This window comes from Salipiger sp., from assembly GCF_048261495.1.
Lineage (GTDB): Bacteria > Pseudomonadota > Alphaproteobacteria > Rhodobacterales > Rhodobacteraceae > Salipiger.
Genome location: NZ_JBLXFX010000007.1, coordinates 54,895 through 111,675, shown reverse-complemented (window position 1 = coordinate 111,675; position 56,781 = coordinate 54,895). Strand labels below are relative to the sequence as shown.

Annotated in this window: 46 protein-coding genes, 1 tRNA gene and 3 pseudogenes (1 of these 50 only partly in view); 15 read left to right on the top strand and 35 right to left on the bottom strand. The window is 68.5% G+C overall.

Features of this window, described 5'->3' with window-relative positions; genetic code table 11:
- Positions 1-29: 29 nt before the first annotated feature.
- The 7 genes and pseudogenes from ACN0RJ_RS15140 to ACN0RJ_RS15110 form a co-directional block, all read right to left on the bottom strand.
- Positions 30-466, bottom strand: a pseudogene (locus ACN0RJ_RS15140) (choice-of-anchor E domain-containing protein).
- Between the two features lie 555 nt (positions 467-1,021).
- Complete coding sequence (locus ACN0RJ_RS15135; protein ID WP_417724787.1) at positions 1,022-1,363, bottom strand: hypothetical protein; 342 nt, start codon at positions 1,361-1,363, stop codon at positions 1,022-1,024.
- Entirely contained in the window at positions 1,258-1,662 is a 405-nt protein-coding gene (locus tag ACN0RJ_RS15130; protein WP_417724786.1) for a hypothetical protein, read from the bottom strand. The genes ACN0RJ_RS15135 and ACN0RJ_RS15130 overlap by 106 nt, the downstream gene beginning before the upstream one ends.
- Before the next feature lie 1,182 nt (positions 1,663-2,844).
- Positions 2,845-3,033, bottom strand: a complete 189-nt coding sequence (locus ACN0RJ_RS15125) for a hypothetical protein (protein ID WP_417724900.1) — start codon at positions 3,031-3,033, stop codon at positions 2,845-2,847.
- A 193-nt stretch (positions 3,034-3,226) separates the two neighbouring features.
- Positions 3,227-3,731: pseudogene (locus ACN0RJ_RS15120) on the bottom strand (pyruvate carboxylase); the annotation flags it as partial.
- Positions 3,671-3,877, bottom strand: coding sequence for a hypothetical protein (locus tag ACN0RJ_RS15115; RefSeq protein WP_417724899.1), 207 nt, complete (start codon positions 3,875-3,877; stop codon positions 3,671-3,673). The gene ACN0RJ_RS15115 and the pseudogene ACN0RJ_RS15120, both read right to left, overlap by 61 nt.
- A gap of 88 nt (positions 3,878-3,965) precedes the next feature.
- A pseudogene (locus ACN0RJ_RS15110) lies at positions 3,966-4,079 on the bottom strand (biotin carboxylase N-terminal domain-containing protein); the annotation flags it as partial.
- Between the two features lie 345 nt (positions 4,080-4,424).
- Here ACN0RJ_RS15110 and ACN0RJ_RS15105 point away from each other — a divergent pair.
- The gene (locus ACN0RJ_RS15105; protein ID WP_417719655.1) at positions 4,425-6,785 is read left to right on the top strand and encodes an ATP-dependent helicase; all 2,361 of its coding nucleotides are present in this window, start codon (positions 4,425-4,427) and stop codon (positions 6,783-6,785) included.
- Between the two features lie 433 nt (positions 6,786-7,218).
- Here the strand turns inward: ACN0RJ_RS15105 and htpX are convergent, their stop codons facing one another.
- Together htpX and ACN0RJ_RS15095 are read right to left on the bottom strand one after the other, a co-directional pair.
- Complete coding sequence (gene htpX, locus ACN0RJ_RS15100) at positions 7,219-8,139, bottom strand: zinc metalloprotease HtpX (protein WP_417724785.1); 921 nt, start codon at positions 8,137-8,139, stop codon at positions 7,219-7,221.
- A gap of 94 nt (positions 8,140-8,233) precedes the next feature.
- On the bottom strand, positions 8,234-11,167 hold the full coding sequence (locus ACN0RJ_RS15095) for a hypothetical protein (RefSeq protein ID WP_417724784.1): 2,934 nt from the start codon (positions 11,165-11,167) through the stop codon (positions 8,234-8,236).
- Between the two features lie 167 nt (positions 11,168-11,334).
- On the opposite strand from ACN0RJ_RS15095, the gene ACN0RJ_RS15090 reads away from it, so the two are divergent.
- Positions 11,335-12,036, top strand: a complete 702-nt coding sequence (locus ACN0RJ_RS15090) for an SIMPL domain-containing protein (RefSeq protein WP_417724783.1) — start codon at positions 11,335-11,337, stop codon at positions 12,034-12,036.
- A gap of 45 nt (positions 12,037-12,081) precedes the next feature.
- Here the strand turns inward: ACN0RJ_RS15090 and ACN0RJ_RS15085 are convergent, their stop codons facing one another.
- The gene (locus ACN0RJ_RS15085) at positions 12,082-12,783 is read right to left on the bottom strand and encodes a PEP-CTERM sorting domain-containing protein (protein ID WP_417724782.1); all 702 of its coding nucleotides are present in this window, start codon (positions 12,781-12,783) and stop codon (positions 12,082-12,084) included.
- A 181-nt stretch (positions 12,784-12,964) separates the two neighbouring features.
- Positions 12,965-14,242: an O-acetylhomoserine aminocarboxypropyltransferase/cysteine synthase family protein gene (locus ACN0RJ_RS15080; RefSeq protein WP_417724898.1), complete on the bottom strand. Its 1,278-nt coding sequence runs from the start codon at positions 14,240-14,242 to the stop codon at positions 12,965-12,967.
- Positions 14,243-14,404: 162 nt separating this feature from the next.
- On the opposite strand from ACN0RJ_RS15080, the gene ACN0RJ_RS15075 reads away from it, so the two are divergent.
- The gene (locus tag ACN0RJ_RS15075; RefSeq protein WP_417719649.1) at positions 14,405-14,962 is read left to right on the top strand and encodes a hypothetical protein; all 558 of its coding nucleotides are present in this window, start codon (positions 14,405-14,407) and stop codon (positions 14,960-14,962) included.
- A 94-nt stretch (positions 14,963-15,056) separates the two neighbouring features.
- Here ACN0RJ_RS15075 and ACN0RJ_RS15070 read toward each other — a convergent pair whose 3' ends face one another.
- The 3 genes from ACN0RJ_RS15070 to carA form a co-directional block, all read right to left on the bottom strand.
- On the bottom strand, positions 15,057-16,214 hold the full coding sequence (locus tag ACN0RJ_RS15070) for an exo-alpha-sialidase (RefSeq protein WP_417724781.1): 1,158 nt from the start codon (positions 16,212-16,214) through the stop codon (positions 15,057-15,059).
- 119 nt (positions 16,215-16,333) lie between these two features.
- The gene (locus tag ACN0RJ_RS15065) at positions 16,334-18,217 is read right to left on the bottom strand and encodes a glycosyltransferase family 2 protein (protein ID WP_417724780.1); all 1,884 of its coding nucleotides are present in this window, start codon (positions 18,215-18,217) and stop codon (positions 16,334-16,336) included.
- Positions 18,218-18,307: 90 nt separating this feature from the next.
- Positions 18,308-19,450 (bottom strand): glutamine-hydrolyzing carbamoyl-phosphate synthase small subunit, encoded by a 1,143-nt coding sequence (gene carA / locus ACN0RJ_RS15060; protein WP_417719646.1) that lies wholly within the window; start codon positions 19,448-19,450, stop codon positions 18,308-18,310.
- 195 nt (positions 19,451-19,645) lie between these two features.
- On the opposite strand from carA, the gene ACN0RJ_RS15055 reads away from it, so the two are divergent.
- A complete protein-coding gene (locus tag ACN0RJ_RS15055) occupies positions 19,646-20,110 on the top strand; it encodes a GatB/YqeY domain-containing protein (protein ID WP_417719645.1) in 465 nt (154 codons plus the stop codon).
- A gap of 61 nt (positions 20,111-20,171) precedes the next feature.
- Here ACN0RJ_RS15055 and ACN0RJ_RS15050 read toward each other — a convergent pair whose 3' ends face one another.
- The 4 genes from ACN0RJ_RS15050 to ctaD all read right to left on the bottom strand — a co-directional run bounded on the left by ACN0RJ_RS15050 (position 20,172) and on the right by ctaD (position 24,176).
- On the bottom strand, positions 20,172-21,068 hold the full coding sequence (locus ACN0RJ_RS15050; protein WP_417724779.1) for a hypothetical protein: 897 nt from the start codon (positions 21,066-21,068) through the stop codon (positions 20,172-20,174).
- Positions 21,069-21,083: 15 nt separating this feature from the next.
- Complete coding sequence (locus tag ACN0RJ_RS15045; RefSeq protein ID WP_417724778.1) at positions 21,084-21,581, bottom strand: DUF2244 domain-containing protein; 498 nt, start codon at positions 21,579-21,581, stop codon at positions 21,084-21,086.
- Between the two features lie 60 nt (positions 21,582-21,641).
- A complete protein-coding gene (locus ACN0RJ_RS15040) occupies positions 21,642-22,394 on the bottom strand; it encodes a metallophosphoesterase family protein (RefSeq protein ID WP_417724777.1) in 753 nt (250 codons plus the stop codon).
- A gap of 108 nt (positions 22,395-22,502) precedes the next feature.
- Positions 22,503-24,176 (bottom strand): cytochrome c oxidase subunit I, encoded by a 1,674-nt coding sequence (gene ctaD, locus ACN0RJ_RS15035; RefSeq protein WP_417724776.1) that lies wholly within the window; start codon positions 24,174-24,176, stop codon positions 22,503-22,505.
- A 308-nt stretch (positions 24,177-24,484) separates the two neighbouring features.
- Between ctaD and ACN0RJ_RS15030 the strand changes: the two genes are divergently transcribed.
- Positions 24,485-24,688, top strand: a complete 204-nt coding sequence (locus tag ACN0RJ_RS15030; RefSeq protein WP_417724775.1) for a hypothetical protein — start codon at positions 24,485-24,487, stop codon at positions 24,686-24,688.
- A 117-nt stretch (positions 24,689-24,805) separates the two neighbouring features.
- Positions 24,806-25,267 (top strand): GNAT family N-acetyltransferase, encoded by a 462-nt coding sequence (locus ACN0RJ_RS15025; RefSeq protein WP_417724774.1) that lies wholly within the window; start codon positions 24,806-24,808, stop codon positions 25,265-25,267.
- Here the strand turns inward: ACN0RJ_RS15025 and lipB are convergent.
- A complete protein-coding gene (gene lipB, locus ACN0RJ_RS15020) occupies positions 25,228-25,899 on the bottom strand; it encodes a lipoyl(octanoyl) transferase LipB (protein WP_417724773.1) in 672 nt (223 codons plus the stop codon). The genes ACN0RJ_RS15025 and lipB overlap by 40 nt on opposite strands.
- Positions 25,900-26,117: 218 nt before the next feature.
- On the opposite strand from lipB, the gene ACN0RJ_RS15015 reads away from it, so the two are divergent.
- Together ACN0RJ_RS15015 and ACN0RJ_RS15010 are read left to right on the top strand one after the other, a co-directional pair.
- Positions 26,118-27,818, top strand: a complete 1,701-nt coding sequence (locus ACN0RJ_RS15015) for a peptidoglycan-binding domain-containing protein (RefSeq protein ID WP_417724772.1) — start codon at positions 26,118-26,120, stop codon at positions 27,816-27,818.
- Between the two features lie 156 nt (positions 27,819-27,974).
- A tRNA-Leu gene (locus ACN0RJ_RS15010) sits at positions 27,975-28,061 on the top strand.
- Positions 28,062-28,283: 222 nt separating this feature from the next.
- Here ACN0RJ_RS15010 and ACN0RJ_RS15005 read toward each other — a convergent pair.
- The 3 genes from ACN0RJ_RS15005 to ACN0RJ_RS14995 all read right to left on the bottom strand — a co-directional run bounded on the left by ACN0RJ_RS15005 (position 28,284) and on the right by ACN0RJ_RS14995 (position 30,670).
- The gene (locus ACN0RJ_RS15005) at positions 28,284-28,667 is read right to left on the bottom strand and encodes a hypothetical protein (protein ID WP_417724771.1); all 384 of its coding nucleotides are present in this window, start codon (positions 28,665-28,667) and stop codon (positions 28,284-28,286) included.
- Between the two features lie 102 nt (positions 28,668-28,769).
- Entirely contained in the window at positions 28,770-29,495 is a 726-nt protein-coding gene (locus ACN0RJ_RS15000) for a hypothetical protein (protein WP_417724770.1), read from the bottom strand.
- The gene (locus tag ACN0RJ_RS14995) at positions 29,492-30,670 is read right to left on the bottom strand and encodes a DNA cytosine methyltransferase (protein ID WP_417724769.1); all 1,179 of its coding nucleotides are present in this window, start codon (positions 30,668-30,670) and stop codon (positions 29,492-29,494) included. Before ACN0RJ_RS14995 ends, ACN0RJ_RS15000 begins: the two co-directional genes overlap by 4 nt.
- A gap of 215 nt (positions 30,671-30,885) precedes the next feature.
- Here ACN0RJ_RS14995 and ACN0RJ_RS14990 point away from each other — a divergent pair, with 215 nt between their 5' ends.
- Positions 30,886-33,192: a molybdopterin-dependent oxidoreductase gene (locus ACN0RJ_RS14990; RefSeq protein WP_417724768.1), complete on the top strand. Its 2,307-nt coding sequence runs from the start codon at positions 30,886-30,888 to the stop codon at positions 33,190-33,192.
- A 48-nt stretch (positions 33,193-33,240) separates the two neighbouring features.
- Here the strand turns inward: ACN0RJ_RS14990 and cynS are convergent, their stop codons facing one another.
- The 8 genes from cynS to ileS form a co-directional block, all read right to left on the bottom strand.
- Positions 33,241-33,708: a cyanase gene (gene cynS / locus ACN0RJ_RS14985; protein ID WP_417719631.1), complete on the bottom strand. Its 468-nt coding sequence runs from the start codon at positions 33,706-33,708 to the stop codon at positions 33,241-33,243.
- A gap of 20 nt (positions 33,709-33,728) precedes the next feature.
- Positions 33,729-35,456: a bifunctional protein-serine/threonine kinase/phosphatase gene (locus ACN0RJ_RS14980; RefSeq protein ID WP_417724767.1), complete on the bottom strand. Its 1,728-nt coding sequence runs from the start codon at positions 35,454-35,456 to the stop codon at positions 33,729-33,731.
- A gap of 59 nt (positions 35,457-35,515) precedes the next feature.
- Positions 35,516-36,361 carry a formate/nitrite transporter family protein gene (locus ACN0RJ_RS14975; RefSeq protein ID WP_417719629.1) on the bottom strand — a complete coding sequence of 282 codons (846 nt, stop codon included), beginning with the start codon at positions 36,359-36,361 and terminating at the stop codon, positions 35,516-35,518.
- Positions 36,362-36,397: 36 nt separating this feature from the next.
- Entirely contained in the window at positions 36,398-36,754 is a 357-nt protein-coding gene (gene nirD / locus ACN0RJ_RS14970; RefSeq protein WP_417719628.1) for a nitrite reductase small subunit NirD, read from the bottom strand.
- Entirely contained in the window at positions 36,751-39,207 is a 2,457-nt protein-coding gene (nirB, locus tag ACN0RJ_RS14965) for a nitrite reductase large subunit NirB (protein WP_417724766.1), read from the bottom strand. Before nirB ends, nirD begins: the two co-directional genes overlap by 4 nt.
- Before the next feature lie 414 nt (positions 39,208-39,621).
- Entirely contained in the window at positions 39,622-40,074 is a 453-nt protein-coding gene (locus ACN0RJ_RS14960) for an RrF2 family transcriptional regulator (RefSeq protein WP_417724765.1), read from the bottom strand.
- An 88-nt stretch (positions 40,075-40,162) separates the two neighbouring features.
- On the bottom strand, positions 40,163-40,615 hold the full coding sequence (locus tag ACN0RJ_RS14955; RefSeq protein WP_417719624.1) for a methylated-DNA--[protein]-cysteine S-methyltransferase: 453 nt from the start codon (positions 40,613-40,615) through the stop codon (positions 40,163-40,165).
- A 124-nt stretch (positions 40,616-40,739) separates the two neighbouring features.
- Entirely contained in the window at positions 40,740-43,709 is a 2,970-nt protein-coding gene (ileS, locus tag ACN0RJ_RS14950) for an isoleucine--tRNA ligase (protein WP_417724764.1), read from the bottom strand.
- Positions 43,710-44,155: 446 nt separating this feature from the next.
- Between ileS and ACN0RJ_RS14945 the strand changes: the two genes are divergently transcribed.
- Positions 44,156-44,452 carry a hypothetical protein gene (locus ACN0RJ_RS14945; protein ID WP_417724763.1) on the top strand — a complete coding sequence of 99 codons (297 nt, stop codon included), beginning with the start codon at positions 44,156-44,158 and terminating at the stop codon, positions 44,450-44,452.
- A gap of 95 nt (positions 44,453-44,547) precedes the next feature.
- Here the strand turns inward: ACN0RJ_RS14945 and ACN0RJ_RS14940 are convergent, their stop codons facing one another.
- From ACN0RJ_RS14940 to ACN0RJ_RS14925, 4 genes are all read right to left on the bottom strand, one after another.
- Complete coding sequence (locus ACN0RJ_RS14940) at positions 44,548-47,289, bottom strand: DUF2339 domain-containing protein (protein WP_417724762.1); 2,742 nt, start codon at positions 47,287-47,289, stop codon at positions 44,548-44,550.
- A gap of 79 nt (positions 47,290-47,368) precedes the next feature.
- The gene (locus tag ACN0RJ_RS14935; protein ID WP_417724761.1) at positions 47,369-48,388 is read right to left on the bottom strand and encodes a YcjF family protein; all 1,020 of its coding nucleotides are present in this window, start codon (positions 48,386-48,388) and stop codon (positions 47,369-47,371) included.
- Entirely contained in the window at positions 48,385-48,873 is a 489-nt protein-coding gene (locus tag ACN0RJ_RS14930; protein WP_417719619.1) for a GNAT family N-acetyltransferase, read from the bottom strand. Before ACN0RJ_RS14930 ends, ACN0RJ_RS14935 begins: the two co-directional genes overlap by 4 nt.
- Complete coding sequence (locus ACN0RJ_RS14925) at positions 48,870-50,285, bottom strand: YcjX family protein (RefSeq protein WP_417724760.1); 1,416 nt, start codon at positions 50,283-50,285, stop codon at positions 48,870-48,872. The genes ACN0RJ_RS14930 and ACN0RJ_RS14925 overlap by 4 nt, the downstream gene beginning before the upstream one ends.
- Positions 50,286-50,435: 150 nt before the next feature.
- On the opposite strand from ACN0RJ_RS14925, the gene truA reads away from it, so the two are divergent.
- The 5 genes from truA (at position 50,436) to gndA (ending at position 55,761) form a co-directional block, all read left to right on the top strand.
- Positions 50,436-51,203, top strand: a complete 768-nt coding sequence (truA, locus tag ACN0RJ_RS14920) for a tRNA pseudouridine(38-40) synthase TruA (RefSeq protein ID WP_417724759.1) — start codon at positions 50,436-50,438, stop codon at positions 51,201-51,203.
- A 79-nt stretch (positions 51,204-51,282) separates the two neighbouring features.
- A complete protein-coding gene (locus ACN0RJ_RS14915) occupies positions 51,283-51,756 on the top strand; it encodes a hypothetical protein (protein ID WP_417724758.1) in 474 nt (157 codons plus the stop codon).
- Between the two features lie 218 nt (positions 51,757-51,974).
- Positions 51,975-53,150 (top strand): aspartate aminotransferase family protein, encoded by a 1,176-nt coding sequence (locus ACN0RJ_RS14910; RefSeq protein ID WP_417724757.1) that lies wholly within the window; start codon positions 51,975-51,977, stop codon positions 53,148-53,150.
- 98 nt (positions 53,151-53,248) lie between these two features.
- The gene (argF, locus tag ACN0RJ_RS14905) at positions 53,249-54,175 is read left to right on the top strand and encodes an ornithine carbamoyltransferase (protein WP_417719614.1); all 927 of its coding nucleotides are present in this window, start codon (positions 53,249-53,251) and stop codon (positions 54,173-54,175) included.
- Between the two features lie 185 nt (positions 54,176-54,360).
- Positions 54,361-55,761, top strand: a complete 1,401-nt coding sequence (gene gndA, locus ACN0RJ_RS14900; protein ID WP_417724756.1) for an NADP-dependent phosphogluconate dehydrogenase — start codon at positions 54,361-54,363, stop codon at positions 55,759-55,761.
- A gap of 93 nt (positions 55,762-55,854) precedes the next feature.
- Here the strand turns inward: gndA and hrpB are convergent, their stop codons facing one another.
- Positions 55,855-56,781, bottom strand: partial view of an ATP-dependent helicase HrpB gene (gene hrpB, locus ACN0RJ_RS14895; protein ID WP_417724755.1) — the 3' portion only. Its footprint extends 1,518 nt past the window's final position; only the last 927 of its 2,445 coding nucleotides appear in the window; its start codon lies off the right edge, out of view; its stop codon occupies positions 55,855-55,857.

Here is a 56,781-nt window from a genome sequence, read left to right as displayed (position 1 = left end):
GGCCACCGTGGCCAGGCCCGAGCCCTGCGTCAGGAACTGGGTGATGATGTTGCCGGGCCGCTGCCGGAGGAGGTGCCCACCGCCGACAGGGTCATGTCGATGGTGCCGGTGCCGATGAACGCCGCGAGGTTCGAGGTCAGCGTGCCGGTGCCGGTGGAGAAATTGGTCAGCCCCGAGTAGCTGTTCCCCGAGGTTCCGCCGAAGTCCGGGGCGTTGTCATAGGAGGTCGCTGCGAAGGTCACGGTCGCGATCGGCGAAACGGTCACGGAAAGCGACGTCGCGAGGAATGCCGCGGTGATATTGGCCGAGGAATTCAGCGTGATGGTGCTGGGGCGGCATCCAGGCTTTCCGCGTTGGCATTGCCGAGCACGGTTCCGGTCAGCGTCAGGGTCACGCTGTTGAGCGTTCCCAGGGATGAATCGAACTGGGTGATCCCGAAGGTGTTCGACCAGTTGGTCGTCGCCATGGCGCTGCTCTGGGAATAGGTCTCGGTGAGCGCGTGGCGGAGCCGGCGGCGAGCAGCATGGCTGCGACCGCCGAAGTCAATATCTTCATCTTGCTCTTCCTCAAACATTAAAGAATTTTTTATTCGTTTACGCTTGGTGAGGGATCGCACAAGAAAAACGTTTCCGTACAAGCGATAATAGCCTGCATATTGCTTTATTCGTGACCGCCGGTCGCCATGTGCAATCGAAGGGCGTATCTTTCTCCCTCCGATTGCATGTTTTTGGTGTTATTGTAGTGACGAGGAGGTCCTGCGTCGATCTGTGCGCCGGGGAGGATGTGGACGGCTTTCACGGTTGCGTCGCGGTCTGCGTGGAGGCCGGTTTCCATCTTCATGGCTTCGATGGTGAGAGGAGGTCGCCTTGCTTGACCTGCGCGCCGGGGGTGACGACGACGGAGGCGACGACGCCGGGCATGGGGCGCCGATGTGGTCGGGGTTGCCGGTCTCGGCCTTGGGCGTGCGGCGGAGGAGGCCTTGGCCTTGCGGTCGGCACGCGGATCGTCCGGGGCTGGCCGTTCAGCTCGAAGAAGACGCGGACCTCGCCGTCGTCCTGGTTTCGCCCACGGCGATCAGGCGGATCTCCATGATCTTGCCGGGGTCGATCTCGGCCGAGATCTCCTTGCCCGGTTCCATCCCGTAGAAGTAGGTCAGGGTCGGCAGCACGCGCACCGGGCCGTAGTCCTCGTGGCGGGCCATGTAGTCGGTGAAGACCTTGGGATACATCAGGTATCCGTTGAGATCCTCGTCGTCGATCACCGCATCCTCGAAGGTCGCCTGAAGCTCGGCTTTGGTGGCGGCGAGATCGACGGGGAAGGTGCTTGCCGGGGCGCTCGGCATTGGGCTTTCGCCCTTGAGCACCTTCCTGACGATGCCGGCGGGGAAGCCGCCCGGCGGCTGGCCGGGTTGCCGCGCATCATGTCGATGACCAATCCGGAAGCTGACATCGCTTTCGGGTCCTCGACCTGGGCGCGGGTGAGGTTCTGGGACACCATCATCAGCGCCATGTCGCCCACCACCTTCGAGGAGGGCGTGACCTTGACGATGTCGCCGAACATCATGTTGACGTCGGCATAGGTCTTGGCGACCTCGTGCCAGCGCTCCTCGAGGCCGAGGCTGCGGGCCTGGGCCTTGAGGTTGGTGAACTGGCCGCCGGGCATCTCGTGGAGATAGACCTCGGAGGCCGGGCCTGCATGCCGGATCAAAGGCCGCGTACTGGCCGCGCACCGCCTCCCAGTAGTTGGAGGTCTCGCGGATCACATCCACATCAAGGCCGGTGTCGCGCCCGGTGTGGCGCAGCGCCTCGACCACCGACCCCAGCGTGGGCTGCGAGGTGTTGCCCGGAGCGCGTCCATCGCCGCATCCACCGCATCGACGCCCGCGCGCAGGCCTCCATGATGGTGGCGATGGCGGCGCCCGAGGTGTCGTGGGTGTGGAAGTGGATCGGCAGCCCGACCTCCTGCTTCAGCGCGTCGACCAGCGCGAAGGCGGCGGAGGTTTCAGCAGGCCCGCCATGTCCTTGAGACCCAGAACATGGGCGCCGGCGGCCTTCAGCTCCTTGCCCATGGCGACGTAGTACTTGAGATCGTACTTGGCGCGGGCCGGGTCGAGGATGTCGCCGGTGTAGCAGACCGTGCCTTCGCAGATCTTGCCGCTTTCGAGCACCGCATCCATGGCGACGCGCATGTTCTCGACCCAGTTGAGGCTGTCGAAGACGCGGAAGACATCGACGCCGGACCTGGCGGCCTGCGCCACGAAGCTCTGCACGACGTTGTCGGGGTAGTTGGTGTAGCCGACGCCGTTCGAGGCGCGCAGCAGCATCTGCGTCATGATGTTGGGCATCTTGGCGCGGATGTCGCGCAGGCGCTGCCAGGGGCATTCCTGCAAAAGCGGTAGGCCACGTCGAAGGTCGCGCCGCCCCAGCATTCGACCGAGAACAGGTCGGCGAGGTTGGTCGCGTAGCTTGGCGCGACCTTGATCGCTGTCGATCGACCGCATCCGGGTGGCCAGCAGCGACTGGTGGCCGTCGCGCATGGTGGTGTCGGTGATCAGCAGCTTCTTCTGCGCCAGCATCCAGTCGGCGACGGCCTGCGGCCCCTGTTCGTCGAGCAGGGTGGGTGCCCGGCGGCGGCGTGTCGAGCCGCTGGGCCGGGGCCCTGGCGGGCTTGAGGTCGGGATGCGGCCGGGGGCGGCCTCGACCTCGGGATGGCCGTTCACGGTGATGTCGGCGATATAGGTCAGCACCTTGGTGCCGCGATCCCGGCGCTTCTTGAAGTCGAAGAGTTCGGGCGTCGTGTCGATGAACTTGGTGCTGTACTGGTTGGTCAGGAAGACCGGGTGTTTCAGCAGGTTGATGACGAAGTCGATGTTGGTGGAGACACCCGGATGCGGAACTCGCGCAGCGCGCGGTCCATCCGCTTGATCGCCTTTTCCGGGGTCGGGCCTTGGCCGTGACCTTGACCAGCAGGATCGTAGAACCGGGTGATGACGCCGCCGGCATAGGCGGTGCCGCCGTCGAGCCGGATGCCCATGCCGGTGGCCGAGCGGTAGGCGGTGATGCGGCCGTAATGGGGATGAAGTTGTTGGTCGGGTCCTCGGTGGTGATCCGGTCTGCAGCGCGTGGCCGGTCAGCCGGATGTCGTACTGGCTGGCCTTGCCGGTCGCCTCCGAGAGCGACTTGCCCTCGGCGATCATGATCTGGGCCTGCACGATGTCGATGCCGGTCACCTCCTCGGTGACGGTGTGTTCGACCTGCACGCGGGGTTCACCTCGATGAAGTAGAACTTGCCCGTCTCCATATCCATCAGGAATTCGACGGTGCCGGCGCATTCGTAGTTCACATGGGCGCAGATCTTGCGGCCCAGTTCGCAGATCTCCTCGCGCTGCGCCTCGCTGAGATACGGCGCGGGGGCGCGTTCGACGACCTTCTGGTTGCGCCGCTGCACCGAGCAGTCGCGCTCGTAGAGGTGGTAGATGTTGCCCATCTTGTCGCCGAGGATCTGCACTCGACGTGGCGGGCGCGCAGGATCATCTTCTCGAGATAGCCCTCGCCGTTGCCGAAGGCGGCCTCGGCCTCGCGGCGCCCTTCGAGCACCTTTTCCTTCAGCTCCTTCGGCCCCTCGATCGGCCGCATCCCGCGTCCGCCGCCGCCCCAGGAGGCCTTGAGCATCAGCGGATAGCCGATCTCTCCGCCTCCCGGCGATGGCCTTCCAGTCGTTGCCCAGAACCTCGGTCGCGGAATGACCGGCACGCCCGCCGCGACGGCGACCTTGCGGGCGCTGGCCTTGTCGCCGAGCGCGCATGGTCTCGGCCGGGGCCGATGAAGGCGATGCCGGCCGCGACGCAGGCATCGACGAAATCGGGGTTCTCCGACAGCAGCCCGTAGCCGGGTGGATCGCATCCGCCCCGAAGCCTTGGCCACGCGGATGATCTCGGGAATGCTCAGATAGGCCGCCACAGGACCCAGACCCTCACCGATCCGGTAGGCCTCGTCCGCCTTGAAACGGTGCAGCCCGAGCTTGTCCTCCTCGGCAAAGACGGCAACCGTCTTCTTCCCCATCTCGTTCGCCGCCCGCATGATCCGAATGGCAATCTCGCCACGGTTCGCTATCAGAATCTTCTGGAATTCGGGCATCTCTCTAAGGTCCTCCGTCTGGGCGCAAAGTCGCTCCGGGGACTTCGCCTGGAGGAATGAACGCCATGCCGCGCTGCGGCGCAAGAGGGGGTTTGCATATTTGGCAATCATTCTTTCCGGGTTTGCAAATTTTCCGGGCATCTTCGGATGGCCTGCCTCGACCGTTCGCAATTCCTTGTCGGGGGTTTCCGGGGACCGGCGGGCAGGGGCGCGGCGCGCGCCCGCCCGTGATGAGAACATCCTGAGAACACGCTTTCCCTTGCGCCGCAGGGCCTGTATATCTGCCCCATGAGCAGTTTCGACGACATGGACGCCTTCGAGGGCGCATCGCTTTCGGCGCGCGCCATGGCCGCGCGCCCCGCCCCTTATCTGGACGATCTGAACCCCGCGCAGCGCGAGGCGGTGGAGCGGCTGGACGGTCCGGTCCTGATGCTGGCCGGTGCCGGCACGGGCAAGACCAAGGCGCTGACCTCGCGCATCGCGCATCTTCTGACCACCGGCAAGGCCCGCCCGAACGAGATTCTCTCGGTGACCTTCACCAACAAGGCCGCGCGCGAGATGAAGCTGCGGGTGAGCCGGCTGCTCGGGCAGGCGGTGGAGGGGATGCCCTGGCTCGGCACCTTCCATTCGATCTGCGTGAAGCTGCTGCGCCGCCATGCCGAACTGGTGGGGCTTAAGTCGAATTTCACCATCCTCGACACCGACGACCAGGTGCGGCTGATCAAGCAGCTCGTCCTTGCCAACAACATCGACGAAAAGCGCTGGCCGGCGCGCATGATGGCCGGCCTCATCGACGGCTGGAAGAACCGCGCGCTGACGCCGGAAAAGGTCCCCGCGTCCGAGGCCTCGGCCTTCAACCACCGCGGGACGGAGATCTACGCCCAGTACCAGACCCGCCTGCGCGAGCTGAACGCGGTGGATTTCGGCGACCTGCTGCTGCATGTCGTGGTGATCTTCCAGAAGCATCCGGACGTGCTCGAACAATACCAGCGCTGGTTCCGCTACATCCTGGTGGACGAGTATCAGGATACCAACGTCGCCCAGTATCTCTGGCTGCGGCTGCTGGCGCAGGGGCACCGCAACATCTGCTGCGTGGGTGACGACGACCAGTCGATCTACGGCTGGCGCGGCGCCGAAGTGGGCAACATCCTGCGGTTCGAAAAGGATTTTCCCGGCGCACATGTGGTCCGGCTCGAACAGAACTACCGCTCCACGCCGCATATCCTCGCCGCCGCCTCCGGGGTGATCCGGGGCAACGAAAGCCGGCTCGGCAAGGAACTCTGGACCGAGGCGGAGGAGGGCGAGAAGGTCCGCCTCATCGGTCACTGGGACGGCGAGGAGGAGGCCCGCTGGATCGGCGAGGAGGTCGAGGCGCTGCAGAAGGGCACCCGCGGCATGCATGCCTTTTCGCTCGACGACATGGCGATCCTCGTGCGCGCCAGCCACCAGATGCGCGCCTTCGAGGACCGCTTTCTGACCATCGGTCTGCCCTATCGTGTGATCGGCGGCCCGCGCTTCTACGAACGGCTCGAGATCCGCGATGCCATGGCCTATTTCCGGCTGGTGGTCTCGCCCGAGGACGATCTTGCCTTCGAGCGGATCGTGAACACCCCCAAGCGCGGCCTCGGCGACAAGGCGCAGCAGATCATCCAGCAGACCGCGCGGGAATTCGGTGTCTCGCTGGTCGAAGGCGCGCGCATCGCGGTCGAGGAGGAGCGGATCAAGGGCAAGGGCGGCGGTCAGCTCGGCGCGCTGGTCAAGGATCTGGCCCGGTGGGGCCGCCTGACCGGCGACAAGGACATGACCCACATGGAGCTGGCCGAGATCATCCTCGACGAGAGCGGCTACACGACCATGTGGCAGAACGACAAGACGCCCGAGGCACCCGGTCGGCTGGAGAACCTCAAGGAACTGGTGAAGGCGCTGGAGCAGTTCGAGAACCTGCAGGGCTTTCTCGAACACGTCGCGCTCATCATGGACAACGAGACGGAAGAGGCAGGCGCCAAGGTGTCGATCATGACGCTGCACGCCGCCAAGGGGCTGGAGTTTCCCGCCGTCTTTCTGCCGGGATGGGAGGACGGGCTTTTCCCCTCGCAACGCTCGATGGACGAAAGCGGTCTCAAGGGCCTGGAGGAGGAGCGCCGCCTTGCCTATGTCGGCATCACCCGCGCGGAGGAGGTCTGCACCATCTCCTTCGCGGGCAACCGGCGGGTGTTCGGGCAGTGGCAATCCTCGCTGCCCTCGCGCTTCATCGACGAACTGCCCGAGGCGCATGTGGAGGTGCTGACGCCGCCCGGCCTCTACGGCGGCGGCTACGGCGCGGCGGCGGCCTATGGCGGCGGATCGGGGATCGAGGCGCGCGCGGCAGAGGCGAACGTCTACAATTCGCCGGGATGGAAACGGCTTCAGGAGCGATCCTCGCAACGGCCCGTCTCGCAGCCCCGTGAATCGCGCAACACGGTGATCGACCTCGAAGCGGTGAGCGCCTGGACCACCGGGGACCGGGTGTTCCACCAGAAGTTCGGCTATGGCGAAATCATCGCGATCGAGGGTGACAAGCTGGAGATCGCCTTTGAAAAGGCCGGGACGAAGAAGGTCGTCGCGCGATTCGTCATGGCGGCCGAAGATGCCGGCGACGTGCCGTTCTGAGCCGGGCAGCGGTCGAAACTGCGCGGTATGTCCCCGCCGCGACCCGTTCGGGGGCAAAGCGGGCAAATTACGGCTGATATTTCAGCACAACATGCGTGACGCGGCGTAAAATCGTGATAAGGTCACCGGATATTCGGGGGTGACGCTTTTGCGACTCAGCAATCGCCGCTTCCGTCAGACAGAGTTTCTCGAGGAGTGATTGCGCCTCTTTGCTACTGCCGAGAGGCCGGAGAGTGGAGCCCGAGCCGCCGGCGTCACGATCACGCTCTTCCGTCATAACGAGTGGGACGACACGATGCGGGGAAACCCGCGATCCTGCTCCCGCCCGCAGCCCCTGAGGAGAGGGGCGACGGCCCGAACGTCAGAGGAGGTGTTCGGGCCGTCTCTAATTCCACCGAAACCCCACCGACATCGCTTTGCCCGCCGCAGGGCGTCAGCTCCACGGTCCCGACCGGTCCTTGTGTCCGGTGCGCGGGATGCTCGACCGCGACGGCTCTGCCCGCCGCGCCGGCGCGGCACGTCCGCCCGGTGCCATGGCGCGCAGGGCGGCGATGCGGTTCTCGGTCGCCGGGTGCGTCGCGAAAAGGCTGTCGCGCTTGTGGGCGTGCAGCGGGTTGATGATGAACATATGCGCCGAGGCGGGGTTGCGTTCGGCGGCATCGTTGTCGATCCGGGCCGCGCCCTCCTGGATGCGGGCCAGCGCCGAGGCGAGCCACAGCGGCTGGCCGCAGATCTCGGCCCCGGCCTTGTCAGCGGCATATTCGCGGGTGCGGCTGATCGCCATCTGCACCAGCGCCGCTGCCATCGGGGCGAGGAACATCATGGCGAGCGAGCCGACGAGGCCGAGCCGCTCGCGGCTGCCGCCGAAGAAGAGCGCGAAGTTGGCCAGCATCGAGATCGCCCCGGCAAAGGTTGCCGTGACGGTCATGATCGCGGTGTCATGGTTGCGGATATGGGCAAGCTCGTGCGCGACCACCCCCGCCAGTTCCTCGCGCGAGAGGACGCGCATGAGCCCGGTGGTGACCGCCACGGCGGCATTCTTCGGGTTGCGCCCGGTGGCGAAGGCGTTCGGCTGCGGCGTGTCGATCAGGTAGACGGCGGGCATCGGCAGGTCGGCATTGCGTGCCAGCTCGGCGACAAGGGCGTTCAGCCCGAACCGATCCCCCTGCGGCAGCGGTTGCGCGTTGTGCATCCGCAGCACCATCTTGTCGGAGTTCCACCAGGTGAAGACGTTCATGCCGCCCGCGACCACCAGCGCGATCAGCGCGCCGCCGGACCCGCCCAGCAAATAGCCGATGCCCATGAACAGCGCAGTCATCGCTGCCATCAGCATCGCTGTCTTGACGTATCCCATGACGAACCCTCCTGGCGGACCGCTCCGGCGGTCGATCAAGAGATAGGAACGGAAGCGCGCGCTGCAAGGCAGCGTGGTGCGATGGCGGCGCGGGTCAGCCGCGCGGCATCTTCAGGACGATGCTGCGGCCGCCCTTGGAATATTGCAGCTCGGTTTCCCCGATGGCCGCGACGCGTCCGCCGTCGACCCGATCGCCGACCTGGACCTTCTGATACCGCCCGGACGGGAGCCTCAGAAGCGCGCGGCGGCTCGATGCCTTGCCGTAGATGCCGATCAGGCTGACCTGGCGCAGGTTGATCTGGTTCTTGGTGGTGGCAGAGCGCGCGACACTCGCCGTCTGCGGCACCTTGGGGCCCGGCTGGACGCGGATCGGCCCGGCGGAGGCGGTCCGCACCTCTTCGGCAGGGGCCTCGGTTTCGGCCCGGCGGACGAGCGCGCTCATGTTGCCGGGGCGTGTGTTGGGCGTGAGCGAGCGGACCACCGCCTGCGCGGTGGCGTCGATCTCCGGCTCTTCGGGAAGGTCGGCTTCGCGGGCTTCGGCGACCGCATCGGCCACCTCGTCCTGGATTTCCTCGACCTGCGCGGCCGAGGCCTGTTCCTGCGCGCTCGGCGGGCGCAGCTGCGGCCGCTTCGCCGCCAGTTCCGCCACCGAATTGCCGCGCAGCGTCACCCGTTCGGTCTGTTCGACCAGGTCGCCGGGGCGGGCTTCGGGGCGGCTGTCGCGCAGCGTTTCGGGGGCGCCGGGCGCGGGGGCCGCGGTGTCGCCGGTGCCGGTCGCGCCGCCAGTCTCGGGTGCCGCGTCGGGGGCGGCCTCGACCGGGTCGCGCTGCGGCGGGGTCTGCGGGGGACGGCCGGTGAACACGCGGATACCGTCGGGCGAGATCGCACCCTCGGGCGTGGCGCGGACCAGCCCGCGCTCGTCCAGGTCGAAGCGGTCGAAGGGACCGGGCGGCAGCAGGACGGGCAGCAGGGTGACATCGCCGCGCGGCGCGCTGAAATCGGGCAGGGCGATCGCGTCGAGCTGGCGCACGGACGGGTCGATGGAGGCGACATAGATGTCGTCGGTGCCGGTCTGCGGCGGCTCGAGCGGGGCCGAGGGCGCGCGCTGCCAGATGCCGGTGGCGGCATAGGTCGCCTCGGCGGCTTCGGGCGACAGCGCCACGCGCGGCACGGGCGAGGTCAGCGCCTCCGGTGCGTTTTCTGCGTCGCTGGTCACGCCGGGCGTTTCGAGCGAGGCCAGTTCGGTATCCTCGGATTCCTCCTCCTCGGCCGTCATCTGCTGCGGCTCGGGATCGGGGGCCGGCAATGCCTCTGCGGGAAGGGCGGCGAAATCGGTTTCGGTTTCGGCCGGCGGGGCAAAGAAGCGCGACAGGCCGGTGTCGAGGAAGACCGAGGCCCAGGCCGCCACACCGGCCAGGAAGACCAGCAGGACCAGCGTGAGCATCAGGCCCAGGAACCGCGGTTTGCCGCCGATCTGGTCGTTGCCGCGCGCGCCGAAAACGGTCATGCGGCGGCGCTCTTCATCGGCATCCACGGCCACGGCGGCGCTTGCCGCCTCTGCCGGGGGTCGGGGGGCGTCGTTCGTCCTGATCGGAGCGGCGACGCGCTTGCCGCGGGCCTTGGGCTCCGGTGTCGGGGCGGCGGCGGCGGCGGCGGGGGCTTCGGGCTCTGGCTCGGCCGTCTTGCGAGGGGCGCGACGCAGCAGCGCGGCGACGGATTTCGCAGGGGGGGCGGGCAGCTCTTCCGTGATCACGGGCGCGGCGGCGGCCTGCGCGGCCCCGCCCTTGTCCCTGGTCCGGCGGCGGGAAAAGAACCCCTCTGTGCCGGGTGCGGCGGCGGGGGCTTCGGCGGCGGCGGGGGTCGGCGGGTCGAGCGTGATGGCGGGCGCGCCCGTGCCTTCGGGCGCGCGCGGCGCATCGAGGCGCGGCGCGGCGGGACCGGCGCCGCCGGGGCGGGGCACATCGCGGGTCGCGCGGATCGAGGTGAAGCTGATCGGTGCCGACTCGTCCGTCGGCGCGACGGAGCGCAGCGTTCGCCCGCCGGAGCGGGGCGGTGGTATGTCGTCCGCCGCACCTGGCGCCAGCGCGGCGACGCTGTCAGGGCGGGCGGCGGGAGGCGGTGTCACGTCGAGGCGGCTCGCCGGAAAAAGCGGTTTGTTCTCCGCCGGCTCCGTCGTGGCGGCGGGCGGCGTGGCGGGGACGCGCGGGCGCAGCGGGGCGAATTCGATCTCGGCCGGGTTCGACGGATCGTGGCGGGTGCGGAACACCGGCACCAGTTCGTCCTTCGGATCCTCGTCGGCGTCTTCGTGGGGGTCTGCTTCGGCGGCCTCATCATCAGCGTCGGGCGCTTCCGGAACGGCTCTTGCGATGACGGGGGCCGGTTCGGGCAGGGCGGCGGGCCATTCGGGTGCCGGAGCCTCGGCCTCTGCTGCGTCTTCGGGTTGCTGCGGTTCCTCCGGGGCGTCCGCATCCACGATGGCCTCCGGCGCGGTCTCCGGTTCGGGCACGATGCGCACCGGGTCCGCCGGGCGCAGCGGCACGGGGCCGGTCCAGGACGGGGCGGGCCCGAAAAAGACATCGCCCGAAAAGCTGTCGGCGGGGGGGAGGGCGGCGAAGCTGACCGGCACGAACCCCTGCGCCGCGACGAAACTGCCCGCCTCGTCCAGCGTCTCGCGGGCGACGGCGGCGATGCAGAGGCGGCTGTCGATCAGCGACCAGTCGATGACGAGATCGTTGACCGCGTAGGGTGTCATCCCTTCCAGCGCGGTGCGCGCGGTTCGGGCGCGGGTGTCGTAATCGCCGCCCGGGTCGGGAAGATCGAGGTAGCGGATCTGTTCGTTGGGCAGCAGGAGCATGATCTCCGCCCCGTCCGGCCCATGCGCCAGCGCCGTCTCGCGAAGCCGCCGAAGCGCCCCGTCGAGATCGTCGGAATCCAGGGCCACGGTCTCGGACCGGACCCAGCCCGACGACACCCGTCGCAACAGGGCGATGCCGTCGAACGAAAGGGAAAGCGCGAAATTCGGTACCATGCGCGGTCTCTATCACTGCTCGGGCGGCGATGGGAGTCCCGGAGCCGCGGGCCTTCACCCTACAGCAGGAGTTTGCTCAGGGAAAGAAGCTGGCAGCGCGGGGCCTTGCAGCTTGCCGCCGTAGGGAGGATTGTCATGCGAAATCGAACGAACCACAGGAGCACGCGATGCGTCGCCTTACCCGGATTGCCACCCCCGTGGCCCTGACCCTCGGACTGGTCCTGGCCGTCCCGGCCCTGGCCCAGCAGGCCGAAGCGCCGCGCCTCACGGTGACGGGCGAGGGCAGCGCCAGCGCGGTGCCCGACATGGCCACGATCACCCTCGGGGTGACCGCGCAGGACAAGGACGCAGGGGCCGCGATGGATTCGGCCTCCGAAGTGGCGGGAGCGATTCTCGCCCGGCTCGACGGGCTCGGGATCGCGGCGCGGGACCGGCAGACCTCGGACCTGTCGCTGCAGCCGATCTGGAGCCAGTACGACAACGGCAAGGGTCAGGAGATAACCGGCTACGAGGCGTCGAACCGCCTGACGGTCCGGGTGCGCAACCTCAGCCAGCTCGGCGATGTGCTGGCGGCGGTGCTCGACGACGGCGCGAACCGCCTGTCGGGGCTGACCTTCGGGCTGCAGGAACCGGACCCGGTGCAGAACGACGCGCGCCGCGACGCGGTGGCGGATGCGATGGACCGGGCCAAGGTGCTGGCCGAGGCGGCGGGCGTGACGCTCGGCCCGCTCCTGTCGATCTCGGAATCCGGCGGTGGTTACGCGCCGCAGCCGATGATGGAGATGGCGCGGATGTCCGCCGTGCCCGTGGCGGCCGGGGAATCCGTCATCAACGCGCAGGTGACGATGGTCTTTTCGCTGGGCGAATGACACGGGGCCGTGCGGGGGCGGTCCCCGCACGGCGCCGATGTGTCCTCAGGCGCGGGCCCGGCGGCGCCGCGCGGCGGCGCCCATCAGGGCGAACCCGCCGAGCAGCAGCGGCAGGGTGGCCGGCAACGGCACGGTCGAGGTCTGGACCGCGGTGATCGCATCCCCCGTCAGGTAGTTGATCGCATTGGAGAAGAGCTGAATGTCGTTCGCATCGGCGAGCGCGCCGTAGACGTTCCAGCCGAAGTAGATGTTGTCATCGTCCACCGCGAAGGTGTTGCTGTAGGTGTTCCCTTCGTGAACGATCTCTGCAAGGCCCGGAATGCTGGTGGCATATCCGATGAAGTCGGAGGCGCCGTAGTCGTTGGCATGGAACCCGCGCGACGACCAGCTGGCATCGACATAGCTGAGCAGCGCGGAGGGTCCGGTCACGTTCACGGTGATCGCGGAGCCGTCCGGAATGCTGACGTAGCTGTCGCTGATGTTTCCGTCGCCCCAGTCCCCGACCTGGATATAGGGGATGAGCGCATTGCGCGAGACACTGTGGCCGGAAACGGAAATCGCGATGTCGACAGCGGCCGAATAGGTGGTCGTGTAGGTGTGACCGAGCGCCGTGAGCGTTTCGAAAAGCGCGTCGCGCTCTCCGGCAAAGCCGGCACTCGACCCCACGAGAACGGTTGCCGCCTGCGCGGCGCATCCGCCCATCGCAATGGCGGCGCCGAGGGCCAGTCCCGAAATCGCAAATTTCATGTTCTCAAATCCCGATTGGTATCTTCACGAAAACGTTATTGCAGAACATGCCGGGGCCGCAAGACATTTCCGCGCGCGGTCCGCATCGCGCGGTGGGGTGGTATCGACATATGGGTGCCGGAATCGTTCGGTTTTTCGCGGTGGCGGCAGGGGAGCCCGTGCAGCCCCCGCCGCCGTTCCGTCAGCCCGCCTTGGTCAACGCCTGGTCGAGATCGGCCATGAGATCTTCGGGATCTTCGATACCGATGGAGATCCGCACCACGTTCGGCGCTGCCCCTGCGGCGATCTGCTGTTCCTCGGACAACTGCCGGTGCGTGGTCGAGGCCGAGTGGATCACGAGGCTGCGCGTGTCGCCGAGGTTGGCGACATGGCTGAAGATTTCCAGCGAATCCACGAACTTCATGCAGGCCTCGTAGCCGCCCTTGAGCGCCACGGTGAACAGCCCGCCCGCGCCGTTGGGGCAGATCCGCGACACCCGGTCGTTGTAGGGCGAGGAGGTCAGGCCGGCATAGGTCACATGGTCGACTGCAGGATGGTTCTCCAGCCAGGAGGCGACCCGCGTGGCGTTCTCCACGTGCTTCTGCATCCGCAGCGACAGAGTCTCGATCCCGAGCAGCGTGTAATGCGCCGCCTGCGGGTTCAGCGTCATCCCGAGGTCGCGCAGGCCGATGGCGATGGAGTGGAAGGTGAAGGCGAGGGGGCCGAAGGTCTCGTGGAACTTCAGCCCGTGATAGGCGGGCTCCGGCGCCGAGAGAGACGGGAACTTGTCCGAGGCAGACCAGTCGAACCTGCCCGAATCCACCACGCAGCCGCCGGTGACGGTGCCGTTGCCGGTCAGGTACTTGGTCATCGAATGCACCACCAGCGTCGCGCCGTGCTCGATGGGTTTGCAGAGGTACGGGGTGGCCGAGGTGTTGTCGACGATCAGCGGAATGCCTGCCTTGTCGGTGATCGCGGAGATCGCGTCGAGGTCGGTGATGTAGCCGCCGGGGTTGGCGATGCTCTCGCAGAAGACGGCGCGGGTGTTCTCGTCGATGGCGGCTTCGACGGCGCCGGTGTCGTCGAAATCGACAAAGGTCGCGGACCAGCCGAAGCGCTTGATCGTCTGGCTGAACTGGGTGATCGTCCCGCCGTAAAGCCTTGTCGAGGCGACGATATTCTTGCCGGGCCCCATCAGCGGGAACAGCGCCATGATCTGCGCCGCATGACCGGAGGAGCAGCAGACCGCCCCGGCGCCGCCTTCCAGCGTCGCCACCCGTTCCTGCAGCGCGGCCACGGTCGGATTGGTCAGGCGGGAATAGATGTAGCCCACCTCCTGCAGGTTGAAGAGGGCGGCCGCGTGATCCGCGTCGCGGAAGACATAGGCGGTGGTCTGGTAGATCGGCACCTGCCGCGCGCCGGTTGCCGGATCGGGCCGGGCGCCCGCATGGATTTGCAACGTGTCGAAGCCGTGGGTCATGTGATCCTCCCGATCGTGATTTTTCATCAGGGTTACGCGAGCGGGCGGGTTGCGGCAACAGCGGGCTTCACGGATCTTGTGTTCATACTCTCAAAGTATGTTGACAGGCGGCGCGGATCATCATACTTTGACTCTATGTTGAGAGCAGTGGAGTCCACAACGATGGCAACCGAAGCAAAAACCCCCAAGGCCCCGAAATCCGACAAGAAACCGTCGCGCGCCGAGCGTCTGGCGATGGCCACCAACGTGGCGTTCAGCCTCGAACCCAAGGTCCGCGCGCGCTTTGTCGCCGAGGCGAAGGCCGAGGGCATGGAACTGGGCCACTACCTCCAGAAGGTTCTGGAAACGCACCTGCTGGACAAGGCCCCCGAGGGTGACGAACTGGCCGACCGCATCCGCGCCAAGCGCTACGTGATCGACCGCGTGGTCGCCATCGCGAAGGATCTCGACGGCAAGGGCAAGTTCGACGAGCATTTCGTGCTGACCGTGATGAAGGCCGCCGCCGCCGACACGGCGTTCATGGACAAGTACCACACCGCCATCGGCGGTGAGGGCAAGGACGGCGCCCGCGCCCAGAAGCCGCTGAACCAGCAGCTCGGCCGCCTGATCCGCAAGTCGGTCGGCGCCAAGGGCATCAAGACCGACGCGGGCCGCGTCGCCCGCGCGCAGGTCACGGGGGAAATCATCTCCTCCTACACGCTGCTGTCCAAGCTGGCCTGATCTTCGACCCGTCCGGGTCCGGATGCGCGCCTTCCCCCCGGGGGAGGCGCGTTTTCATGTCGGGCGGCGACCCGGACGATGGCGCGGGCCGGGCTCAGGCGCGATGCAGCACGTCCACGCTCAGCACCGTCGGCAGATGACGGGCGATCTCCTCCCAGTGGTCGCCCTCGTCGGCGGTGGCAAAGACCGACCCGGAATTGGTACCGAAGTAGACCCCGGCCGGCGACGCCTTGTCGGTCGCCATCGCCTGGCGCAGCACGGTGAAGAAGCACGCGCCCTGCGGCAGCCCCTCGCGGCAGGCCTCCCAGGTGTCGCCGCCATCGCGCGAGCGCCAGACCGCGGCGCTGGCATCGGGCGGATAGCGGCCCGCCATGTCGCCGTTCAGCGGCAGCGTCCAGATCGTCTGCGGGTCCGTGGGGTGCACGGCGATGGGAAAGCCGAAGGTCGAGGGCAGCCCCTCGGTCACGTCGTCCCAGCTGCGCCCGCCATCGCGGGAGCGGTGAACGCCGTGGTGGTTCTGCTGGTAGATCAGATCGGTCCCGCCCGGCGCGCGCACCATGTTGTGCACGCAATGGCCGGTTTCATGGGCGTCGCCCGCCGCGGGATGGCTGTGCTGGCAAGCCGGCGCGTTGGAGCGGCGGTTGCGCCGCTCCCAGGTCGCCCCCGCGTCCTCGGAGGCAAAGACCCCGGCGGCAGAGATTCCGACCCAGAGCTTTTCGGGCTGCGCCGGGTCGGCCAGGATGGTGTGCAGGGTCAGCCCTGCTGCGCCCGGCTGCCAACTGTCCGAGGAGGGATGATTGCTCAGCCCTTCGACCTTGTCCCAGGTTTCGCCTGCATCGGTGCTGACGAAAAGGGTCGCGGGTTTCGCCCCGGTGTAAAGCTTGTCTCCGACCTTGGCGACGGACCACAAGGCCTTGATATCCCCGGTGTATGGCGCCTCCGGCCCGGCGGAGAGACCGAGCGACTCGGCAAGGGCCGGATCGTTGGCGACCCAGGTGTCGAACTCGCCCCAAGCCAGTTTCGACAACTGCCACGTGGCGCCGCCGTCGGTGCTGCGCCAGACCCCGGCGCCCTGCCAGTCGCTGCCGCCCGCCGCCCAGATGGCGCCGGTTTCGGGATCGCCGGTCATGTGGTTGATCGGCCAGCCCTCGCAGAAGGGGCCGCGGACGGACCAGGCTTGCCCGCCGTCGGGGCGGTCGATGAGGAAGGCGCCTTTGGTGGTGCCGACGAGCAGGGTCGGGGACTGCGGCATGATGAACCTCGCACCGAAATAGGATGATATCAACCTAACATGCGGTCCGGCATGCGGCCAGTCAAGCACGGAAAGCAGGCGGATCGCTGCTCACGATCCGCCCGCCTGCGCCCGGAAGGTCAGTGGTTGTCGGTCGGAATGTCGGCGCCGGCATGATCCGGCGCGGAATGCCCGTGCATCGTCTTGTCCCAGAAGAACGGCCGGTCGAGCAGTTCGCTCACGGCCTTGTAGGCGGCGATCGTGCCCAGCGGGAAATAGAGCAGGAGCGTCGGCACCCAGGGCAACAGGCCGGGGTGCGGGCTGCGCGACACCGCCGCCGCGCCGACCAGGAGCGAGACCGCCTCGGACCCGAGAAACAGCCAGAGCAGGAGCGACATCTGCGCCTCGTTCAGCGCGGTGGCGAGAGGGTGGGGAAGCCCGAGCAGCACCAGCCAGAAGGACCAGAGCACCGGCGCCAGGAGGAAGTGAAGGATCGAGGTCAGGAACACCACCTGTACGCCGAAGAACTTCCACGGCCCGAGGTCGCGCAGCAATCCGAACGGAGAGCGCATGTGCACCGCCCAGGTGATCATGTAGCCCTTGAGCCAGCGCGATCGCTGACGGATCCAGGGCCAGAACCGGCAATTCGCCTCTTCGCGGGTGACGATGGGCACCAGTTCGGTCCGATAGCCGTAGCGCGCGAGCCGCACTCCGAGGTCGGCATCCTCGGTCACGTTGTGCGCGTCCCAGCCGCCCACCTCCTCCAGCGCCTCGCGGCGGAAGAACACCGTGGTGCCGCCCAGCGGGACCGCGAAGCCCAGCCTCGCGAGGCCGGGAAGGACGACACGGAACCAGGTGGCATATTCGATGGTGAAACAGCGCGACAGCCAGTTTGCCTTGGGATTGTAGAAATCCAGAACGCCCTGGATGCAGACCACCTCGGGCGGGGCGCGTCCGAAATGACCTGCGACGCGAAGAAGCTGGTCGGCGGCAGGCGAATCCTCGGCATCGTAGACGCCGACGATGCTGCCGCGGGCGAATCGCAGCGCGTAGTTCAGCGCGCGGGGCTTGGTGGTGATGGTGCCGGCGGGAACTTCGATCACCCGCATCCAGGGCGGCAGTCGCACGCCGCTGAGCGCGGCACGGGTCTGGCTGTCCTCCGCCTCGAGCGCGAGCAACACGTCGAGCCGGGAGCGCGGATAATCCAGACGCGACAGGCGTTTGAGCAACTCCTGCGCGATATTCTCTTCGCGGAACAGCGGCACGAGGACGGAGATGACCGGCAGCCGCACGGGGTCGGGTCCGGTCCGGGCAGGGGCGTGGCCGGCGAGCATCGCCGCCAGCTTGAGCGCCTGCGCGACCAGCAGCGTGAGCACCGCAAGCGCCGCCGCGGTGGCAAAGAAGGCGTCGGGGTGCGTGAAGAGCAGGGCGAGGGCGGCAATCGCGAAGCCGCCGCCCAGGGCCCGGCGGGCCGGGGTCATCCGGTCCATGTCCCGGCAGCTTTCGGCAGCCCGGACGCGCGTTTCGGCGGCGCGGGCAAGATCCTCGGCGTGGCGCACGGCGACCTCGGCGTGAATGTCGGATTCCAGCGCGAGCGCCATGGCCACCGGGCCGTGGCCGACCGGCAGGGAGTCGAGCAGGGCCACGAAACTTTCCGGCCGTGAGGTGGCGAGGATCAGCGTCTCGCCGATCCACATCCAGGGCAGGACCGCGTGGCGCAGGCAGAATTCCGGCGGCAGCAGCGTGGCAAGCATGGGATCGGCGGGGTGGCGCCCCCGGTCGAGACGCATCGCGCCGAAGTGCAGCGCCTGCGCGTCCAGAACCTGTTCCGGCGTGGCCAGTTCCTCGGCGATCAGGACGCGGGGAAGGTCGGCGCCGTGACGCCAGGATTCCGACAGGGCCGTCGCCGCGTCGAGCGGCGCAATGGCCCCGCTTGCCATAAGGATCGAGCCGAGCGGCTTGCCGCGAGGCAACCCGGCCTGTTCGAGCCGAGCCGTCCGGAATACGGGTAACGCACTACTCATGATCTGCTCCGGTCCTCGCGACCGGGGCAGATCATCCGAATTTGGTAAAAAGAGAGTTAATTCCGGCCGGCGACCGGTCGAAATACCCCCTTAGCCCATGGAGGCGACGAACCGTTCGAAGAGATAGAAGCTGTCCTGCGGACCGGGGCTGGCCTCCGGGTGGTGCTGGACCGAGAACACCGGCCTGTCGGCCATGCGGATGCCGCAGTTCGACCCGTCGAAGAGGCTCACATGGGTTTCGATGATGCCCGAGGGCAGCGACTGCCCGTCGACGGCGAAGCCGTGGTTCATCGAGGTGATCTCGACCTTGCCGGTCTCGATTTCCTTGACGGGATGGTTCGCACCGTGATGGCCGTGGTTCATCTTGACGGTCTTGCCTCCGAGCGCCAGCGCCAGCATCTGGTGGCCGAGGCAGATGCCGAAGACCGGCAGATCGGTGTCGTCGAGGATGCCCTTGATCATCGGAACGGCATATTTGCCGGTGGCGGCGGGGTCGCCGGGGCCGTTGGACAGGAACACGCCGTCCGGGGCATGGGCCAGAACCTCGTCCTTGGTGGCCGAGGCGGGAAGGACGGTCACTTCGCAACCGGCCGAGGCGAGACACCGCAGGATGTTGCGCTTGGCGCCGTAGTCGATGGCGACGACCTTCTTGCGCGGCTCGGTCTGGCGGGCATAGCCCTCGGGCCAGGCCCACCGCATCTCGTCCCAGCGATAGGATTGGGCGCAGGTCACGTCCTTGGCAAGGTCGAGGCCGGTGAGACCGGGAAAGGCGCGGGCAGCGGCGACCAGCGCGCCGAGGTCGAAATTCCCGTCCGGATCGTGGGCCAGCGCGACATGCGGCGCGCCGGACTGGCGGATCGCCCGGGTCAGCCGACGGGTGTCGACCCCGCCCATGGCGATGCGGCCCCGCGAGGCCAGCCAGTCCGAGAGGCGCTGCACGGAGCGCCAGTTCGACGGCTCGGTCGGCATCCATTTCACGATCATGCCGGCGGCGACGGGCTCCGCCGTCTCGTCATCCTCGGGATTGACGCCGACATTGCCGATATGGGGGAAGGTGAAGGTCACGATCTGCCCGGCATAGGAGGGGTCGGTCATGATCTCCTGATAGCCCGACATCGCGGTGTTGAAGCAGAGTTCGGCGCGGGCCTGTCCGGTCGCTCCGAACCCCTGTCCGTAGAACAACGTCCCGTCGGCAAGTGCGAGGCATGCGGTGGGCTTTTGCGGCGCGGACATGGCGGCGACTCCTTCGGGCGGCGGGGTTCGGGCAAATCGCGCCATAGGTAAAGATTGGGGCGCGGGGGGTCAAGGCTTTGCGGGAAATGTAATTTCCTTTAATTTCAGGGGCTTGACCTTGCGACGGGCAGAGTTGCGCCGCCCGGCCGGTTTCTGTAGGGTTGGCTCTCGGAAACGTCAGGGGACACCGTTTCAATGTCATTGCGAGAGCGCATCTCGGCCGCGACCAAGCAGGCCATGAAAGACAAGGCCGCCGAGCGGCTGTCGACACTGCGGCTGATCAACGCCGCCTTCAAGGATCGCGACATCGCCGCCCGCGGCGAGGGGCGCGAGGGAGGAGTCGAGGAAAGCGAGCTGCTGGCCATCCTGGGGAAGATGGTGAAGCAACGCCGCGAGAGCGCACGTACCTACGAGGAGGGCGGACGGCTGGACCTGGCCGAGCGAGAGCTGGCGGAAATCGTGGTGATCGAGGAATTCCTGCCGAAACCGCTCAGCGAGGCCGAGATCGGCGCCGCGGTCGACGCCGCGGTGCAGGAGGTCGGCGCGACCTCGATCCGAGACATGGGCCGGGTGATGGGCGTGCTCAAGGGCCGCTACCAGGGCCAGATGGATTTCGGCGCGGTCGGACCGCGGGTCAAGGATCGCCTCGCCGGGGGCTGAGCGGGGCAAATTCCTTGCAAGGAATTTGCAAATCTTTTTGCAAAAGATTTGGGGCGCGGGTTCAGGGGGCGGGAAACTCCCTCTCCACCTGCGCCAGCGTGTCGGCGTCGGTGACCCGGAACCGCCGGACGAAGCGGGTCTTGAACCCCACCCGTCCGCGCCGCGCGCCGAAGTTTTCGCCATGGTTCAGCACGTAGAGCACCGAGGGCCGGTCAAGCCGCGTCAGCGGGCGCCCGGCCAGTGCCGCGAGATAGGGGAACATCCGGTGTTCGTGGCCGGTCATGGCGCGCAGGAAGGTCACCCCCTCCGGCGTGCGAGGATCGTGCAGCACCGCCGCACAGGAGCCGCAGAGCTTCCAGAACGGCTTGCGCAGCGGCATGCGCGGGGAGGGCGGTCCGGCCAGGGCCACTTCCTTGGTGGCGTGATCCATCACGAAGCCGCTCTCGACAAGGTAGCCCGGCTCTTGCCGTTCCAGCATTTCGGCGACCGTTCCGTCGCGGAGCAGGTCGTCGGCATCGAAGCTCATGACATAGGCCGGACCGCCCGCCATCCCGGCGAGGTGATCGCAGAGCGCCGAGAGCTTTCGCCACTTGTCGTTGCCGGGTGCGGGATCGTCGAAGGGCAGCCAGCAGATCCGCGGGTCGTCGGGCAGCGGTGGCCGTTCCTGGCAGCAGATCACCGCCCGCCACGCGCCTTCCTGACGTCGGAAGCTGTCCAGTGTCGCGCCGAGGCGCCGCGTCACGGCCTGCCAGTCGCCGACCGCTTCGGGCCCCACCAGCGGGACGAGAAAGATCACCTCCGTCACCCGGGGCAGGGGGCCGCGCGAGGCGTCACGCAGGGCCAGTGCCGCCGTTTCCGAGGCGACCGGCGACAGCGCGCGGGCCAGTGACGGGCTGATCGCCGCCGCGACGCGCAGGGCGAGGCGGTGCAGCTTGGGGGTGGCGGGCGCCTGGGCCATGTCGTTCCTTCGCGGTCAGTTGCGCGCCATTCCGCGGATCCGTCCGGAGAGGTCGGAATAGAGCGCCCTGCGTTCCTCTTCGCTCAGAAAGGCGCCGATCTCAACCTCCCGCCCGGCCCCCTTGAGCGTCACGTACCAGGGAACCGGCCCGCCGGTCTGGTGAAGGATCACCTCGACCCAGTAGATGTTGCTCTGCCATTCCTGTGCCGGACCGCGGGGATTGTGGCGCACCAGCCGCGCCTGTTCCGGCGACAGCGTGAGGATTTCCAGCACCCGGCGATCCCGGCTGTTGCGCTGGATCGCCCAGTAGATCCCGGCGACGGCGGCAAGCATGAAGGGCAGAAGTCCCCAGAGCAGCTTTGTCCCGATAAGCCCGAAGAACGGAATCAGCGCGAACAGGAAGAACCCGAGGATGACCGCAGAGAAACTGCGGGCGGTGAGCGACTGATGCGGCCAGAGGTGAAGCTCGGCCGTGGTGGCGGGGTCGGAGGTCTTTTCCCAGGAATAAGGCATTTCGCGGGGCACCCTAGCAGGCCCCGCGGGGAGGTCTAATCGCAAAGATGCCGCATGCCGTCATTGCGGCGACAGCCAGCCGGTCGCGACGGCGCGCGCCCAATCCGGACGGCCGCGCGCCTTGGCCCGTTCGGCCATGCGTGCCGTGTCGTAGGGCACCAGCCTGTGGCACACCGACCAATCCGCCCCCTGGCGGTCGAGCACGGCATAGGAGGCCGCGGGAGTCCCGGTCTCGACCACATGCGCAACCGGGTGGGTGTCGGTGTAGGCCGGACAGCCGACGCTGCCGGGGTTGACGATCAGCCGTCCGCCGATGCGGACCGACCGGGGCAGATGAGTGTGGGCGCAGAGGATCAGCGGCTGGTCGGACTCCGGAAGGTGCGCGGCCACCTCGTCCGGAAGGGCGGGCAGCACACCGCCCTGCGCGTCGACGCGGTTCAGCCAGTAGCGGTCGTCCCGATCCGGGGTCGCGTGGCAGAGCAGCGCCCCGCCGGCGTCCAGCGCCACCGGCAGGCTGCGCAGCCAGTCCAGCGCCTCCGGCGGGAGGTCGTCATGGGCTGCCCGGTCCGAGGGCTGCATCTCCTCCGGGGGCGTTTCGATCAGGTAGCGGTCGTGGTTGCCGCGCACGGTCGGAAAGGCCCGGTCCTTGAGCAGGTCCCAGACCTCGCCCGCGGCGAGGGGCCCGCTGAACACGTCGCCGAGGTTGACCACGGTGGCGATGCCCCGGGAGTCGATGTCGCGCAGCACCGCGCGCAGGGCATCGGCGTTGCCATGGATATCGGCGATGACGGCAAATCGGTCGGGCAGGGTCATGGCATCACAGCACCTCGGGACGGGTGCGTCGTCAAGGGGCCGGATGGGGCCGGACGGAAAAAGGCCCCGGACGCGATGCCGGGGCCTTTTCGGATGATGGATCTGCGCTCAGTGCGCGGGATGCTTGTCCCAGTCTTCACGCTTGGGGAGCTGTTCGAACGTGTGCTCCGGCGGCGGGGAGGGCAGGGTCCATTCCAGCGTATCCGCGTATTCGTTCCACGGGTTCGCCGCGGTGCAGGATTCGCCTTTGCGGATCGAGTGCCACATGATCCAGAAGAAGAACAGGAAGGATGCGAAGGAGATGATGGCGCCCCAGCTCGACACGTGGTTCCAGAAGGAGAACGCTTCGGGATAGTCGATGTAGCGGCGCGGCATGCCCTGGCGGCCCAGGAAGTGCTGCGGGAAGAAGGTCAGGTTCGCACCGATGAACATGACGTAGAAGTGCAGCTTGCCCGCCCATTCCGGGTACATCTTGCCGGTCATCTTGGGGAAGTAGAAATACACCCCCGCGAAGATCGCGAACACCGCACCCAGCGACATCACGTAGTGGAAGTGCGCCACGACGTAGTAGGTGTCGTGATAGGCCCGGTCGACGCCTGCCTGGCTCAGGACCACGCCGGTGACGCCGCCCATGGTGAACAGGATCAGGAAGCCGATCGCCCAGAGCATCGGCGTCTTGAACTCGATCGAGCCGCCCCACATCGTCGCGATCCAGCTGAACACCTTCACCCCCGTCGGGACGGCGATGACCATGGTGGCCAGCATGAAGTAGCTCTGCTGGGTCAGCGACATGCCGACGGTGTACATGTGGTGTGCCCACACGACGAAGCCGAGCGCCCCGATGGCGATGATCGCCCAGACCATCGGCAGGTAGCCGAAGACCGGCTTGCGCGAGAAGGTGGCGATGACGTGGCTGATGATGCCGAAGCCGGGCAGGACCACGATGTACACTTCCGGGTGGCCGAAGAACCACAGGATGTGCTGGTAGAGGATCGGGTCGCCGCCGCCCGCGGGATCGAAGAAGGTCGTCCCGAAGTTGCGGTCGGTCAGCAGCATGGTGATGGCGCCGGCCAGAACGGGCAGCGACAGCAGGATCAGCCAGGAGGTGACGAAGATCGACCAGGAGAACAGCGGCACCTTGAACAGGGTCATGCCGGGGGCACGCATGTTCAGGAAGGTGGTGATCATGTTGATCGCGCCGAGGATCGACGACGCGCCCGAGACGTGCACGGCAAAGATCGCGAGGTCGGTCGAATAGCCGCCTTCGGTGGTCGACAGCGGCGGGTAGAGCACCCAGCCGATGCCCGAACCGAGCTGACCGTTGCCGCCCGGCGAGAAGACCGAGCACACCGCCAGCGTCGTCCCGGCGCAGTAGAGCCAGAAGGACAGGTTGTTCAGACGCGGGAAGGCCATGTCCGGCGCACCGATCTGAAGCGGCATGAAGTAGTTGCCGAAACCGCCGAACAATGCGGGGATCACCACGAAGAACATCATGAGGATCCCGTGTCCGGTGATCATCACGTTCCAGAGGTGCCCGTTGGGAGTGCAGTTTTCGGTCGCGGTCGGGAAGAGACGCGCGCCTTCCATGCACATGAACTGCACGCCGGGCTCCATGAGCTCCAGCCGCATGTAGACGGTAAAGGTCACCGAGATGAGGCCCGCGAGCGCAGAGACGATCAGGTAGAGAATCCCGATGTCCTTGTGATTCGTGGACATGAACCACCGGGTGAAGAACCCGCGGTTGTCCTCATGTTCGTGGCCATGAATGGCGGCATCAGCCATTGTCTGCCTCCTGTTGGTCAGGGTCTTGGTGTTGTTTCGTGTCGTACCGCAGGTGCGCGCAGGATCGGATGCGGCCCCTTTGTTTCCAATTCTCCTTTTAGAATGTGGTCCGGGGCGCGTCCATGACCCTGTTGGACCCGGATCAAACTTTATTGTCGCACCTCCTTGAAGGGGATGGGAACAATTCAACGCAAACGGGGGTTTTCCTGACCTGCGGAGTCGTGATCGTTTCGCTATCCATGGTGCAACGCTGCCAGACGCCGACCGAAGCCGCCCGGGGGGTGGCCTGACGAACAAGGAGAACTCCGATGGCCTATTTCGACCACGTGCTTTCGTCCCGCGAACCGCTCCTTCGCCGGCTGTCGCGGCTGCTCGACACACCCTTTGCCGCCCGCCAGCGGCAGCTTTCGGCGCGGGTGGCGCAACTGCGCGCCCTGTCCGATGCCGAACTGGCCCGCATGGGGCTGACCCGCGACGGGATCATCCCGCATGTCTTCGGCGGCAACGCCTGAATCACCTACCCGAGATCCTGCCGGCAACACTTGTCCCGTGACTGCCGCAGGTTAGACTGGCCGGGGCGCCGCTCTCTCCCCCTTTTCCCGAACCGGCGCTCCGGCCAGGAGCTTCTTGTGGACATAAGACCTGCCGCCGCCCACGATCTTCCCGCCATCGCGGCGATCGTCGAGGCGGCCTATTCCCCCTACATCCCGCGGATCGGCAAGAAGCCGGGGCCCATGCTCGACGACTACGCCGCGCTGATCGGCGCGGGCCGCGTCTCGGTCATGGTCGAGGCGGGTCGGGTGCTCGGCCTGCTGGTGCTGGTGCCGATGGAGGGGCACATGCTGCTCGACAACATCGCCGTCGCGCCCGACGCGCAGGGCAGGGGTGTCGGCAAGCGGCTGATGATCGCGGCGGAATGCGCCGCGCGGGCCGCCGGCCATGACGAGATCCGCCTCTACACCCACGAGAAGATGGTGGAGAATGTCGCGATCTACACGCGCATCGGCTACCGCGAAACCCATCGCATCCGCGAAAAGGGGTTCGACCGGGTCTACATGGCCAAGTCGCTCGGCGCGTCCCCGAACACCTGATCGAAGCTTTTCCGCAGCGCCACGTCGAGATCCTCCATCGTTACCGGAAGCCCGAGGTCGACGAGGCTGGTCACGCCGTAGTCGGAGATGCCGCAGGGCACGATCCCCGAGAAATGCTCCAGCTCCGGTTCGACGTTGATGGAGATACCGTGAAAGCTGACCCATTTGCGCAGGCGGATGCCGATGGCGGCGATCTTGTCCTCGGCCATGCGCCCGTCGGGCAGGGCAGGGCGGTCGGGCCGTTCGACCCAGACGCCGACCCGGCCGTCGCGGATATGGCCGGTGACGTTGAATTCCGCCAGGGCGGCGATCACCCAGGTTTCGAGCTGCTGAACGAAGCGCCGGACATCCCGTCCGCGCGCGCCGACATCCAGCATGACGTAGATCACCCGCTGACCGGGCCCGTGATAGGTATATTGCCCGCCCCGGCGCGTCTCGTGCACGGGAAACCGCGACGGATCGGTCAGATCCTGCGGTTTGGCCGAAGTTCCGGCGGTGTAGAGCGGCGGATGTTCCAGAAGCCAGATGGCCTCGTCGGCCTCACCGGCGGCGATGGCCGCGGCGCGCGCCTCCATCATCGCGAGCGCGTCGTCGTAATCGGTCAGCCCGTCCGTCGTGATCCATTCCACCATTGCTTCGGGCTAGGGCCTTCCCCGGAGGACGTCAAGACGGGGCGCGGCCCTGGGCGGAGGCGTGGGCCGTTTCGGGCGTATTCGCGGAATCCCGTACTTGACAGGACGCGGGATTTGCGGGGACAGTTTTTCGAAAGACTTTGTCGAGCAATATTCAATTGACACGAACCGATGGCGACAGGCGCCCGACACCGATTTATTTCTGGGAGAATATGATTATGAAACGAGTGTCCATTGCCGGGCTGATCTGTGCGAGCATCGCGCTCACCCCGGTTGCCGCCACGGCCGACGATGCCTTTATCGGTGGACTGGTCGGCGGTATCATCGGCAGCGCAATCGCCAATCAGCCCAAGCGCCAGACCAAGACCTATCGCAAGACGACGTCCACGTCGTCCAAGAAGACCTACAGCAAACCGGCGGTGAGCTCGGCGCAGGTCCAGCAGAACCGCGACACGCAGACCGCACTGAACTACTTCGGCTTCGATGCGGGCGGGGCGGACGGTGTGCTGGGACGGCGGTCGCGCTCCGCCATTTCCTCCTACCAGGTGCTGCTCAACTATCCGGCGACGGGCCAGCTCACCCAATACGAGCGTGATTTCCTGATGTCGTCCTATTACCGGGCGCAGGCGGGCGGGGCGAATACCAGCCAGCAGATCGCGATGAACCCCATGGGAATCAAGGGGCTTCTGATCGCCTATCGCGACGAGGCGACCGGAGGTAGCACCACGTCGAATGCCATTGCCGGGCATTACGGGCTGCCGGCCATCGTCGCCTCGGCCGTCAACGAAATCGCGCGGAGTTCCGATCCGACGGCCGAGCAACTCGTCCAGCGGTCCGGCTTCGTGCAACTGGCCGACATCAACGGCGACGGCAGGACCGACTACATCCTGGACACCTCGGTGACCGGCTCCGCGTTCTGGTGCAATGCGCAAAGCTGCGCGGTGCGGGTCTTTGCCTCGACCCCCGACGGCTACGAGCGCAACGACTTCCAGGCCTTCAACGTCACCCCGGCGATGTTCACCTGCCAGCGCGGGTCCTGCATGAAGACCGACGGCGGCGCCGGGCAACTCGCCTCGACGCAACCGGCCCCCGCCGCTCCGGCCCCGCAAGCGCCGCAGACGCAACTCGCCGGGCTGACCGGCCCCGTGGCCTCGGCGCAACCGGTGGTCCCGTCGGGCACCGCGACCGCACCGGCGGCGGCCAACATGCCGGGGATGCCCACCTTCTTCGGCGATGCCCCGGCGCAGGCATCGCTGCAGTCCTATTGCAACAAGGTCTCGTTGCTGACCTCGACCAACGGCGGGTTCATCACCTCCGAGACCATGACCGACCCGGATCTCGCGCTGTCCGAACAGCTTTGCCTTGCCCGCACCTATGCGATCGCGCGGGGCGAGGATGTCGTGGCCAAGCTCACGAACGTCACGCAGACGCAGATCGCCGAGCAATGCGCCGGTTTCGGTCAGCTGATGAAGGACCACGTCTCCGCCCTGTCGCTGAAGCAGCGTGACGACGTGCTGCGGGAGGTCGGAACCTTCGTTCTCAACACCGGAGTCGCGCCCGCGCAACTGTCCAAGACCGCGCAGATCTGCCTCGGCACGGGGTACAAGCTGGACGACATGAACGCGGCGATGGGGTCCGCCCTGGTTCTGGTCGCACTCGGAGAGGCGCCCTATTCCGAACTGCTCGGCCATCATCTCGCGCAGGGCTTCGGCGCGACGGAGCGGACCGACCTGGCGCTGGCCTGGTATGCCAAGGCGATCGACGCCGCGGATGCCGGCTCCGTCCAGGTGTTCAGCCCCGGACAGCCCGACCGGATCAACCTGCTGCGCAAGGCGGCCATGTCTCTCGAAGGCGGATCTGCCATGACCGCGACCCCGGCGGCGGCCGGCACCGCGGGCGTGCTCGTGTTCGGCGACTAGGATTTCCGGCAGCGACGACAGGCATCGGGCCGGGGCGGATCGTCTCGGCCCGATTGCCGTTCGGGGCGGCCGCGCAAATTATTCGCCGGCGCGACGTTTTCCTCTTCACATCCCCGCGCGGCTTTTGTAGAGAGCGCGTCACCAAGTCAGGACAGTGCGGTCGTGGCGGAATTGGTAGACGCGCAGCGTTGAGGTCGCTGTGGGGTAACTCCCGTGGAAGTTCGAGTCTTCTCGACCGCACCATTCTCCTGAAACTTCCTGTTGTCAGGAGGTTGAGACGGACACCCCCCTTCATAAGACATGCCCGCATGTCCGGCAGCCGTCCCATGCGGCGGAGCTGTTGCATCGGTCCGCCGCCATGGCGGGGCGGGAAACTCCGTTGTTTGCGATGCGCGCCCGGTCTGACGGGGCCCTGGCCGGGGCCGCCGTCATCGGGAACCGCGCCGGCAGACTGAAGGCGTCGGGTCAGGGGATGATGCCGTAGGCGCGGCAGACCAGTTCCGCGTCGAAGATCGCCGTGGCCATCGTGGCGTCGCGGCTCATGATGACGAGGTAGAACTGGTCCCCCGTATATCCGCCGAAGGAATTGCGCGCGTTGATGAGCCCGCACACGGCCAGGTTCTGCCCGCCGTCCGCATAGTGCAGCACTGCGGGCCAGGCGCGACCGGCGCGGACGCTGTCGGGGTCCTTCAACCGCCGCAGCACTGCGTCGACGGCGACCCGGACCTGGCTGTCGGAAAGTTGCGCCGGGCGGCTGGCGACGACGGTCGTGGCCGGGTTCGCGCCGGCGGCGGATGCGGATATCGCAAGCGCCAGCGTCAGGCCCTGCAGCAATCGGGGAAAGGTCATCGGGATCTCCTGTGTCTTTCTGCCGAAAAACACGCGCTTCGTGGCCTCCCTTGGGCAAAATCCCGGAATTTCAGGGATTTGCGAAGGCGGGCGGGGCGCCGCTCAGGCGGAGGCGAGGGCGAATTCGCCCTCGGGCCGCAACTGCCAGGTGGCCAGGACGCGGCAGGCGGCCTTGTCGATATTGGTGAGCGTCACCTTGGCATCGGAGCGGTCGAGCTTCAGCGTGAACTCCGGCGAGGGCGCGCCCTCGGGGATCGCGATGGAGGGCCCGTCCGGGGCAAAGGCGGCGCGGGGCACATGGGCGACCTGACGCAGCAGGGAGGTCGGGATCTCGACCAGTTCGTAATGGGCGGCGGCGCGGAACAGGCGCAGCTGGATGATGCTGTCGACGGTGGCGGTGTAATCCGCGAACAGCCGCTTGGTCGCCTCTTCCCGTTGTGCCGGGCCGCGCATGTCCTGGATCCAGGCCGCTTCGCAGAGCTTCGAGATGTGCAGCCGCCGGGCCCGCAGCCCCTTCTGCGCGGTGGACTTGAGGCTGATCTTGCGGCCGTCGATCTCGACGTCCCAGAAACGCTGCCCGTCATCGGCCTGCGCAACCCTGTGCCCGCCCGAACGCGCAGCCCGCGTGAAGGCGGCTTCGAAGGAATTGGTGGCAAGGGGCGAGCCCAGGAAATAGTGATGGATCAGCAGGGTCGCCCTGAATTCGCGGGCGAAGGCATCGCTCAGGATCTCCGAGGGGACCGGGCGGGTTTCCTCGCAGGGGCCGCGCATCGCGGTCAGCAGTTCGTCGAGGTAGCCCTGTTCCGTTGCGTCGGGCGCCGGGATCATGCCGCTTCCCGCACGAAGTCCGAAGAGCGCAGGCTGGTGCCGGGCAGGACCAGTTCCTGCATTCCCGGCTGTTCGTTGGTCAGGATCCAGCGGCACAGGTGCGCCAGCTGGTAGGAGATCAGCGGCGGCACCGCGTCGCCGATGTGGCGATAGACATTGGCGAGGCTGGCGCCTTCGAACCTGTAGCTGTGGGGAAAGCCGTTCAGCACGCCCATTTCGGCCACGGTGCAAAGCCGGTCCAGTTCCGGGTGGGCATAGCGACCGTTGCCGATATGGGCGCATTCGCGCTTGATCGTCGGGGCCGGCTTGTCCCAGGCCAGCCGCCCGTAGACATCGGGATAGGACCCGAACTTGCCCGCCGCCGCGATGCGCTTCATCGAACCGGTCATCAGCTCGTCCGCCTGCGGATGTTCGAGCAGGTCCATCCAGGAACCGCCGTCCTTGGGGATCGCGGCCAGCCTGCGCCGCACCGTGTCCGAGCCGAAGCCGGGAAAGCGGTGATCGGCATTGCGGGCGCGGGTGGTGACCGCAAGCGCGCGGCGCACGGTCTTGGCCGAGGGCTTGACCGACCAGCCGTCCCACATGCTTTCCAGCGTGTAGAGCGGCAGGTCGTTGCGCACCGCGATGATGATCGAGCGTTCGCGCACCTGCGGCAGGCCGAAGCGGGTCAGCATGTAGCTGCGCCCGAAGACGTTGTAGCCGTTGTCCTCCAGCGTCTCGCGGAAAGCCCTGTAATGGTGCAGGAAATTGCCCCGGATCAACTCGCGCGCATTCTCCATCACGACCACGTCCGCATCGAGCGCGACGGCGAAATCCGCCGCCTTAGACACCAGGCTGTTGCGGGCGTCGTCGCGCAGGTGGTTCTGCGGGTTGGTGCGGCTGAAGCCGGTGCAGGGGGGGCAGACGCTCAGCACGTTGACGTGGCGGTCCCCGATCTCGAGCGCCCGGCGCAGATCGCCTGCCGCCACCTCGCCGAGGTTGATGCGCTTCGGCGCGATGCCGATGTTGTTGCGGTAGGTGGTGTTGCATTGCAGACGGCCGTCGCCCGAGGTCGGCTTGCCGATTTCCGCATCCGCCGCGCCGATCATGTCGAAGGCGCCGTGGGCCTTGAATCCGTAAGACATGCCGCCGGCGCCCGAAAAGAGATCGACGACAGAAATCGGTTGGGTCTGCATGTCCGGGGCTCACTCTGTCCTGTCCGTATCTAGTAGCCTCTGAGGGCGTCACTGGCAACATCTGGGTGGCCTCGCGGCGCCTGTCGCAGCGTCCCCGGCCGGGTGCATGCCGCGTTGCGCGGCGCGGCGGGTGGGGGGCGCGATCGGGCTTGACCCGGCGCGCGGTTCGCGGTGCAGTCGCGCCCGTCCGCAGCGTTGCAAGAAGAGGTCCCGCCGTGCCAGATCGTCCAGCCTACGTCGTCGCGCATTGGGGGGTCTACCAGGTCGACACGACGGCCGATCGCCCGACCTACGCGCCCTTCGACGACGACCCGTCCCCTTCGGAGATCGGCAGGTCCATGGCCGAGACGCTGGACGATCCCTGCCGGATCGACAGGCCGATGGTGCGGCGGGGCTTTCTCGAAGGCGACGGCGGCGCGGCGCGCGGCGAGGACAGCTACGTCGCCACCGATTGGGACGCGGCGCTGGATCTGGCCGCGCGGGAGCTGGGCCGCATCCGCGCCGCGCACGGGCCCGAGGCGATCTACGCCGGCAGCTACGGCTGGGCCAGTGCCGGGCGCTTTCATCACGCGCAAAGCCAGTTGCGCCGGTTCTTCAACCTGTTCGGCGGCTGCACCCGGTCGCGCGACACCTACAGCTACGCCGCGGGCGAGGTGATCCTGCCGCACGTGGTCGCGCCGCTGGAACGGCTGCTGGGCGGGCATACCGCCTGGGCGGCCATCGCCGGGGCGGGCGCGACGGTGCTCGCGCTCGGCGGGGTGCCGCTGCGCAATGCCCAGATCGACGCCGGCGGCGTGGCGCGCCATACCCAGGCGGGCGACATCCGTGCGGCACTCGATGCCGGGGTGCGGGTCGTCAACGTCTGCCCGGTGCGCGACCGGGACGCGTTGGCGGGCTGCGAATGGCTGGCGATCCGCCCCGGGTCCGACATGGCGCTGCTGCTGGGGCTTGCGCATACGCTGGTGGCGGAGGGGCTGCATGACACGGCGTTCCTTGCCAGCCATTGCACCGGGTTCGACCGGTTTCTGCCCTATCTCGACGGAGGTTCCGACGGGGTGGCGAAATCGGCGGACTGGGCGGCGGGGCTGACCGGCCTCGACGCTGCGACGATCCGGGCGCTGGCGCGGGATCTTGCGCGGGGGCCCTCGGTCATCGCGGCGAGCTGGTCGATGACCCGCCAGGACAACGGCGAGCAGACCTGGTGGATGACGGTCGTGCTGGCGGCGATGCTCGGCGGGATCGGCCTGCCGGGGCAGGGGTTCGCCCTCGGGCTGGCGGCGGTCAACAGCATCGGCAGCCTGCGCCGCCCGCTGTCCTTTGCCGGCTTCCCCATTCCCATGCGCGGCCCGGCGCCCTTCATCCCGGTGGCGCGGATTGCCGACATGCTGGAGCATCCGGGCGCGGAGTATCGCTACAACGGCACGACCCGCCGCTATCCCGAGATCCGGGCGATCTACTGGGCGGGGGGCAATCCCTTCCACCACCATCAGGACCTGAACCGCCTGCACCGGCTCTGGAAGCGGGTCGGGACGGTCATCGTGCACGAACCGCACTGGACCCCGCTTGCGCGCCATGCCGACATCGTCTTTCCCGCGACGCTGTCGTCGGAACGGGCGGACCTGTCCGGCTCGACGCGGGATACCCACCTCTTTGCCACCGACCCGGTGCGTCCGCCCTTCGGCGAGGCGCGGGACGATCACGCGATCTTTGCCGGCCTGGCCGAGCGGCTGACCGGCCCCGAGGGCAACACTGCGCTGCACGAGGCCTTTACCGAGGGGCTGACGCCCGGGGACTGGCTGCGCCGCATGTACGAGGAGACGCGCAACCGCATGGCGCGGCATGGCGACGAGATGCCCGACTACGACACCTTCCGCGCCCGCGGCATGGTCGCGTTTTCGCCGCCCGCCGAACCGCCGACCCTGCTCACCGCCTTTCGCGAGGACCCCGCCGCGCACCGCCTGTCGACGCCGTCGGGACGGATCGAGATCTTCAGCGAGACGATCGCCGCCTGGGGGCTCGACGGGCAGCCGGGCCACCCGGTCTGGCGCGCTCCGGTCGAATGGCTCGGGGCGGCGGGGCGATATCCGCTTCACCTCGTCACCCACCAGCCCGACCGGCGGCTGCACAGCCAGCTCGACCAGAGCAGCTACAGCCGCGCGGGCAAGGTCGCCGGGCGCACGCCGCTGGTCATGCATCCCGACGATGCGGCGGCGCGGTCGCTCAGGGACGGCGACGTGCTGCGCGTCTTCAACGACCGGGGCGCCTGCCTTGCCGGTCTGCGCATCGACGACGGTCTGCTGCCCGGAGTGGTGACGATGGAGACGGGGGCCTGGCTCGACCTCGATCCCGCGACGCCGGGGCTGTGCCGAAACGGCAATCCCAACGTGCTGACACCGGATCGCGGCACTTCGGAGATCGCGCAGGGTCCCGCCGCGCTCAGTTGCCTGGTCGAGGTCGAGGCCGCGCCCCTCCCGATCCCCGAAAGCCGCGCCTATGCGCCGCCCGAAATCCTGCGGCGCTGATCGCCGGGGCGCCCCCGGACCGCGCGCGGCGCCCCGGGGGCGGCAGGATCACCAGGCGTTGTAGGACAGGTACTTGCCCGACATCTCGACCTTCACCCGGTCGCCCTTGGGGTTCTCGACGCGGGTCACCGACATGTCGAAGTCGATGGCGGACATGATGCCGTCGCCGAACTTTTCGTGGATCAGCGCCTTGAGCGTGGGGCCGTAGACGCCGACGATCTCGTAGAAGCGGTAGATGCAGGGGTCGGTCGGCACGGTCTGTGACCAGATCTTGGTCGGGCTTTCGGTCAGCGCCCCGACGGCGGTCTCCGGCAGGTCGAGCAGGGCCGCCAGCGCCTCTGCCTTGTCCGGCGGAAAGGCGTTCATGCCCATGCTTGCGGAGTGGGTCCAGACGGGCGACATGCCGATCGCCTCGGCGATGCCCTCCCAGGTCAGCCCGCCGCGTTTCTTGGCAAGCAGGATGAGGGCGGTGGCCTCTTCCTTGGTCAGGAATTCTGCGGTGGTCAGGTCTTTCATGGGGTCCTCCTGTCGGACGGTCAGCCGTGGGTCACGGCGAGGATGAGGCAGAGCACCGCGAGACCCGCGGAAACGGCCTGCCAGAAACGAACGGGATTGCGCGCCGCCAGCGGCACGTGCGATTCGGCCCGGGCGGCGCTGCCGGGACGGCGCAGGTCGGCGACGAATTCCGACAGCGCATCGTAGCGCCGCAGCGGGTCGGGGTGGCAGGCCCGGCGCAGCGCGGCGTCCATCCAGGCCGGAACGCCGCTGTCGTCGTCGCGCGCCGGTCGGTAATTCAGCCGCCGCTGGTCGCCGACCGAACGGATGCGCGCCACCTGTGTGCCGTAGGGCAGGCGGCCGGTCAGCATCTCGTAGGCGATCACCCCGAGCGCGTACTGGTCCGACCGCCAGCTGACCGTATCGCCGGAGAGGTATTCCGGCGCGGTGTACTGGTAGGTGCCGGGCATCTCGCCCAACGTGCCGGGCAGGGTTTCCTCGACCCCCGCCACCCGGGCCGAGCCGAGGTCGATGATCTTCACCGTGCCGTCCGGGTCGATCATGACGTTCTCCGGGCGCAGATCCTGGTGGATCATCTCGCGCCGGTGAAAGGCGCGCAGCCCGCGCGAGATCTGCTCGACGATGTCGCGGACCGCGTCCGGTTCCGGTGCGGGCGTGTCGGTCATCCACTGGCGCAGGGTCCGCCCCTCGACGAATTCGGTCACCGCGTAGAGCGCGGTGCGCCCGGCCTCCGGGGCGGCCCGCAGCACATGCGGCGACGACAGCCGCCGGGCGATCCATTCCTCGAGCATGAAACGGCGCAGGTAGTCCTGATCCTCGCGGTGCTCGGTCGAGGGGATCTTGAGCGCGACGCGCGTGCCGTCCGGCGCGGTGGCCAGAAAGACGTGGCTGCGGTCGGTGGCGTGGATCTCGCGCACGATGCGGAACCCGTCGAGGTGGTCGCCCGCGCGGGGCAGGGGCGGGACGCGCAGGGAGGCCGCCTCGCCCAGCAGGGCGCCTGCATCCGGGGCGGGCAGGGTGTCTATCCGCACGATCTGGACGGTCAGGTTGTCGTCGCTGCCTGCCGCCAGCGCCGCCGCGCAGACAAAGCGCGCGACGGGCCCGAGATCCTCCGCCGCGCGAATCTCGCGCACGACGTCCGCGGGCACCCAATGTTCGTGCACCCCGTCGGTGGTCAGCAGAAAGACATCGCCCGGCGCCACCGGCAGGCGGCGGTAATCGACCTCGACCCGGGCCTCGGCACCCATGGCGCGGGACAGCCAGCCCCCGCCCGAGGGCAGCAGGACGCGGTGATCCTCGGTCAGCGGTTCGAGCGTTTCGCCCGCCACGCGCCACACCCGGCTGTCACCGACGTGCAGCACATGCGCCTCGCGCCCCTTGAGGATCAGCGCGGCAAGGGTGCAGACATGGCCGAGGTCGGCATCGGCGACGCCCGCGCGCCGGTTGCGCGCATGCAGCCAGCCGTTGGTCGCGGCGATGACGCTGGTGGCGGCGGTGCGCGCGGTCCAGGCGTCGGAGGTGCAGTAATAATCGCCGAGCAGGGAGGCGACGGTCAGTTCCGCCGCCTCTCCGCCGACCGCGGAGGACGAGATCCCGTCCGCCAGCGCCAGCGTCACGCCCTTGAGCGCAAGCGCGGCGCCCTCGGGGACGAGGGCGCCGTGAAAATCCTGGTTGGAGGCTTTGCGCCCGGCGTCGGAATACTGCCCGATGGAGACGGCAAGCGTCGGCTGGGCGGCATCTTTCGGCATCGGCACCTCCTCGGTGGAAAGCGGGCCCCGGCGATCCGGGGCCCCGCGTCGGGTCGCGCCTATTCGGCCGGAACGCCCGTGACGTCGTCGTTGCGGGCGGCATTGCGCTTCGGGCTTTCGCGGAAGTGCGTGGCATAGATCATGCCGCCGACGAAGGTCAGGCCGCCGACGAGGTTGCCCAGGACCACCGGGATCTCGTTATAGGCGAAGTAGTCGAACCAGGTGAAGTTGCCGCCCAGCATGATGCCGCTCGGGAACAGGAACATGTTCACGATGGAATGCTCGAAGCCGAGGTAGAAGAAGACGATGATCGGCATCCACATGGCCATGATCTTGCCGCTGGTCGAGGTCGACATCATCGCCGCGACCACGCCGGTCGACACCATCCAGTTGCAGAGGACCGCGCGCACGAAGACGGTCAGCAGGCCCGCGCCGCCGGCGGCGGCGTAGCCGAGGGTCCGCGCCTCGCCGATGTGGCCGATCTTCTGGCCGACATCGTTCGGTTCGGTCGAGAAGCCGGTGGTGAAGACGATGGCCATCAGCACGGCGGTGGTCATCGCGCCCGCGAAGTTGCCGCAGAACACCAGGCCCCAGTTGCGGAATACGCCCTTCCAGGTGCAGCCGGGGCGCTTGGCCAGCACCGCGAGCGGGGCGAGGGTGAAGACGCCGGTCAACAGGTCGAAGCCCATGAGGTAGAGCAGGCAGAAGCCCACGGGGAACAGCAGCGAGGCGACGAGGAAGTTGCCGGTCTGCACGGCGATGGTGACGGCGAAGGCCGCGGCGAGCGCGAGGATCGCCCCCGCCATGTAGGAGCGGATGAGCGTGTCCTTGGTGGCCATGAAGATCTTGGATTCGCCGGCGTCGACCATCTTGGCCGCGAATTCCTTTGGCATGACATACGACATGTCTTGGTCCTTTCGGTAGGTGGTTTGGCCTGAAGGTCAGGCGTCGGAGGGGAAATCGGCAGGAAAGAGGTTGAGATAGATGTCCCGGCCGTCGAGCCGGACGGGAAAGGCGGCGGTCTGCCCCCGGTCGGCGCCCTGCGCGGTGCCGGTTTCGAGGGAGATCACCCAGTTGTGCAGGGGGCAGGTGACGCAGCCGTCGTGCACGATCCCCTGGCTCAGCGGCCCGTTCCGGTGCGGGCACCGGTCTTCGAGCGCAAAGATCCGGTCGTCGGCGGTGCGGAACAGCGCGATGGTCATCGCCCCGGCCTTCACACAGCGCGCGCCCCGGGCCGGGATGTCGTCGACGCTGCCGACCAGGCGCCAGGAGCGGGTATCGGGGGCCAGGGCGTTCATTCGGCGGCCTCCATCGCGGCATCTCCGAACACGGCGAGCGGATTGAACTCGTGCTTGTCGAGGCCCGAGACGCGCTCGGACCAGGGATCGACCTGCGAATAGACCTGGCTGGTGACGAAGCGGTCGTGCAGGGCGCGCCGCCCGTCGGTGTCGTCGAGGATCGCGGCGCGGATGGTGTCGTGACCCACCCGCTCGGCCCACTTGTAGATGCGTTCGAGGTAGAAGCCCTGTTCGCGGTACATCTGGGTCAGGGCGGCGATGATCTCGACCACCTCGTCCTCGGTCCGCACGAGGCCCAGCTTGGTGGTGCCCTGGATGTGCAGGCCGGCGGCGCCGCCGTAGACGATCTCGAATCCGCTGTCGACGCAGATCACGCCGATGTCCTTGCAGGTCGCCTCGGCGCAGTTGCGCGGGCAGCCGGTGACGGCCAGCTTGACCTTGGCCGGCGTCCACGAACCCCAGAGGAACTTTTCCAGCCGGATGCCGAGCCCGGTGCTGTCCTGAGTGCCGAAGCGGCACCAGGTCGAGCCCACGCAGGTCTTTACCGTGCGCAGCCCCTTGGCATAGGCGTGACCCGACACCATGCCCGCGTCGTTGAGATCGGACCAGACGGCGGGCAGATCCTCCTTCTTCACGCCGAGCAGGTCGATGCGCTGACCGCCGGTGACCTTCACGTCTGGGATGGCGAACTTGTCCACCACGTCGGCGATGGCGCGCAGCTCGGCGGCCGAGGTCATGCCGCCCCACATGCGCGGCACCACGGAATAGGTGCCGTCCTTCTGGATGTTGGCATGCACGCGCTCGTTGATGAAGCGGCTCTGCTGGTCGTCCTGGTAGTCGCCCGGCCAGTCGCACAGCAGGTAGTAGTTCAGCGCGGGGCGGCATTTCGCGCAGCCGCCCGAGCTGGTCCACTCCAGTTCCTGCATGACGGCGGGGATGCTTTTGAGGCCCTTGGCCTTGATGAGGCGGCGCACCTCGCCGTGGCCGAGCGGCGTGCAGCCGCACATGCCCTCGGCCTTCCGGCTCACCGCGTCGCCCAGCGTCAGCGCCATGAGGCTTTCGACCAGCCCGGTACAGGTTCCGCACGAGGCGCTGGCCTTGGTATGGGCGCGCACCTCGGAAAGCGAGGTCAGCCCCTTGCCGGTGATCGCCCCGGTGATCGCGCCCTTGCAGATGCCGTTGCAGCCGCAGATCTCGGCATCGTCGGCAAGGTTCGCCACGGCCGCCAGCGGATCGGCGGTGCCGCCGCCCTGGTGCGCCTGGCCGAAGATCAGCGTGTCGCGCATCCCGGACACGTCCTGCCCGGATTTCAGCATCTCGTTGTACCAGCCGCCGTCCGCCACGTCGCCGTAGAGCACGGCGCCGACGATGCGGTCGTTCTTGAGGATCACCCGCTTGTAGGTGCCGCGGCGGGCATCGCGCAGCACGATGTCCTCGAGCTCGGGCCCGTCGCCGAATTCCCCCACGGAATAGAGGTTCACACCGGTGACCTTCAGCTTGGTCGGCGTTTCGGCATGGGCAAAGGCCTCGTCGGACGGTCCGGCGAGATGCGCGGCGGCAACCCGCGCCATCCGGTAGAGCGGCGCGACGAGGCCGTAGACCCGGCCCTCGACCTCGGCGCATTCGCCGAGGGTCAGGATGTCGGGGTCCGAGGTGCGCATGGCGGCGTCCGCGACGATGCCGCGCGCCACGTCGAGCCCGGCCTCGCGCGCCAGCGCGGTGTTGGGCCGGATGCCGACCGCCATCACCACCAGCGTCGCGTCGATGCGGGTGCCGTCGTCCAGTTCCACCGCCTCGACGCGGTCGGTGCCGTGAATGGCCCTGGTGTTGGAGCCGCAGCGGACCTCGATGCCGCGCCCCTCCAGTTCCTTCTGCAGCAGCCAGGCGGCGGCGGGGTCGAGCTGGCGTTCCATCAGGGAGGGCATGAGGTGCAGCACCGTCACCTCCATCCCCTGCGATTTCAGACCGGCGGCGGCTTCGAGACCAAGGAGACCGCCGCCGATCACCACGGCGCGGCCACCCCTCGTGGCCGCCCGCAGCATGCCGTCCACGTCGTCCAGATCGCGATAGGCGAGGACGCCCGGCAGGTCGTGGCCGGGGACGGGGATGATGAAGGGAGTCGAGCCGGTGGCGATCACCAGCTTGTCGTAGGACGCCGTGATGCCGCCTTCGGAGGTCACCGTGCGGGCGGTTCGGTCGATCCGGGCGACCTTTTCGCCGCGATGCAGGGTGATGCCGTGATCGGCGTACCAGGCGTCGTCATGGATGACGATCTGCTCGTAGGTCTTTTCGCCCGAAAGCACCGGGGACAGCATGATGCGGTCATAGTTCACCCGGGGTTCGGCGTTGAAGATGGTGACGTCATGGGTCTCGGGGGCGACCTCGAAGAGGTGCTCCAGAAGGCGGCCGGGGGCCATGCCGTTTCCGATGATGACGAGGCGTTGACGGGACATGCGGTCTCTCCTGTTCCGTGGGAATGCGGAACCGGAAAACCGGGGCCGCGGCGATTTCAGTCAGGAAAACCAGTGGCTTGCGCATACCGGTTGGACGGCCCCGAGGGGGAGCCGAAGTCGCAGCGCCATTGCTGCGCGCCCTTGCGGGCGTCTTGACGGAAATTGCCGCGCCGTTGCGGCGGTCGGCGGGAATGAACTTTGCCCGCCCTAATCATGCGGATATCCGGCAGGTTTTTCGCACGCAACTTTTTTCTGACACGATTCCGGGAATCGGCCCGTTTCACGCAGGCCTTGCCCCGCGCTGCCACTTTTGCGGGCAGTTCGCCGCGCGCCTGTCGGGATATTCAGCCGGATGGAGTCGGGGTGCCGCGCCGGTCGGGAGGGCCGGTTTGCGGCGCATTCGCCGGGCGGAGCCTACTTGGCCGGCACGGCGCCGAGCGCAGGTTCGGATGGGCCGAGCAGGATCGGCAGGGTGCGCGGATGCGCCAGCACCGAATCCGCCAGGCTGAGGCGGTCGAGCGATTGGTAGAAGGCCGACTTCGCCTCCTTCAGCGCGCGGACGATGCCGCAGGAGCCCTTGAGGATGCAGGTCGAGCAATCGACCATCGCCGTGTCGCCCTCCATGTGGCGGGTGACCTCGCCCATGCGGATCTCGGCCGGGGGGCGGGCCAGCGCGATGCCCCCGGAGCGGCCGCGGACGCTGCGCAGGAAGCCGCCGTCGACAAGCTGGTTGACCACCTTCATCAGGTTGCTCTGCGAGAGGCCGTGCGCTTCGGCGATTTCCGAGATCGGCACGGTCCGGCCCTGGTGCGCTCCGAGATAGAGGCAGACGCGCACGGCATAATCCGTGAATTTCGACAAACGCATGTGACCACCCCGGAAAACCAATGCTTCGATAATGGGGAATGGTTTTCGGTGTTTCAACCTGGGACGGGGCGATCCGTCGCCGCGCGCCTCAGATGAGCAGCCCCGCCGCGCCCTCGTGGCGCAGCAGCCAGACCTTGCTTTCCACCCCGCCGCCGCCGGAAAACCCGCCGAGACCGTTGGCGGCCAGCACCCGGTGGCAGGGGATGAGGATCGGGATCGGATTGGCGCCGCAGGCCTGGCCGATGGCCTGCGCGGGCGTGCCGAGCGTGCGGGCGATCGTGCCGTAGGTCGAGGTTTCGCCGTAGGGAATGGCGCGCATCTCGGCGCAGACCTGCTGCACCAGCGGGCTGGCGTGTACCTGCAGGGGCAGATCGAAACCCCGGCGCCGGCCGCTGAAGTAGGCGGTCAGCTGGGTTTCGGCCTCGTCCAGCAGGGGATCGGCGTCCCGCGCGCCGTTGCCCCAGCGCAGGGCGGTGACCGCGCCGCCGGAGGCGGTCACGGTCATCGGGCCGAGAGGGGTGTCGATGCAGCGGTCCGGCATGGTGCGATGCTGGCGAACTCCGGCCCGGCTGACAAGGGGCGGAGGGCGCCGACGCCCGTCCCTTGGGGGCGGGCGGGCACCGGCCCGGCGCGCGTCGCGCGTGAGTCCGGGCCGGGCGCGGGGGTCAGCCGAGCGCCTCGTCGCAGCGGGCGCAGGTGCCGGCGTGGGCATGGGTGCCGACGTCCGGAAGGATCTTCCAGCAGCGCTGGCACTTCTCGCCCTCCGCCTCTTCGAAGACCACGCCGACGCCGGGAACCTCCGCCATGCGGAAGGCTTCGGCCGGCGAGGGATCGCCGGTGAGGGTGATCGCCGAGGTGATGCAGAGATCCTCGAAGGCCACCGATTTCAGCGCCTCCAGCATCGCCGCATCCTCGACATGCACCACCGGGGCCGCTTCGAGCGACGCGCCGATGACCTTGTCGGTGCGCTGGATCTCGAGCGCCGCGGTCACCACGCGGCGCGCCGTGCGCACCTTGGCCCATTTCGCCGCCAGCGCCTCGTCGCGCCAAGCGGCGGGCGTTTCGGGGAAGTCCTGCAGGTGGACGGAGCTGTCCTCGCCGGGGAAGCGGTCGAGCCAGACGTCCTCCATCGTGAAGACGAGGATCGGCGCGAGCCAGGTCGTCAGCCGGTGGAACAGCAGGTCCATCACCGTGCGCGCGGCGCGGCGGCGCGGCGTGTCGCCGTCGCAGTAGAGCGCGTCCTTGCGGATGTCGAAATAGAAGGCCGACAGATCCACGGTGCAGAAGGTGAAGACCGCCTGGAACACCTCCTGGAAGTCGAAGCTGCGGAAGCCCTCGCGCACGGTGACGTCGAGTTCGGCAAGGCGATGCAGGACCCAGCGTTCCAGTTCCGGCATGTCGGCGGCGTCGACCCGGTCGGCCTCGGTGAAGTGCCCCAGCGCGCCCAGCATGTAGCGCATGGTGTTGCGCAACCGGCGGTAGCCGTCGGCGGTGCCCTTGAGGATCTCGGGTCCGATCCGCTGGTCGGTCGAGTAATCCGCCTGCGCCACCCAGAGCCGCAGGATGTCGGCGCCGTACTGCTTCACCACGTCCTCGGGTGCCACGGTGTTGCCGAGCGACTTGGACATCTTGTTGCCCTTCTCGTCCAGCGTGAAGCCGTGGGTCACCACGTTGCGGTAGGGCGCGCGGCCCATCGTGCCGCAGGCCTGGAGCAGCGAGGAATGGAACCAGCCGCGGTGCTGGTCGGTGCCCTCCATGTAGACATCGGCGATGCCGTCCGGCGTCCCGTCCGCGCGGTCGCGCAGCACGAAGGAATGGGTGGAGCCGGAATCGAACCACACGTCCAGCACGTCGAAGACCTGCACCCAGTCGTCCGCGTCGTAGTCCGGCCCGAGGAAGCGCGCCTTGGCGCCGTCCTTGTACCAGGCATCCGCGCCTTCGGTCTCGAAGGCCTCGCAGATGCGCGCATTCACCGCCGGATCGCGGAGCAGGAAGTCCGGGTCGGTGGGCAGCGCGCCCTTCTTCGTGAAGCAGGTGAGCGGCACGCCCCAGGCGCGCTGGCGCGACAGCACCCAGTCGGGCCGCGCCTCGATCATCGAGAACAGGCGGTTGCGGCCGCTCTGCGGGGTGAACTTCACAAGCCGGTCGATCGAGGTCAGCGCGCGTTCGCGGATCGTGGCGCCGTAGCTGTCCTGCCCGTCGCCCACCGCCTTGTCGATGGCGGCGAACCACTGCGGCGTGTTGCGGAAGATCACCGGCGCCTTGGAGCGCCAGGAATGCGGGTAGGAATGGGTGACGCGGCCGCGCGCGATGATGCCCTTCGCCTCGACCAGCTTGTCGATGACGGCGGTGTTGGCCTTGCCCTCCTTGCCCTTCTGGTCGAGCACGCGCAGCCCGGCAAAGAACGGGACATGCGGCAGGAATTCCGATTCCTCGCCGACGTTGTGGGTCATCCGGTCGGTCCAGCCGCGCTTGACGAAGCAGTCGTAGTCATCGGCGCCGTGCGAGGGCGCCGTGTGGACGAAGCCCGTGCCCGCGTCGTCGGTGACGTGGTCGCCGTCGATCATCGGCACCTCGTAATCCCAGTAGCCGTTCGCGCCGTCGATCCCGGCAAAGGGGTGGGCGAGCGTCAGGGTGGAGAGTTCCTGCGCCGAGACATCGCGTACCCGGCGGGTCATCTCGGGTGCCAGACGCGCCGCCTTGAACACGTCGCCCGCCAGCTTGTCGGCCACCACGTAGGTGTCCCCGACCGAGACCCAGGATTCCTCCGGCGTCGCCGTGACCTCGTAGAGCCCGTAGGCGATGGAGGGGTTGAAGGCGACGGCCTTGTTCGACGGGATCGTCCAGGGGGTCGTGGTCCAGATCACCACGCGGGCGGCCTGCAACTGCTGCGCCAGCAGTTCCGCATCGGCCCCGGCGAAATCGTCATCCTCGCCCTGCGCCATGGTCATGTGCCCGCCCGAGACGACCCGGAACGGCACCCAGATCGTGTGCGACTTGTGGTCGTGGTATTCGATCTCGGCCTCGGCCAGCGCGGTCTTTTCCACCGGCGACCACATCACCGGCTTGGAGCCCTGGTACAGCGTGCCAGTCATCAGGAACTTCATGAATTCCTCGGCGATCACCCGCTCGGCGTGGAAGGCCATGGTCAGGTAGGGATCGTCCCAGTTGCCGGTGATCCCGAGGCGCTTGAACTCGTCGCGCTGGATGTCGACCCAGCCCTCGGCGAACTTGCGGCATTCCTGCCGAAAGTCGACGACATCCACGTCGTCCTTGTTCCTGCCCTTGGCTCGGTACTGTTCCTCGATCTTCCATTCGATCGGCAGGCCGTGGCAATCCCAGCCGGGGACGTAGCGCGACTCGTGCCCCATCATCTGGTGCGAGCGCACGATCATGTCCTTGATCGTCTTGTTCAGCGCGTGGCCGATGTGAAGGTGGCCGTTCGCGTAGGGGGGGCCGTCGTGCAGGGTAAAGGGCGTGCGATCCCCGGCCTTGTCGCGAAGACGGTCGTAGATGCCGATCCTGTCCCAGTGCTCCAGCCATTCCGGTTCGCGCTTGGGCAGCCCCGCGCGCATCGGAAAGTCGGTCTTCGGAAGGTTCAGCGTGTCCTTGTAGTCAGGCGTATCGGCGCACATGCTCTGCGGTCCCGGAATTCAGTGGTCTTGAAGAAGGATGAGGGCGGCGCGGGGTGTCCAGACGCCTTGTCCCGGCGACTCTGCTCTCAGAGCGCCGGGCAGGTAATTCGAATGACGATCACGCGAAGGTTCATCATGGCGCGGGTTATAGGGCGGCGCGCAGGCCGGGTCCAGTGCCTGCGGACATGAGCGGAAATCGACCCGTCGGGGCGGTCCGGTTGCGCCGGTTCCCGCCAAGGCGGGACGCCGCGCTGCGGCGTGGCGGGAACCGGCGCAGCAAGGCGGGCGGAACCGGCGGCAGTCCGCGCCGGAAGGGGGGGTGCGGACGGGGGGCGGGACCTTTGCGCCGCGATGGGTGTTTGATGGTCATGAAAGCACCCGGACCGGGGCTTTGCGACCGACCACACACCCACCCGACTCACCTCGGAAACAGGAAGGACTTCGAGATGGCCTACGAACATTCCAACCCCCGCTACAACAACCCCTATGCGAGCAACCTCTCCGCAGATCCCGAACTGCGCGCCCCGGCCGCGGGCGCCGGCAGCACCATGGCCGGTCTGCTGGTTGCCGTGCTGGTGGTGCTGGGCCTCATCATCGGGGTGAGCTTCTTCACCTCGGGCGAAGCGACGGACACGCAGGTCCCCGCCGCGACCACCACGGTGCCCGCCGACGGCGGAGCCGCGGCCCCCGCAGCCCCCGAGGCGGCCCCGGCCCCGGCCCCGGCACCCGCTCCGGCCGAGTAAGCGACCAGGGGCGAGCCACCACTCACGGACCCCGAAAGGGTGTCCCCGGCAACCGGGGGCACCCTTTTTTCGTCACGCCTCGGGGGTCCCGGTCTTCAGGTCGCGTCCCCGCCCGCGTCCGGTCCGCCCCGCCGCTGGGCCCAGCGGTTCAGCCAGGCGAGCGCCGCCAGCCCGAGGCCGAGCAGCAGCAGCGAGAACACCCGCGTCAGCCCCTGAAGCCCCGATATGTCGATGAGAAAGACCTTGGCGACCGCCAGTCCGATCACCGCCAGCCCCGCGCGGCGCAGCAGCGCCGAGCGGCGGGCGAGGGATTGGTAGAACAGCGCCGCCCCGGTGGCGAGCAATGCCACGGTATAGGAATAGAGTTCCGGCTGCCCGGTGCCGTGCCAGAGCGCCATGCGGGTGCCGCCCTGCCAGCCGTGGCGGATGACCAGTGCCGCCCAGAACGCTGCCAGCGCCAGTGCCGTGCCGGTGAGGCACAGGCGCAGGGCGCGCGGCATGTGATCCGAACGTGCCGCCGCCAGCGCCAGCACCAGCGCCGGGGCAAGGTAGGCGGGCGCGAGCGTGTTCAGCAGCACCGGGCCCAGCACCACCTCGGGCGAGATCAGCGGGTTGCCGATCACCAGCGCACCGACCAGCGCCGAGAGTCCGGCAAAGGCAAAGACCGCCGCCAGCGCCTTGCGCAGGATGGCCAGCCGCCCGCCGAGCGACCAGCGCTCCACCTGGGCCGCCGCCAGCCCGAACCAGATCGTCGCGTGCAGGCCGAGGCTCCAGTGGCTGTTGATCTCGTCCGCTCCGGCGGTTGCGGCGATGGCGCGGTGCAGCACGACGCTGGCGGTCAGCCCGGCGACCGAGAGAACGGCGCTTTCCAGCATGACCCGCGCGGTGGGGCGCGCCGGGGGCAGAAGCCGCAGCGCCGCGATCAGCGCGGCCAGCGTGCCGAGGCAGCTCAGCAGGAGGTCGGTCCAGCTTGCCGGGCCGAGCGCCCAGACCAGCCCCGGCGATTCGACCAGCCGGTAGCCCAGCGCGACGATGCCGCCCGCCACGGCGGCGGACATCATCGGCAGATCGAAGCGCCGGTCGAGCGCCGCCGCCGCGACGATCAGCGCCCCGAGGGCGAGGGTCAGCGCGGCCTCGGTCAGCAGCAGCGAGACGGCAAAGGCAATGCAGGCCAGCGCGGCCAGCACCGGCAGCGAAACGCGGGCGCGGTCGGCGGGATCGGCGCGGGCAAACCGTTCGGCCATCAGCGCCATGGCGGCCGCCACGGCCAGCGCGTGCAGCGCCCAGGGGAAGGGGCCGATCAGCTCCGACGGGGCCCATTGCAGTTCCAGAAGCAATCCGGCAAGCGGTGCAAACACCGCCGCTGCCGCAGCCGGGGCCAGCCCGAGGCTGCCGCCCCGGAGCGCGCGCCAGGCGGTAACACCCGAGATCAGCAGTGCGGCTGCCATGATCCAGGTCGGCTCCATCAGCATCGGCTGTTCGGTCATGCCCTCGCGTTCGGCCAGGGTCCGGCGCAGCAGCGCGGGCATCCCGCCCTGCAGCGGGGGCAGGGCGATCAGCGCGAGCAGCAGCGCCGCCGGCAACAGGGCGTGATCCTGAAGCGCCGGCGCGCGGACCGACCAGAGGGTGAAGAGCACGGTCAGCGCGGTGGCCAGGACAACGACGGTGCGGAACCCCTCGGGCCCGCCGTCCGCCGCGCCGACGGCGAGCATCGCGACGCTGGCCGCAAGGGTGCCGAGCGAGAGGCGCGTTGGGAAGATCGGCCAGCCGCTCCTGCCGCGGTGGGCCAGCGTCTCGGCCAGGGTCGGGCCCGCGTAGTCCGGCAGCAGGGCGCGTGCGGGGATGGTCGTCGCCATGATCGCCAGCGCCGAGAGATAGAGCGACCACGACAGGGTCATCCCCGCGCCGCCCGCATGCAGCGCCCAGCCCGCAAGCTGCGCCAGCGCGATGGTCAGCACCGAAACCCAGGCCCAGCGGCGCAGGGTGTCGATGCCCAGCCCCGCCGCCGCGACCACGGCAAAGTAGAGGTACAGCCAGTCCGGCGACTCCGACGAACCGCCGACGAGAAAGGGGGCGGCAAAGCTCCCGATGATGCCGATGGCGGCCAGCAGCGGGCCGTGGAACCAGCCGAGGACCAGGGCCAGCGCCCCGGTGGCGGCCAATGCGAGCAGCGCCGGGCCGGGGTCGATCAGCCCGTAGAGCAGCCGGGCCGAGACGATCCCGCCCATGAGCGACACCAGCCCCGCGCCGGAAAAGACCGACGGCAGGTAGGCGGTCGCGGCCTGTTCCCCGTCTCCGAAGCGGCGGCGGATCCATTCCCCCGCGCCGATCAGCACAAGGCCGAAGGCAAGCGCCGCGCCGACCCGCGCCTCGGGGCTGAGAAGGCCGGTCTCGATCCCGTATTGCACCAGGAACAGCCCGGCGAGGGCGAGCGACAGGCCCGAAACCGCATAGAACCAGTTTTCCCGCAGCCAGGCGATCAGCGCCGCGCCGCGCTCCCGTCGGAAGACGACGGCGCGCGAGGGCGCTTCGCTCCGGGGGGTATCGGCATCGGGGGGACGCACGTAGGCCGCCCGCATCGCCTCGGCCACGCTGCGGTCCGGCGCAGGCGGGCCGGCGGCGGGAATGGGCGCCTCGGGCGCGGCATCGGCAGGGGAAGTCGCGGCGTCACCCGCGCCCTGCGGTTCGAGCGCCGTCAGCCGCAAGCGGGCCCGGGCCAGTTCGGACCGGACTTCCTCCATCTCGCGGCGCAGGCGCAGCACGGCGAGCGACAGCAGGATCACCAGGACAGGGATCGCCAGAACGACCACCGCCACCACAACGAACAGGGCGTCCAAATCAGCTGCCTCCCTCTTGGCACCGGCGCAGCATAGCGCAGCCCGCGGTCTGCGACAGGCGGGAAAACCCGACCCGCCGTCAGCCCTTGTCCGAGGGCCTCACCAGCCCGGTGAGCGAGGTGCGGATGATCTCGCGCACGGAGGGGCGGGCCTTTTGGCGGAACGGCAGGGGGCGGCAGACCTCCATCGCGGCGACCCCGACCCGCGCGGTCAGCGCGCCGTTGACCAGACCTTCGCCGAAGCGGCGCGACAGCTTGCCCAGCAGGCCGCCTCCGAGGATCGGTTCCAGCATGTCGTCGCCCACGGCCACGGCCCCGGTGGCGACGAGGTGGGACATCACCGCGCGGGTCAGCCGCCAGCTTCCCAGCGTGCCCGAGCGGCCGCCGTAGATCTCGGCGATCCGCCGGATCATCCGGATGTTGGAGGACAGCGCCGCCGCCACGTCCGCCAGCGCCAGCGGCACCAGCGCCGTGACCGTGGCGACCTGCCGGGCGGCGGCCTCGACCTCGCGGCGGGCGGCGGCGTCGAGCGGGGCGAGCAGCTCCTGTTCGGCCATGCCGATCAGGCCGGAGGCGTCGAAGATCTCGTCCTGACGGGCCTTCAGGCGGTCCCGGCCCCAGCGCGTGTCGTCGCGCCCGGCATAGAGCGCGGTCAGGCGGTCGGTGACGGCCCGCGCGGCCTTGAGATCCTCGCCCGCCAGCGCGGCATCGGCGGCGCGGTGCAGCGCGTCCACCCGCGACAGGCGCGACAGGGCCGAGAGTTCCTTGACCACGATGGCGACGACCACCAGCGCGAAGGCCACCAGCAGCGCCGTCACCGCGTAGCCGAGCAGCGGCACCGAGGCCACGAGGTCGGTCACGAAGCGCCAGGCGGCGATGGACACCAGCGCGCTGATGATCGAACCGAGCAGCGCCCAGAACCACCGGGCGAGCCGCGAGGACCGGCGCGAGGCGAGCGCGGCGACGGTGGTCATCGCGGCGCCGGTCGGGGCGGGCATGTCGGGTTCCGGGACCGGGGGCACGTCGCCCGGTCCCTGCACCGGGGTGTCGTCGCCGTCGAGGTCGATCAGCACGGGGCCGTTGCGGTCGCTGTTGCTCATGTCGCGGTCTTTCCGGAGGAGGGGGCGGGAGGGTCGGAGACGGGCGCGGTCCAGCAGAAGCGCACCTCGGGCAGGCCTTCTTCGTTGCCACTGCCGTCGCCGCGTCCGATGATGTCGAACCCGGCGCGGTCATAGAAGCGCAGCGCGCCCTTGTTGGCGGCGAAGGTCCAGAGTTCCAGCCGGTCGCATTGTTCCTGCGCCGCCTCGATCAGCGCCCGGCCGACGCCGGCGCGCTGGGCGCGCGGCGTGATGAACAGCGCGTGGATATAGTCGCGTTCCCGCGCGATGAACCCGACGGGAGCGGGGCTGTCGCCGTCCTCGGCCACCGTGACCCAGCCCCTTTCGATCATGCGGCCGACATGGGCGATGTCCTCGGCCCCGCTGTGCAGGCGCGGCTTCCAGGGTCGCTCCGCCACGGCCTCCGAGATCATCGCGCCGAGCTTGCCCGCATCGGTGCTGCGCGCCGGGCGGAGCAGGGGGGTCACAGCCGGTCTCCGATCAGGAACTGCGCGGCACGGTCGAGCCGGATATGCGGCGGCCCCTCGCCGGGCTTGAGGGTGAGCCGCGCCGGGGCGAAGCGCATGACCGAATAATCCCGGTCGAGCCAGGTCCTTGCGCCGTCCCGCGCCGGGCCGAGCAGGTGGGCGGGATCTTCGGGCAGCTCTCCGGGATGAAAGGCCGCCTGCTTGCCGGTTTCGAGCAGCGTTCCCCGCACGCAGTCGAGGTCGCGCCCCCCGTGGGGCAGCGTCTGTTCCGTCGTGGCCCGGATCGAGGCGATCGACATCGCCTGCGTGTCGGCCCCGGCAAAGCGCGCGCGGTCGCGGGCATCGCGGGTCAGCGCCTCCATGATGGCGGTGAGGCGGGGATGCTGCGTGTGGTGCAGGTGGTCGGCCTTGGTCGCCGCGAACAGGATCTTTTCCACCCGCCGCCCGGTGAAGAACTGGGTCAGAAAGGCGTTGCCGCCGGGACGGTAGGCGCCGAGGATGTCGGCCATGGTGCGGCGCAGGTCCTCGACCGCCGCCGGGCCGGAATGGATCGCCCCCAGCGCGTCGACCAGCACCACCTGCCGGTCGATCCGGGAAAAGTGATCGCGGAAGAACGGTTTGACCACCTCGCGCTTGTAGGCCTCGTAACGCCGCTCCATCTCGCGCCAGAGCGATTTGCGCGGTGCGGATCCCGGCGCGGGCAGCGGGGCGAAGGTCAGAACCGGGCTGCCGGCCAGCTCTCCCGGCAGCAGGAACCGCCCCGGCGTGCAGTCGGAAAAACCGGCATCGCGCGCGGCGTTCAGCGCCCTGGTGAACTCCGCCGCAAGGGTCCTGGCGTCGGTCTCGACGAAATCGACGGTCGGATCGGTGCGCTCGGCAAGGGCGAGGTAGTCGTCCGAGCCCGGCCGCCGCTGCATCCGGTCGAGCGTGTCGGCGGTCCACTCCGCATAGCTGCGCTCCATCAGTCCGAGGTCGAGCAGCCATTCGCCGGGGTAGTCCACGATGTCGAGATGGATGGTGCGCGGCCCCGACAGCCCCGAGAGCAGGCCGGTCGGGCGCACCTTCAGCGACAGGCGCAGTTCGGACACGGCGCGGGTGCTCTCCGGCCAGTGCGGATCGCGCGCGGTCAGGTCGCCGAGATGGGCCTCGTAGTCGAAGCGCGGCACGGTGTCGTCGGGCTGGGGCTGCAGGTAGGCGGCGAGGATGCGGCCCTCGGCCTCGGCCATGAGCTGCGGCATCCGGCCCCGGTCCAGCAGGTTGGCGACCAGCGAGGTGATGAAGACCGTCTTGCCCGATCGCGCCAGCCCGGTCACGCCGAGACGGATCACCGGTTCGAGGAAGGCCCCCGACAGCGTGTCCGTCACGTTCTCGACCCCTCGGGTCAGCGTATCGGCGATGGTCCCGAAAACCATGTGCATCCCCTGGCTGCGTCCTCGACTAGATAGAGGCACGCGACCGCGGATGCCAGTGCCGGGACGGGAAAGGCCGGTCGCGGGCGGTGCGGCGCTGGGGCGTGGCGGGATCGGGATTGCCCGGACGCGCGCCCCGCGCTATGGCGGGCCATGCCCAGATATGCACTTCTTGTCGAATACGATGGCGGCCCGTTTTCCGGCTGGCAGAGGCAGACCGACCATCCCTCGGTCCAGGCCGCGATCGAAGCCGCGCTGGCCCGGCTGGAACCGCGCGCGCACACCATCGCGGCGGCCGGACGCACCGATGCCGGGGTGCATGCGCGCGGGCAGGTCGCCCATTGCGACATGGAACGGGACTGGGACCCGTTCCGCCTATCCGAGGCGCTGAACTTTCACCTCAAGCCCGCGCCGGTGGCGATCCGTGCCTGTGCCCGCGTGGCCGAAGACTGGCACGCGCGGTTCTCGGCGCTGGAGCGGCGGTACCTGTTCCGTCTCCTCGTGCGCCGCGCGCCCGCGACGCTGGAACACGGGCAGGTGTGGCGGGTGATGAAGCCGCTCGACCTCGACGCGATGCGCGCCGGGGCGGCGCATCTGGTGGGAAGGCACGATTTCACCACCTTCCGCTCGGTGATGTGCCAGGCGAAATCGCCGGTGAAGACGCTGGACGAGATCGCAATCACCCGCGTGGATCTCGGGGCGGGCGAGGAATTCCGTTTCGAACTGCGCGCCCGCAGTTTCCTGCACAACCAGGTGCGCAGCATCGTCGGGACGCTGGAACGGGTGGGCAACGGGGCGTGGTCGCCGCTCGACGTCAAGCGCGCGCTCGACGCAAGGGACCGCGCCGCCTGCGGTCCGGTCTGCCCGCCTGACGGTCTCTACCTCATGGGTGTCGGCTACCCGGAGCCGGTGTTCGGCTGAGCGCCGGGGCTCGGAAGACACGCAGCGCGGGGCCCCGGACGGGCTTTGCCAAACCTGCCGTTTCGTCGTATCATCGACCATGTCCGATCCGGCCCCGACCCCCGAACCTTCCGCCATTGCCCCGTTGCGCAGATGGGGCGCCTGGGCGGTTCTGGCCGGTGCTGCGGCCCTGCTCCTCGTGATCTTCCAGATCGCCGGTCCCGCCTTCGAACCGCGCCCCTCCGCGGGCACGCAAATCGGCGAGATCGCGGGCGAAATCCGGCGCTCCGCCTGGCGCAGCTTTTTCGGCCTGCCGCGGCCCGAAGCGGCCCCGGCCCCGGTATCGCCGACCGCATGGCTGGCGCTGGCCGCGCCGGTTCTCGGCCTCCTTGCCGTGGTGCTGTCGCTGATCTCGGGCCTGAGGGGCGAAAACCGCCGCTACGCGCTCTACGGCGCCGGGCTCGGCGCCACGGCCATCGCCTTCCAATACGTCTGGTGGCTGGCCCTGCTCTTCGTGGCAGCGGTGCTGCTCCATGCGATCATCACCAACATCGGCGATATCTTCGGCCTGTAGCGCAACCGCCACGTAATGCTGACAAATCCTTTGCGTTGCGCCCCGGCCCGGGCTATCAGCGCGGTCATGACGCAGATGTACCGAATCCGACGAGCCTGAGCTCTCCTTCCCCGCTTTTTCACCAAAAAGGCGGGCACGTCGCGCCATCCCCCCATAAAACTTGACTTGGCCCCGAGCCCTTGGCACCAATCGGGCCTCTTTTGACCGAGGATGATCCCATGATCCCGTCCGTTCTGCCGACCTATTCCCGCGCCCCCCTTCATTTCGTGAAGGGCGAAGGCTCCTGGCTGATCGAGGAGGACGGCCGCCGCTTTCTCGACCTCGGCTCCGGCATCGCGGTGAATGTCCTCGGCCATGCCCATCCGGCGCTCGTCGCCGCGCTGACCGGGCAGGCGAACGCGCTCTGGCATGTCTCGAACCTCTACGAGATCCCGCAGCAGCAGGCGCTGGCCGACAAGCTGGTCGCCGCCAGCTTCGCGGATACGGTCTTCTTCACCAATTCCGGTACCGAGGCCTGCGAACTCGCCGTCAAGATGGCGCGCAAGTACTGGTACGAAAAGGGCCACCCGGAAAAGACCGGCATCATCGCCTTCAACGGCTCGTTCCACGGCCGTTCCTCCGCCGGCATCGCCGCCGCCGGGTCCGAGAAGATGGTCAAGGGCTTCGGCCCGATCCTTCCGGGCTTCACGCATGTGGACTGGGGCGATCACGACGGCCTGGAGGCCGCCATCGACGACACCACCGGCGCGATCCTGATCGAACCGATCCAGGGCGAAGGCGGCATCCGCCCGCTGCCCGACCAGTGCCTCAGGGGCCTGCGCGCGCTCTGCGACGAACGGGGTCTCCTGCTGATCCTCGACGAGGTGCAATGCGGCATGGGCCGGACCGGCAAGCTCTTTGCCCATGAATGGGCCGGCGTGACCCCCGACATCATGATGGTGGCCAAGGGCATCGGCGGCGGCTTCCCCCTCGGCGCGGTGCTGGCCACCGAAGAGGCCGCCTCGGGCATGACCGTCGGCACCCACGGTTCCACCTACGGCGGCAACCCGCTGGCCTGCGCGGTCGGCAACGCGGTGATGGACCACGTCACCGATCCCGACTTCCTCGAAACCGTCAACCGCAACGCCGGCCTGCTGCGCCAGAAGCTCGAAGGCCTCGTCGCCGCCCATCCCGAGGTGTTCGAGGGCGTGCGCGGCACCGGGCTGATGATCGGCCTCAAGGTCCGGGTCGCCCCCGCCGATCTGGTCAGGGCCGGCTACGACGCGCTGGTCATCACCGTGCCCGCCGCCGACAACGTGGTGCGCCTGCTGCCCGCCCTCAACATCACCGGGGACGAGATCGCCGAAGCGGTCAACCGCCTCGACGCCGCCGCCACCGCCCTGAAGGGGGCCTGACCGGCCCTTCTTCGGTTTGACAAATATCCCGGGGTGAACGGGCCGAAGGCCCGGAGGGGCAGGGCCCCTCCACCTCCACCACCAAGAAACGCTTTGCCATGAACCACTTCCTGGACATCCACAAGACCGACAAGGCCGACCTCAGGTCGATCATCGACACCGCCAAGGACATCAAGAACGCCCGCAACGGCCGCCCCAAGGCCGCGCCGGATTCCGAGCTTCCGCTCGAGGACCGCATGGTCGCGCTGATCTTCGAGAAACCCTCGACCCGGACCCGCGTCTCCTTCGACGTGGGCGTGCGCCAGATGGGCGGGCAGACCATGGTGCTCTCGGGCAGCGACATGCAGCTCGGCCACGGCGAGACCATCGCCGACACCGCCCGCGTCCTGTCGCGCTTCGTCGACATGATCATGATCCGCACCTTCGACGAATCCGTGCTGATCGAGATGGCCGAATACGCCTCGGTTCCGGTCATCAACGGCCTGACCGACCGCACCCACCCCTGCCAGATCATGGCCGACGTGATGACCTTCGAGGAACATCGCGGCCCCATCGCCGGCAAGAAGGTGGTCTGGTGCGGCGACGGCAACAACGTCTGCTCGTCCTTCCTGCACGCCGCCGGCCGGTTCGGCTTCGATCTCACCTTCACCGGGCCCGTCCAGCTCGACCCCGAGATGGAATTCGTCGGCCTCGCCCGCAACGAGGGCGCATCGGTCACGATCGAGCGCGATCCCTTCAAGGCGGTCGAGGGCGCCGACCTCGTGATCGCCGACACCTGGGTCTCGATGCACGACGCCCAGAGCGCGCGCGAGCGGCGCCACAACATGCTGCGCCCCTACCAGGTCAACGAGCAGTTGATGGAGGCCGCGGGCAAGGATGCGCTCTTCATGCACTGCCTGCCCGCGCACCGTGGCGAGGAAGTCACCTCCGAGGTCATGGACGGCCCGCAATCGGTGATCTGGGACGAGGCCGAAAACCGCCTGCATGCCCAGAAGGCCATCATGCGCTGGTGCCTCGGCGGCTGAAACGCCACTCCGCCTGCCCGACGGATCACGTGCGGGCAGGCAGGAAATGCGTATTTTCGACAAGAAGAAGGCACCGGGCCGGACAGGGTCCCGGCCATCGCGCACGCGGCCTGTGCGCCCGTCTCCATTGTTCTCGCGACCGCCGCGCCTATCTCCGCCTCAGGCAACAGTGACGGAGGCCGGAAATGGCAGAGCCGCAGATCGGAATTTACGGGCTGGGAACGATGGGATCGGCGCTGGCGCTGAACATGGCCGAAAAGGGCGTGCGCATCGCCGTGTCCAACCGCTCGCCCGAGGTCCTTCCCGCCTTCCTGGCAAAGGCCGCCGCCTTCGCCGACCGGGTCGCCGCCCGGGACACGCTGGAGGCGCTGATCGACGCGCTGCCGCGGCCGCGGCTGCTGCTCGCCATGATCCCCTCCACCGCCCCGATGGACGAATTGCTCGACCGGGTGATGCCGCTGCTCGCGCCCGGCGACACGGTGATCGACGCCGGCAATGCCGATTTCCACGACACGCGCCGCCGCGCCGAACGGCTGGCCGGGCAGGGGCTGCACTTCGTCGGCATGGGCGTGTCGGGCGGCGAGGACGGCGCGCGCCACGGGCCGTCGATGATGTTCGGCGGATCGCAGGAAAGCTGGCAGGTGCTGAAGCCCGTGGTCGAGGCCGTCGCGGCGCGCTTCGACGGCGATCCCTGCGTCGATCGCATGGGACCCGACGGCGCGGGCCATTTCGTCAAGACCGTGCACAACGGCATCGAATATGCCGACATGCAGATGATCGCCGAGGTCCAGGACCTGCTGCGTCACGGCACCGGGCGCAGCCCGGCCGGGATCGCCGACATCTTCGCCGCCTGGAACGCCGGGCCGCTCGGAAGCTACCTCTTCGAAATCACCGAAACCGTTCTGCGGGCCGAGGACAGCCACGGCGGCGGCCCGGTGATCGACGCCATTCTCGACCGCGCGGGCCAGAAGGGCACGGGGCGCTGGACGGCGATCGAGGCGGTGCGCCTCGGCCAGTCCGCGACGATGATCGAAGGCGCCGTGGCCGCACGTGCCTGGTCCGCCGAGAAATCCCTGCGCGACCGGGCCGGCGCCACCTTCGGCAGCGATCGCGAACCGCTCGACATCGACCTCGGCACACTCGAATCGGCGCTGCTCGCGGCGCGGCTCCTGGAATATGACCAGGGCTTCCGCATCCTTGCCGCGGCCTCGCAGGACTACGACTGGCAACTCGACTTCGCCCGCATCGCCGAGATCTGGCGCGCCGGATGCATCATCCGCGCGAAGCTGCTCGACGACATCGCCGGTGCCTTCCGCGACGGTGCGCCCGAAGGCCAGCTCTTCCTCGCCCCGCGCTTTCACCACATTTTCGCCGACGGCATCCCGGCGCTGCGAAAGCTGGTCTCGGCAGCCATCGCCGCGGGGTTTCCGCTGCCGGTACTGTCCTCGGCGCTGGCCTTCTGGGACACGATGCGCCAGCCGCGGGGCACCGCCGCGCTGATCCAGGCACAGCGCGACTTCTTCGGCCGCCACGGCTTCGACCGCATCGACGGACAGGACCACCACCACGGCCCCTGGTGGGACTGACCGGGCCCCCCGTGCCCCCGGGGTTTCTTCTGGCCGGAAATATCCCGGGGTGAATGGGCCCGGACCCGTCCGGGACCAGAGGGGCAGCGCCCCTCAGCGCCCCCGGGGCTTGGCGCGCAGGGTCGGGTCCGCCTCGCGCGGGTCCTCTGGCCAAGGATGGCGCGGATACTGCGCCTTCATGTCCTTGCGCACATCCGCATAGGAGCCGTCCCAGAAGCCCGGCAGGTCCATCGTCACCTGCACCGGGCGCTGCGCCGGGGACAGCAGCGTGACGCGCAGCGGCACCCGGCCCACCATCGGATGGCTGCGCTGGCCGAACATCTCCTGCAGCCGCAGCGAGATCTCGGGATGATCGCCGGAATAGTCGATCGGAATGTCCCGCCCGAGCGGCGTGGTGAAGCGCCCAGGCACCGCCCGGTCCAGCGCCAACATCCCCTCGCGGTCGAGCCGCGCGCGCAGGGCGGGCAGGGGATCGAACCGCTTCCAGTCCTCGGCGCTCCGCACGCCGGAAAGATAGGGCAGCAGCCAGTCCTCCAGCGTGTCGATCAGCGCGGCCTCGGTCATCTCCGGCAGGTCCAGCCCGGCCGCGCGCCCGATGCCGACCCGCGCGCAGAACCGCCGCGCCGCATCCCCGAGCCCGAGCCCCAGCTCGCGCACCCCGTCCAGCATGGCGCGCGCGACCGCATCGGGCGGGGCGTCCTTCCAGATCCGGTCGTCGAGCGCGATGGCCCCGAACCGCTCCTGCTGGCGCGCCACCACCCGGCGTTCGCGGCGGGACCAGTCGCAGACATCGACCCAAACGATGCGCTCCGCAAACAGCGCCCGCAGGTCGCTTTCGGCAATCGGAACCGCCTGCCGGATGCGCGCCTCGCGCGGGTTGCCGTCGGTATCGGTCACCACGATCAGCCGCGTCGCGGCCAGCGGATCGCCATCGTCCATCACCGCACCCTTGCCGCCCGAAAGCTGGTAGCGCGGCGCGTCCCCCCTGCGCCGCAGCCCGATGCGGTCGGGATAGGCGAG

Bases quoted from the DNA above. Each gene is read 5' to 3' on its own strand.
- htpX (WP_417724785.1), bottom strand. From the start codon at position 8,139: ATGGGATACGTCAAGACAGCGATGCTGATGGCAGCGATGACTGCGCTG.
- ACN0RJ_RS14935 (WP_417724761.1), bottom strand. From the start codon at position 48,388: ATGAGCAACAGCGACCGCAACGGCCCCGTGCTGATCGACCTCGACGGC.
- lipB (WP_417724773.1), bottom strand. From the start codon at position 25,899: ATGGTGGAATGGATCACGACGGACGGGCTGACCGATTACGACGACGCG.
- ACN0RJ_RS14945 (WP_417724763.1), top strand. From the start codon at position 44,156: ATGGCCTACGAACATTCCAACCCCCGCTACAACAACCCCTATGCGAGC.
- carA (WP_417719646.1), bottom strand. From the start codon at position 19,450: ATGTCCGCGCCGCAAAAGCCCACCGCATGCCTCGCACTTGCCGACGGG.
- ACN0RJ_RS15085 (WP_417724782.1), bottom strand. From the start codon at position 12,783: ATGAAATTTGCGATTTCGGGACTGGCCCTCGGCGCCGCCATTGCGATG.
- ACN0RJ_RS14925 (WP_417724760.1), bottom strand. From the start codon at position 50,285: ATGGTTTTCGGGACCATCGCCGATACGCTGACCCGAGGGGTCGAGAAC.
- ACN0RJ_RS14995 (WP_417724769.1), bottom strand. From the start codon at position 30,670: ATGCAGACCCAACCGATTTCTGTCGTCGATCTCTTTTCGGGCGCCGGC.
- ACN0RJ_RS15105 (WP_417719655.1), top strand. From the start codon at position 4,425: ATGAGCAGTTTCGACGACATGGACGCCTTCGAGGGCGCATCGCTTTCG.
- ACN0RJ_RS14915 (WP_417724758.1), top strand. From the start codon at position 51,283: ATGTCCGATCCGGCCCCGACCCCCGAACCTTCCGCCATTGCCCCGTTG.
- cynS (WP_417719631.1), bottom strand. From the start codon at position 33,708: ATGAAAGACCTGACCACCGCAGAATTCCTGACCAAGGAAGAGGCCACC.
- gndA (WP_417724756.1), top strand. From the start codon at position 54,361: ATGGCAGAGCCGCAGATCGGAATTTACGGGCTGGGAACGATGGGATCG.
- ACN0RJ_RS15070 (WP_417724781.1), bottom strand. From the start codon at position 16,214: ATGCCGCAGTCCCCGACCCTGCTCGTCGGCACCACCAAAGGCGCCTTC.
- ctaD (WP_417724776.1), bottom strand. From the start codon at position 24,176: ATGGCTGATGCCGCCATTCATGGCCACGAACATGAGGACAACCGCGGG.
- ACN0RJ_RS15075 (WP_417719649.1), top strand. From the start codon at position 14,405: ATGGCAACCGAAGCAAAAACCCCCAAGGCCCCGAAATCCGACAAGAAA.
- ACN0RJ_RS15095 (WP_417724784.1), bottom strand. From the start codon at position 11,167: ATGGTACCGAATTTCGCGCTTTCCCTTTCGTTCGACGGCATCGCCCTG.
- nirD (WP_417719628.1), bottom strand. From the start codon at position 36,754: ATGAACGCCCTGGCCCCCGATACCCGCTCCTGGCGCCTGGTCGGCAGC.
- ACN0RJ_RS15015 (WP_417724772.1), top strand. From the start codon at position 26,118: ATGAAACGAGTGTCCATTGCCGGGCTGATCTGTGCGAGCATCGCGCTC.
- ACN0RJ_RS15090 (WP_417724783.1), top strand. From the start codon at position 11,335: ATGCGTCGCCTTACCCGGATTGCCACCCCCGTGGCCCTGACCCTCGGA.
- ACN0RJ_RS15130 (WP_417724786.1), bottom strand. From the start codon at position 1,662: ATGCCCGGCGGCCAGTTCACCAACCTCAAGGCCCAGGCCCGCAGCCTC.
- ACN0RJ_RS15030 (WP_417724775.1), top strand. From the start codon at position 24,485: ATGGCCTATTTCGACCACGTGCTTTCGTCCCGCGAACCGCTCCTTCGC.
- ACN0RJ_RS14960 (WP_417724765.1), bottom strand. From the start codon at position 40,074: ATGCGTTTGTCGAAATTCACGGATTATGCCGTGCGCGTCTGCCTCTAT.
- ACN0RJ_RS15005 (WP_417724771.1), bottom strand. From the start codon at position 28,667: ATGACCTTTCCCCGATTGCTGCAGGGCCTGACGCTGGCGCTTGCGATA.
- ACN0RJ_RS15045 (WP_417724778.1), bottom strand. From the start codon at position 21,581: ATGCCTTATTCCTGGGAAAAGACCTCCGACCCCGCCACCACGGCCGAG.
- ACN0RJ_RS14910 (WP_417724757.1), top strand. From the start codon at position 51,975: ATGATCCCGTCCGTTCTGCCGACCTATTCCCGCGCCCCCCTTCATTTC.
- argF (WP_417719614.1), top strand. From the start codon at position 53,249: ATGAACCACTTCCTGGACATCCACAAGACCGACAAGGCCGACCTCAGG.
- ACN0RJ_RS15050 (WP_417724779.1), bottom strand. From the start codon at position 21,068: ATGGCCCAGGCGCCCGCCACCCCCAAGCTGCACCGCCTCGCCCTGCGC.
- ACN0RJ_RS14975 (WP_417719629.1), bottom strand. From the start codon at position 36,361: ATGTCGTATGTCATGCCAAAGGAATTCGCGGCCAAGATGGTCGACGCC.
- ACN0RJ_RS15000 (WP_417724770.1), bottom strand. From the start codon at position 29,495: ATGATCCCGGCGCCCGACGCAACGGAACAGGGCTACCTCGACGAACTG.
- ACN0RJ_RS15065 (WP_417724780.1), bottom strand. From the start codon at position 18,217: ATGAGTAGTGCGTTACCCGTATTCCGGACGGCTCGGCTCGAACAGGCC.
- nirB (WP_417724766.1), bottom strand. From the start codon at position 39,207: ATGTCCCGTCAACGCCTCGTCATCATCGGAAACGGCATGGCCCCCGGC.
- ACN0RJ_RS15125 (WP_417724900.1), bottom strand. From the start codon at position 3,033: ATGGGCATCCGGCTCGACGGCGGCACCGCCTATGCCGGCGGCGTCATC.
- ACN0RJ_RS15040 (WP_417724777.1), bottom strand. From the start codon at position 22,394: ATGACCCTGCCCGACCGATTTGCCGTCATCGCCGATATCCATGGCAAC.
- ileS (WP_417724764.1), bottom strand. From the start codon at position 43,709: ATGTGCGCCGATACGCCTGACTACAAGGACACGCTGAACCTTCCGAAG.
- ACN0RJ_RS14980 (WP_417724767.1), bottom strand. From the start codon at position 35,456: ATGCCGAAAGATGCCGCCCAGCCGACGCTTGCCGTCTCCATCGGGCAG.
- ACN0RJ_RS15055 (WP_417719645.1), top strand. From the start codon at position 19,646: ATGTCATTGCGAGAGCGCATCTCGGCCGCGACCAAGCAGGCCATGAAA.
- ACN0RJ_RS15080 (WP_417724898.1), bottom strand. From the start codon at position 14,242: ATGACCCACGGCTTCGACACGTTGCAAATCCATGCGGGCGCCCGGCCC.
- truA (WP_417724759.1), top strand. From the start codon at position 50,436: ATGCCCAGATATGCACTTCTTGTCGAATACGATGGCGGCCCGTTTTCC.
- ACN0RJ_RS14955 (WP_417719624.1), bottom strand. From the start codon at position 40,615: ATGCCGGACCGCTGCATCGACACCCCTCTCGGCCCGATGACCGTGACC.